This is a genomic window from Nesterenkonia populi, from assembly GCF_007994735.1.
GTDB classification, from domain to species: Bacteria; Actinomycetota; Actinomycetes; order Actinomycetales; family Micrococcaceae; genus Nesterenkonia; species Nesterenkonia populi.
The window spans coordinates 57,532-114,817 of record NZ_VOIL01000001.1 but is presented as its reverse complement, the minus strand read 5'-3'; the positions used below and the strand labels follow the sequence as shown (position 1 = coordinate 114,817).

The 57,286-nt window shown below is 66.5% G+C and carries 53 protein-coding genes and 1 riboswitch (1 of these 54 cut by a window edge); of the genes, 42 read left to right on the top strand and 11 right to left on the bottom strand.

The window, feature by feature from the left end; genetic code table 11:
- The first annotated feature begins 86 nt into the window (after positions 1–86).
- The 9 genes from FWJ47_RS00510 to FWJ47_RS00475 all read left to right on the top strand — a co-directional run bounded on the left by FWJ47_RS00510 (position 87) and on the right by FWJ47_RS00475 (position 8,356).
- On the top strand, positions 87–1,862 hold the full coding sequence (locus FWJ47_RS00510; RefSeq protein ID WP_170228418.1) for an FAD/NAD(P)-binding protein: 1,776 nt from the start codon (positions 87–89) through the stop codon (positions 1,860–1,862).
- A gap of 34 nt (positions 1,863–1,896) precedes the next feature.
- Positions 1,897–2,012: riboswitch (SAM riboswitch) on the top strand.
- Positions 2,013–2,085: 73 nt separating this feature from the next.
- On the top strand, positions 2,086–3,207 hold the full coding sequence (locus FWJ47_RS00505; RefSeq protein WP_147102860.1) for a PLP-dependent transferase: 1,122 nt from the start codon (positions 2,086–2,088) through the stop codon (positions 3,205–3,207).
- A 72-nt stretch (positions 3,208–3,279) separates the two neighbouring features.
- Positions 3,280–4,392: a homoserine O-acetyltransferase MetX gene (gene metX, locus FWJ47_RS00500; RefSeq protein ID WP_147108669.1), complete on the top strand. Its 1,113-nt coding sequence runs from the start codon at positions 3,280–3,282 to the stop codon at positions 4,390–4,392.
- Between the two features lie 61 nt (positions 4,393–4,453).
- A complete protein-coding gene (locus FWJ47_RS11970; RefSeq protein WP_170228417.1) occupies positions 4,454–4,600 on the top strand; it encodes a hypothetical protein in 147 nt (48 codons plus the stop codon).
- 91 nt (positions 4,601–4,691) lie between these two features.
- Entirely contained in the window at positions 4,692–5,186 is a 495-nt protein-coding gene (gene uraD, locus FWJ47_RS00495) for a 2-oxo-4-hydroxy-4-carboxy-5-ureidoimidazoline decarboxylase (RefSeq protein WP_147102858.1), read from the top strand.
- Positions 5,187–5,246: 60 nt separating this feature from the next.
- Positions 5,247–5,570, top strand: a complete 324-nt coding sequence (gene uraH, locus FWJ47_RS00490) for a hydroxyisourate hydrolase (RefSeq protein WP_147102856.1) — start codon at positions 5,247–5,249, stop codon at positions 5,568–5,570.
- A 43-nt stretch (positions 5,571–5,613) separates the two neighbouring features.
- Positions 5,614–6,537 carry a factor-independent urate hydroxylase gene (pucL, locus tag FWJ47_RS00485; protein WP_147102853.1) on the top strand — a complete coding sequence of 308 codons (924 nt, stop codon included), beginning with the start codon at positions 5,614–5,616 and terminating at the stop codon, positions 6,535–6,537.
- Between the two features lie 59 nt (positions 6,538–6,596).
- Positions 6,597–8,075 (top strand): allantoinase AllB, encoded by a 1,479-nt coding sequence (gene allB / locus FWJ47_RS00480; RefSeq protein ID WP_147102851.1) that lies wholly within the window; start codon positions 6,597–6,599, stop codon positions 8,073–8,075.
- The gene (locus tag FWJ47_RS00475; RefSeq protein ID WP_246126099.1) at positions 8,072–8,356 is read left to right on the top strand and encodes a helix-turn-helix domain-containing protein; all 285 of its coding nucleotides are present in this window, start codon (positions 8,072–8,074) and stop codon (positions 8,354–8,356) included. Before allB ends, FWJ47_RS00475 begins: the two co-directional genes overlap by 4 nt.
- A 6-nt stretch (positions 8,357–8,362) precedes the next feature.
- Here FWJ47_RS00475 and FWJ47_RS00470 read toward each other — a convergent pair whose 3' ends face one another.
- Complete coding sequence (locus FWJ47_RS00470) at positions 8,363–12,097, bottom strand: molybdopterin cofactor-binding domain-containing protein (protein ID WP_246126296.1); 3,735 nt, start codon at positions 12,095–12,097, stop codon at positions 8,363–8,365.
- A 185-nt stretch (positions 12,098–12,282) separates the two neighbouring features.
- Here FWJ47_RS00470 and FWJ47_RS00465 point away from each other — a divergent pair, with 185 nt between their 5' ends.
- The 6 genes from FWJ47_RS00465 (at position 12,283) to FWJ47_RS00440 (ending at position 18,445) form a co-directional block, all read left to right on the top strand.
- Complete coding sequence (locus FWJ47_RS00465; RefSeq protein WP_147102846.1) at positions 12,283–13,713, top strand: amidohydrolase family protein; 1,431 nt, start codon at positions 12,283–12,285, stop codon at positions 13,711–13,713.
- Positions 13,714–13,756: 43 nt separating this feature from the next.
- Complete coding sequence (locus FWJ47_RS00460; protein ID WP_170228416.1) at positions 13,757–14,824, top strand: ABC transporter substrate-binding protein; 1,068 nt, start codon at positions 13,757–13,759, stop codon at positions 14,822–14,824.
- Between the two features lie 75 nt (positions 14,825–14,899).
- The gene (locus FWJ47_RS00455) at positions 14,900–15,976 is read left to right on the top strand and encodes an ABC transporter substrate-binding protein (RefSeq protein ID WP_147102841.1); all 1,077 of its coding nucleotides are present in this window, start codon (positions 14,900–14,902) and stop codon (positions 15,974–15,976) included.
- A complete protein-coding gene (locus FWJ47_RS00450; RefSeq protein ID WP_147102837.1) occupies positions 15,973–16,785 on the top strand; it encodes an ABC transporter ATP-binding protein in 813 nt (270 codons plus the stop codon). The genes FWJ47_RS00455 and FWJ47_RS00450 overlap by 4 nt, the downstream gene beginning before the upstream one ends.
- Positions 16,786–16,794: 9 nt before the next feature.
- Positions 16,795–17,643, top strand: coding sequence for an ABC transporter permease (locus FWJ47_RS00445; RefSeq protein WP_147102835.1), 849 nt, complete (start codon positions 16,795–16,797; stop codon positions 17,641–17,643).
- Positions 17,644–17,647: 4 nt separating this feature from the next.
- A complete protein-coding gene (locus FWJ47_RS00440) occupies positions 17,648–18,445 on the top strand; it encodes an ABC transporter permease (protein WP_147102833.1) in 798 nt (265 codons plus the stop codon).
- Between the two features lie 70 nt (positions 18,446–18,515).
- Here FWJ47_RS00440 and FWJ47_RS00435 read toward each other — a convergent pair whose 3' ends face one another.
- On the bottom strand, positions 18,516–19,199 hold the full coding sequence (locus FWJ47_RS00435) for a GntR family transcriptional regulator (protein ID WP_170228415.1): 684 nt from the start codon (positions 19,197–19,199) through the stop codon (positions 18,516–18,518).
- Between the two features lie 235 nt (positions 19,200–19,434).
- On the opposite strand from FWJ47_RS00435, the gene FWJ47_RS00430 reads away from it, so the two are divergent.
- From FWJ47_RS00430 to FWJ47_RS00385, 10 genes are all read left to right on the top strand, one after another.
- A complete protein-coding gene (locus FWJ47_RS00430; RefSeq protein WP_147102829.1) occupies positions 19,435–20,790 on the top strand; it encodes an ABC transporter substrate-binding protein in 1,356 nt (451 codons plus the stop codon).
- Positions 20,791–20,792: 2 nt separating this feature from the next.
- On the top strand, positions 20,793–21,731 hold the full coding sequence (locus tag FWJ47_RS00425) for a carbohydrate ABC transporter permease (RefSeq protein WP_170228414.1): 939 nt from the start codon (positions 20,793–20,795) through the stop codon (positions 21,729–21,731).
- A complete protein-coding gene (locus tag FWJ47_RS00420) occupies positions 21,728–22,567 on the top strand; it encodes a carbohydrate ABC transporter permease (RefSeq protein WP_147102825.1) in 840 nt (279 codons plus the stop codon). Before FWJ47_RS00425 ends, FWJ47_RS00420 begins: the two co-directional genes overlap by 4 nt.
- A 4-nt stretch (positions 22,568–22,571) precedes the next feature.
- Positions 22,572–23,684, top strand: coding sequence for an ABC transporter ATP-binding protein (locus FWJ47_RS12320; protein ID WP_147102823.1), 1,113 nt, complete (start codon positions 22,572–22,574; stop codon positions 23,682–23,684).
- A 48-nt stretch (positions 23,685–23,732) separates the two neighbouring features.
- Positions 23,733–24,626 carry an ABC transporter substrate-binding protein gene (locus tag FWJ47_RS00410; protein WP_147102821.1) on the top strand — a complete coding sequence of 298 codons (894 nt, stop codon included), beginning with the start codon at positions 23,733–23,735 and terminating at the stop codon, positions 24,624–24,626.
- 4 nt (positions 24,627–24,630) lie between these two features.
- Positions 24,631–25,356, top strand: coding sequence for an aspartate/glutamate racemase family protein (locus FWJ47_RS00405; RefSeq protein ID WP_147102818.1), 726 nt, complete (start codon positions 24,631–24,633; stop codon positions 25,354–25,356).
- A gap of 263 nt (positions 25,357–25,619) precedes the next feature.
- A complete protein-coding gene (locus FWJ47_RS00400) occupies positions 25,620–26,942 on the top strand; it encodes a DUF6986 family protein (protein ID WP_246126098.1) in 1,323 nt (440 codons plus the stop codon).
- Entirely contained in the window at positions 26,939–27,760 is an 822-nt protein-coding gene (locus FWJ47_RS00395) for a bifunctional allantoicase/(S)-ureidoglycine aminohydrolase (protein ID WP_147102816.1), read from the top strand. The genes FWJ47_RS00400 and FWJ47_RS00395 overlap by 4 nt, the downstream gene beginning before the upstream one ends.
- A 36-nt stretch (positions 27,761–27,796) precedes the next feature.
- Positions 27,797–28,456, top strand: coding sequence for an alpha/beta hydrolase (locus FWJ47_RS00390; RefSeq protein ID WP_147102814.1), 660 nt, complete (start codon positions 27,797–27,799; stop codon positions 28,454–28,456).
- Between the two features lie 207 nt (positions 28,457–28,663).
- A complete protein-coding gene (locus FWJ47_RS00385) occupies positions 28,664–29,500 on the top strand; it encodes an SGNH/GDSL hydrolase family protein (RefSeq protein ID WP_147108660.1) in 837 nt (278 codons plus the stop codon).
- A 10-nt stretch (positions 29,501–29,510) separates the two neighbouring features.
- Here FWJ47_RS00385 and FWJ47_RS00380 read toward each other — a convergent pair whose 3' ends face one another.
- From FWJ47_RS00380 to FWJ47_RS00355, 6 genes are read right to left on the bottom strand one after another with little or no spacing between them, the layout of a single operon-like run.
- A complete protein-coding gene (locus tag FWJ47_RS00380; protein ID WP_147102812.1) occupies positions 29,511–30,089 on the bottom strand; it encodes a nucleoside 2-deoxyribosyltransferase in 579 nt (192 codons plus the stop codon).
- Between the two features lie 36 nt (positions 30,090–30,125).
- On the bottom strand, positions 30,126–31,088 hold the full coding sequence (locus FWJ47_RS00375) for a nucleoside hydrolase (protein WP_147102810.1): 963 nt from the start codon (positions 31,086–31,088) through the stop codon (positions 30,126–30,128).
- A gap of 45 nt (positions 31,089–31,133) precedes the next feature.
- Positions 31,134–32,531 (bottom strand): amidohydrolase family protein, encoded by a 1,398-nt coding sequence (locus FWJ47_RS00370; RefSeq protein ID WP_147102808.1) that lies wholly within the window; start codon positions 32,529–32,531, stop codon positions 31,134–31,136.
- Between the two features lie 28 nt (positions 32,532–32,559).
- Positions 32,560–34,119 (bottom strand): ABC transporter permease, encoded by a 1,560-nt coding sequence (locus FWJ47_RS00365; RefSeq protein WP_147102806.1) that lies wholly within the window; start codon positions 34,117–34,119, stop codon positions 32,560–32,562.
- Positions 34,116–34,907, bottom strand: coding sequence for an ABC transporter ATP-binding protein (locus tag FWJ47_RS00360; protein ID WP_246126097.1), 792 nt, complete (start codon positions 34,905–34,907; stop codon positions 34,116–34,118). The genes FWJ47_RS00365 and FWJ47_RS00360 overlap by 4 nt, the downstream gene beginning before the upstream one ends.
- On the bottom strand, positions 34,900–36,009 hold the full coding sequence (locus tag FWJ47_RS00355) for an ABC transporter substrate-binding protein (RefSeq protein WP_147102802.1): 1,110 nt from the start codon (positions 36,007–36,009) through the stop codon (positions 34,900–34,902). Before FWJ47_RS00355 ends, FWJ47_RS00360 begins: the two co-directional genes overlap by 8 nt.
- A 258-nt stretch (positions 36,010–36,267) precedes the next feature.
- Here FWJ47_RS00355 and FWJ47_RS00350 point away from each other — a divergent pair, with 258 nt between their 5' ends.
- Positions 36,268–37,305: a LacI family DNA-binding transcriptional regulator gene (locus FWJ47_RS00350; RefSeq protein ID WP_170228413.1), complete on the top strand. Its 1,038-nt coding sequence runs from the start codon at positions 36,268–36,270 to the stop codon at positions 37,303–37,305.
- On the top strand, positions 37,302–38,198 hold the full coding sequence (locus FWJ47_RS00345) for a ribokinase (protein ID WP_147102798.1): 897 nt from the start codon (positions 37,302–37,304) through the stop codon (positions 38,196–38,198). The genes FWJ47_RS00350 and FWJ47_RS00345 overlap by 4 nt, the downstream gene beginning before the upstream one ends.
- A gap of 62 nt (positions 38,199–38,260) precedes the next feature.
- Here the strand turns inward: FWJ47_RS00345 and FWJ47_RS00340 are convergent, their stop codons facing one another.
- Complete coding sequence (locus FWJ47_RS00340; protein ID WP_147102796.1) at positions 38,261–38,506, bottom strand: RNA-binding S4 domain-containing protein; 246 nt, start codon at positions 38,504–38,506, stop codon at positions 38,261–38,263.
- Positions 38,507–38,572: 66 nt separating this feature from the next.
- Here FWJ47_RS00340 and FWJ47_RS00335 point away from each other — a divergent pair, with 66 nt between their 5' ends.
- A complete protein-coding gene (locus FWJ47_RS00335) occupies positions 38,573–39,550 on the top strand; it encodes a DMT family transporter (protein ID WP_147102794.1) in 978 nt (325 codons plus the stop codon).
- A 36-nt stretch (positions 39,551–39,586) separates the two neighbouring features.
- Positions 39,587–40,453, top strand: a complete 867-nt coding sequence (locus FWJ47_RS00330; RefSeq protein ID WP_147102792.1) for a MurR/RpiR family transcriptional regulator — start codon at positions 39,587–39,589, stop codon at positions 40,451–40,453.
- Positions 40,454–40,488: 35 nt separating this feature from the next.
- Here FWJ47_RS00330 and FWJ47_RS00325 read toward each other — a convergent pair whose 3' ends face one another.
- A complete protein-coding gene (locus tag FWJ47_RS00325; protein ID WP_147102790.1) occupies positions 40,489–41,922 on the bottom strand; it encodes a YfcC family protein in 1,434 nt (477 codons plus the stop codon).
- A gap of 115 nt (positions 41,923–42,037) precedes the next feature.
- On the opposite strand from FWJ47_RS00325, the gene FWJ47_RS11965 reads away from it, so the two are divergent.
- The 12 genes from FWJ47_RS11965 (at position 42,038) to FWJ47_RS00275 (ending at position 55,115) form a co-directional block, all read left to right on the top strand.
- Positions 42,038–42,184: a hypothetical protein gene (locus FWJ47_RS11965; RefSeq protein ID WP_170228407.1), complete on the top strand. Its 147-nt coding sequence runs from the start codon at positions 42,038–42,040 to the stop codon at positions 42,182–42,184.
- Positions 42,145–42,261: a DMT family transporter gene (locus FWJ47_RS12390; protein WP_147102788.1), complete on the top strand. Its 117-nt coding sequence runs from the start codon at positions 42,145–42,147 to the stop codon at positions 42,259–42,261. Before FWJ47_RS11965 ends, FWJ47_RS12390 begins: the two co-directional genes overlap by 40 nt.
- A 101-nt stretch (positions 42,262–42,362) precedes the next feature.
- A complete protein-coding gene (locus tag FWJ47_RS11960; RefSeq protein WP_170228412.1) occupies positions 42,363–42,527 on the top strand; it encodes a hypothetical protein in 165 nt (54 codons plus the stop codon).
- Positions 42,528–42,692: 165 nt separating this feature from the next.
- Positions 42,693–43,445, top strand: a complete 753-nt coding sequence (locus FWJ47_RS00315) for a GntR family transcriptional regulator (RefSeq protein WP_246126096.1) — start codon at positions 42,693–42,695, stop codon at positions 43,443–43,445.
- Entirely contained in the window at positions 43,442–45,142 is a 1,701-nt protein-coding gene (gene atzF, locus FWJ47_RS00310; RefSeq protein ID WP_147102784.1) for an allophanate hydrolase, read from the top strand. The genes FWJ47_RS00315 and atzF overlap by 4 nt, the downstream gene beginning before the upstream one ends.
- Positions 45,139–46,638, top strand: a complete 1,500-nt coding sequence (locus FWJ47_RS00305; protein ID WP_147102782.1) for an ABC transporter ATP-binding protein — start codon at positions 45,139–45,141, stop codon at positions 46,636–46,638. The genes atzF and FWJ47_RS00305 overlap by 4 nt, the downstream gene beginning before the upstream one ends.
- Positions 46,639–46,718: 80 nt before the next feature.
- Positions 46,719–47,690, top strand: coding sequence for an ABC transporter permease (locus FWJ47_RS00300; protein ID WP_170228411.1), 972 nt, complete (start codon positions 46,719–46,721; stop codon positions 47,688–47,690).
- The gene (locus FWJ47_RS00295; protein ID WP_147102778.1) at positions 47,687–48,586 is read left to right on the top strand and encodes an ABC transporter permease; all 900 of its coding nucleotides are present in this window, start codon (positions 47,687–47,689) and stop codon (positions 48,584–48,586) included. Before FWJ47_RS00300 ends, FWJ47_RS00295 begins: the two co-directional genes overlap by 4 nt.
- Positions 48,587–48,656: 70 nt before the next feature.
- Positions 48,657–49,808 carry a BMP family ABC transporter substrate-binding protein gene (locus FWJ47_RS00290; RefSeq protein WP_147102776.1) on the top strand — a complete coding sequence of 384 codons (1,152 nt, stop codon included), beginning with the start codon at positions 48,657–48,659 and terminating at the stop codon, positions 49,806–49,808.
- 5 nt (positions 49,809–49,813) lie between these two features.
- Positions 49,814–50,398 carry an isochorismatase family protein gene (locus FWJ47_RS00285; protein ID WP_147102774.1) on the top strand — a complete coding sequence of 195 codons (585 nt, stop codon included), beginning with the start codon at positions 49,814–49,816 and terminating at the stop codon, positions 50,396–50,398.
- A gap of 19 nt (positions 50,399–50,417) precedes the next feature.
- A complete protein-coding gene (biuH, locus tag FWJ47_RS00280; RefSeq protein ID WP_147102772.1) occupies positions 50,418–51,131 on the top strand; it encodes a biuret amidohydrolase in 714 nt (237 codons plus the stop codon).
- An 81-nt stretch (positions 51,132–51,212) separates the two neighbouring features.
- Entirely contained in the window at positions 51,213–55,115 is a 3,903-nt protein-coding gene (locus tag FWJ47_RS00275) for a molybdopterin cofactor-binding domain-containing protein (RefSeq protein ID WP_147102770.1), read from the top strand.
- A 16-nt stretch (positions 55,116–55,131) separates the two neighbouring features.
- Here FWJ47_RS00275 and FWJ47_RS00270 read toward each other — a convergent pair whose 3' ends face one another.
- Complete coding sequence (locus tag FWJ47_RS00270; RefSeq protein WP_147102768.1) at positions 55,132–55,767, bottom strand: alpha/beta fold hydrolase; 636 nt, start codon at positions 55,765–55,767, stop codon at positions 55,132–55,134.
- Between the two features lie 235 nt (positions 55,768–56,002).
- Here FWJ47_RS00270 and FWJ47_RS00265 point away from each other — a divergent pair, with 235 nt between their 5' ends.
- Positions 56,003–57,286: the 5' portion of a glycine--tRNA ligase gene (locus FWJ47_RS00265; protein WP_147102767.1), read on the top strand. The gene runs 102 nt beyond the window's last position; only the first 1,284 of its 1,386 coding nucleotides appear in the window; its start codon is at positions 56,003–56,005; the stop codon falls past the right edge of the window.

The window sequence follows — 57,286 nt, the reverse complement described above, 5'->3', positions numbered from 1 at the left end:
GCCTATCCAGGGTAGCGGCCACCGCGCCGCTGAGCAAAGCACGCCCCGCCGCGGAGTCCTCGAGCGCAACAGTAGGCTTGTGGGCCGTGACTGAGTACGTGATCGCCGTCGTCGGCGCAGGCCCCCGCGGAATATCCTTCCTCGAGCGGCTGCTGGCCCGTGTCGAACGCGACGGGGTCCCGGCCCGCGGGCTGCGAGTGCTCATCGCGGACCCCGCCCCGCACGGGCCCGGGAAGGTCTGGGAGCCGAGCCAGTCGTCGCTCTATCTGATGAACACCCCGGCAGCGTTCCCCACCGCGTCGCCCGTCGGCGCCACCCAGGAGGAGCTCCCGGCGTCCTCCTGCTCCGCCAGCTTCCTCGACTGGTGGCGGGAGCATGGAGACCACGACGACGCCCGCGACCAAGAGGGCACATGGTTCCCCTCCCGCGCCGAGTACGGGCAGTACCTCACCCGGCTGCACCAGCGCGTGGCTGAGGCCCTCGACCAAGCCGGCGTCGTCGTCGAGCAGAGGCAGGACCCAGTCCTGAGCCTCAGCGGCCGCGACTCCTGCGGGCCCGGACTCGCCCTCGGACTCCCCGGGAAGGTCGAGCGGGCTGACGCCGCTGTGCTCAGCCTCGGCCACGTGGAGGCGGACCTCAGCACCGACCCCGCCCGTGCGGCGCTCGCTGAGCAGGCCGCCCAGCACGGTCTCCACTACCAGCCGCCGGCTGTCCCCACTGATGTGGACCTCGTCGCCCTGCCCGCCGGGGAGAACGTGCTGGTCCGAGGCATGGGACTGAACTTCTTCGACCTGATGATCGCCGTCACCGTGGGCCGCGGCGGGAGCTTCCAGGAGGTTCGCGGCGCCGCCCCGGGCCAGCGGCTGCGCTACGTCCCCTCCGGGCAGGAGCCTCGGCTGGTGGCCGGCGCCCGCCGCGGCACCCCTTACCGTGCCAAGACAGACGCCCCAGGCTTCGTGCCGCAGGGCGCGGAGCTCACCCGCTTCACCCCCGAGGCCGCGGAGAAGCTCGCTCAGCAGCACGGGCAGCTGGACTTCGAGCAGCAGCTCTGGCCCCTCATCCTCGCCGACGTGCAGGCCACCCATCGGTCATTCGGCGGTGACGGCAGCTTCGACCCCCGTTCCTACGCCGCGCCCTTCGCCGGCACAGGCTTCGGCAGCGCGCAGGAGCACCGGGCCGCCGTGCTCAGCTGGTTGGAGGAGGATGCCGCCTCCTCTGCGGCGGCCAGCGGCTCGCCGGAGAAGATGGCGGTCAAGACCCTCCATGCCGCCCGGTTCGTCCTCAAGGCCCTGCTGATGGAAGGGCGCATCAGCGCGACCAGCCGTGCTGCTCAGGTGGAAGCCTGGTTCGAGCCGCTGGTGGAGGGACTCGCCTCCGGCGCGCCGGTCCAGCGGACCGAGGAGCTGGCGGCGCTGGTGCGTGCCGGCGTCGTCGAGATCCTCGGGCCCAGCCCCGTCTACACCATCGACGCCGCACAGGACGTGTTCACGGCAGTCTCCCCGCAGGTGGCCGGCGCCCAGCACGCCGCACAGCACCTGGTGGAGGCGATGATGCCGCCCAACAGGGTCGGCCAGTCCGGCTCCCCGCTGATTCAGGGGCTGCTGCGCAGCGGGCTCGCCCGCCCGGCGAGCCTCGCCGGCGCCGAGCACAAGGGCTTCGACGTCACACCACGTCCGCACCGGCTGATCAGCCGCAGCGGCGAGGCGCAGCCCGTCCATGTGCTGGGCCTGCAGCTCTCCTCCGCCCAGTGGGGCACCGCCATCGCCGCGGAGGCCGGGGGAGGCCCGCGCACCACCGCCAGCACCCTGGCCGACGCTGACGCCGCGGCCTCCCACATCCTGGACGCCGCACGTCGCACTTGAATGTGAGCGCTGACTTCCGGCAGACTTGTCCCAAGGTCAAGAGTGCCAGTGCCAAACCCCGGTTTGCTGGCCGGCAACCCTCCAGTTCGCGGTGGGGTGCCCCGGGTGATGACCTGGCCGACTCCAGACCGGGGCCGGCAAGCGCGGACCTTCCCAGCGCAGCTCAGGCCCACCGGCCGAGCTGTTCGCAGGTGCGGGTCTTGAGAACATACGAGGAACCTGCATGACCGAGTTTGAGACCCGGCTGCTCCAGGCAGCCGACCACGCCGACACCCCCACCGCCGCTCTTGAGCAGGCGCTCGCCGCCCTGGAGTCCGGGCAGCAGGCACGCGCCGTCGCCGACGGCCCCGACGCCCTCGCCCTCGCGGTGCTGCACGTGGCAGAGCCGGGGGCGAGCATCGTCGTCACCCCATCCCTGTACGCCCGTCACCGTGCGGTGTTCGCCGAGGCCCTGCCCCAGTACGGGGTCCAGGCCGAGGTGGTCCAGGACCCCGACGACGCTGCCTCCTGGGCCGCGCACCTCGGCCCTGACACCGCCGCCCTGCTCGCCGAGACCATCGCAGACCCGCGCGGCGACGTGCTCGCCTTCAACGAGGTCGCCGAGCTCGCCCGGCAGGCCGACGCCGCACTGATCATCGACAACACCCTGGCCTCCCCCTACCTCGCCCGGCCGGTCGAGCAGGGCGCTGACCTGGTCGTCCACACCAGCCTCGACCTGCTCGCAGGCCGCGGCGGCCAGGCCGGAGGCGTCATCGTCGACGCCGGCACCGTGGAGCCCGCGCCCCGGGAGCAGCTCACCCGGGCACCCCACGGCTACCCGCAGCAGATCCGGCTGCCCGACGTCGTCGCCGCGGAGGTCACCCGAGGGCTGGAATCCCTGGCCGCCCGGATCCGCCAGCAGACCAGCACCGCGCAGCGGGTCGCGGAGCACCTGCAGGCCCACCCCGGCGTGCACCGGACCTATTATTCCGGACTGGAGGCCAGCCCCTGCGCCGAACGGGCCCGGGACTACCTGCCCGCCGGGGCCGGTGCGGTGGTGTCCTTCGAGGTCAGCGCCGGACGCCGCGTCGAGGAGCAGCTGGCCGCCGCGAACGGGCTGACGCGTGCGCTGCGGGTCTTCGCCCGGCGCAGCAGCACCGGCGGCATCCGGGCGCTCGCCGGCCGGCCCGCGGTCACCACGCATTCCCGGCTCAGCGAAGAGCAGCGGCAGGCCGCGGGCATCCGCCCGGGCATGGTGCGGCTGTTCATCGGCCTGGAGCACGCCGATGACCTGATTGCGGACCTCGACGCCGCCCTGGAGGCCCACGCAGGTCTTTCTGCGACGCCCGCCGGGGCCCTGGCTTAGGGTATAGCCGTGCTGACCCAGACCCCTGCCGCCGGCGCGCCCCACCAGGGCTCCGCCAGGCCCGCCGCCCCGCTGCCGAACGACTACGGCCACCGTCCCGGCGGGGCCCTGCGCACCGCCGAGCTGGGAGCCTTCGAGTTCGAGACCGGCGGACAGCTGCCGCAGGTGACGCTGGCCTACGAGACCTGGGGGCAGCTCAACGAGGCCGGGGACAACGCGATCCTCGTCGCCCACGCCCTCACCGGTGACACCCACGTGGCGTCCACCGGCGCGGACCCGGAGACCGGCTGGTGGGAGGGCCTGCTCGGGCCTGGCCGCCCCATCGACACCGGCAGGTGGTTCGTGATCGCCCCGGCGATGGCGGGCGGCTGCTATGGCTCCACCGGCCCCGGATCGCCTGACCGCGCCGGCGTTCCCTGGGGCTCACGGTTCCCGTTCGTCACCATCCGGGACTCGGTCCGCCTGGAGCGTCGGCTGCTCGAGCAGCTCGGGGTGCCCCGGCTGCACGCCGTAGTCGGCGGCTCCATGGGCGGTGCCCGGGCGCTGGAGTGGGCGGCGACCTTCCCTGAGCTGGTGGGCGGCGTCGGGGTGTTCGCCTGCGGAGCTGCGTCGACGGCTGAGCAGATCTCCTTCGGCCAGGCCCAGGTGCTGGCCATCCGCAACGACCCGAACTTCCGCGGCGGCGACTACTACGCCGGCCCCCGGCCCGAGGCCGGCCTGCGGCTGGCTCGCCGGATCGCCCACATCACCTACCGGACCGGCTCCGAGCTGCAGGAGCGCTTCGGCCGGGCCCGGCAGGGTGCCGAGGACCCCTTCGGCTCCGCCCGGAGCCTGGCCCGCACCGGCCGTTACCAGGTGGAGTCCTACATGGACCACCACGGGCAGAAGCTCGCGGCCCGGTTCGATCCCAATGCGTACCTGACCCTGGCTGAGGCGCTGATGAGCCACGACGTCGGCCGCGGCCGCGGGGGGCCGCAGAAGGCGCTGGCTGAGGTGCAGGCGCGGGCGTTCGTCGTCGCAGTGGACTCCGACCGCCTCTACTACCCGCATGAGTCCCACGAGCTCGCCGAGCTGCTCCCGGGCGCGGAGAAGGCGCATGTGATCTCCTCGCCGATCGGCCACGATGGGTTCCTCACCAGTGCTGATCAGCTGGGGGACGAGATGCGTGAGGCACTGGCCCTCTGAGTCATTTCGTCCTGCGGAAGCCGGGGTGTGACCCGCGCCGCAGTGGAGTAAAGTGTGTCGCATGACTGAGAAGAGCTCCAAGTCCAACGGCAGCACGGCCTCCGCCCCTGTTGCTATGGGCGGCATGGCCACCGGGGCAGTCCCGGTGGTTCCAAGGAAGAAGACCACCCCCGAGACCGCAGACTCCGCTGAGGACAAGCAGGGCTGAGCGCAGTCCTCTGCGGCAGCGGCGAAGGCCGCTGACGAAAGGTGGAGCCCGGGGCTGTCCCCCGGCGGGATTCGACAGAAAAGGGGGAGCAGTGAGACTCGGGGCATTCAATGATGAGCCGGTCGAGCAGGCCGGGGAGCTGCTGAGCACCTGCGCGCCCATCCCTTCCTGGCGGGCTGGAATCCTCGCCCGCCGCCCCTACGCCTCCGTCGCCGATCTGCGGGAAACCGCCGCCGAGCTCGCCGAGGGCTGGACCGACCAGGAGGTCGACGCCGCCCTGGCCCATCATCCCCGCATCGGCGAGAAGGTCTCCGGCGACGACGCTGAGGCCGCCGCCTCCCGCCGCGAGCAGGGCGGCCTCAGCGAGGATGAGGAGGCCAGGCTCGCCTGGATCGAGGCCAACCAGGAGTATGAGCAGCGTTTCGACAGAATCTTCCTCATCCGCGCCAAAGGGCGCACCCCTGAGGAGATGATGGACCAGCTGCGCGAGCGCCTGGCCAGCAGCCCCGAGGCAGAGAACCGCGTCCGCCGCGAGCAGCTGGCCGAGATCGCGCTGCTGCGCCTCGACGAGGCCATCACCGACTGACTCCGGCAGCATCGTCGACGACGTTGCATTGCTGAAACACACGTTTCATACAGTGGGGCCATGAGCCTCATCACTACTCACGTACTGGACAACTCCACGGGCCTGCCCGCTGCAGGGATCGCCGTCGTCCTTGCCGCTCCGAACGGGGACCAGATCGCCGTGGGCACCACCGATGAGGACGGGCGCATCGGAGAGCTCGGCCCGGAAGCGCTCGATCCCGGGGCCTACCAGCTGAGGTTCGCCACCGGGGAGCACTTCGCCGCCCGCGGGCAGCAGACCTTCTTCCCCGAGGTCGTCATCACCTTCGACGTCGGCGACGCCGCGCACTACCACGTGCCCCTTCTGCTGAGCCCCTTCGCCTACTCCACCTACCGCGGCAGCTGAGCCGCGCCCGCCTTTTCGCACCCGAGTCCCTCAAGGAGCCGCAATGTCCGACGTCGTCCGCAGCAGTGAGATCGTCCTGGGGCCCAACCAGTACGGCAAGGCCCAGGTGCGGGTGGTCCGGGTGAACCGGGACACCGAAGTGCACACCCTCCAGGATCTTAACGTCACCAGCTTCCTGCGCGGCGACTACCGAGACTGCTATGTCCACGGCGGCAACGCTGAGGTGATCGCCACCGATACCCAGAAGAACACCGTCTACGCCTTCGCGAAGAAGTACGGCATCACCACACCGGAGGAGTTCCTGCTCACCCTGGGGGAGCATTTCACCGAATACCCGCAGGTCGATGGCGGCCGCTGGCTGGCCGACTCCTACCCCTGGGAGCGGATCAGCGTGGACGGCAGCCCGCACGACCACAGCTTTGTGCGCTCCAAGCAGGAGGTCCGCACCGCTGCGGTCACCATAGAGGACGGCCAGAGCCACATCCTCGCGGGGTTCAAGGACCTCACCGTGCTGAAGTCGACGGGCAGTGAGTTCCACGGCTTCCCCCGCGATGAGTTCACCACCCTGCCGGAGGTCACCGATCGGATCATGGCCACCGACATCACCTCCCGGTGGCTCTACTCCGCCGATCTCGACGTGAAGAGCTGCGACTTCGACGCCGTCTACGCCGCAGTGAAGCAGCAGGTGCTGGAGCAGTTCGCCCAGGTGCACTCCCTCTCTCTGCAGCAGACCCTCTATGCCGCCGGGGAGGCCGTGCTGAAGGCGGTTCCCGAGATTGAGGACATCCGCTTCGAGATGCCGAACAACCACCACTACGTGGTGAACCTGGAGCCGTTCGGCCTGGAGAACCCCAACGAGGTGTTCGAGGCCGGGGTGCTTCCCTACGGGCTGATGAACGCCTCGGTCACCCGTGCCTCAGCACCAGCCCGGCCCGCCGCCTGGGAGTGGATCGGGGGGTTCTGCTGATACCGGACGTGAACACACAGTCAACATCGCCGAAACCTGCTCTCACTAGGGTCGAAGCCATGACAGTACGCCATCTGATCGCCGAGCAGGTCCTCCTCGACGGAGAGCTGGTGCCTGCCCATGTGGAGATCGGAGCCGATGGCACGATACGCCGCATCACCCGCCTGAAGGCCGGGGAGACCGCCAAGCGGGCAAAGGTGGTGCGCGCCTCGGACGTGTCCGCCGGCGAGGGCATGGTCACGCTGAAGCCTCGCGAGCAGGTGCTGCCCGGCAACGTGGACACCCATGTCCACATCAACGAGCCCGGCCGCACGGACTGGGAAGGGTTCGCCACCGGAACGATGGCCGCCGCCCTGGGCGGAGTCACCTCCTTGGTGGACATGCCGCTGAACGCGATCCCGCCCACCGTGGACGTGGAGTCGCTGCGGATCAAGCAGCAGGCTGCCGCTTCGCAGATCTATGTGGACACCGGGTTCTGGGGCGGGATCGTCCCCGGCAACACTGACCAGCTGAGGCCGCTGCACGATGCAGGGGTGTTCGGGTTCAAATGCTTTCTGCTGGACTCCGGGGTGGAGGAGTTCCCTCCGGTGTCTCCCTCCCAGCTGCGGGAGGCGATGGTGACGGTGAAGAGCTTCGACGGACTGGTCATCGTCCACGCAGAGGACGCCAAGACCATCGACACCGCCACCGAGGCCACCATTCGGCGTCGTCCTGCCCTGGCCCGCCGGATGACCAGCTACGCGGACTGGGCGGCCACCCGCCCCCAGGAGGCGGAGGCCACCGCGATCGAAGGGCTGATCGACGCCGTCCGGGAGACCGGCTGCCGCACCCACATCCTGCACCTGGCATCGGCGGCCGCCCTGGACCCGATCAAGGAGGCCCGGGACGAGGGGCTTCCGCTGACCGTGGAGACCTGCCCGCACTACCTGTGCTTCGAGGCCGAGCAGATTCCCGACGGCGCGGCCGAGTTCAAATGCTGCCCGCCGATCCGGGACGCCGGCAATAGGGATGCGCTCTGGCAGGGGCTGCAGGAGGGCCTGATCGACATGATCGTCTCCGACCACTCCCCGGCGACCCGGGAGGAGAAGTACCGGGGCGCTCCGGACCTGACCCATGCCTGGGGCGGGGTCTCCGGGCTGCAGGTCGGCTTCGCCGCCGTGGCGGATGAGGCTCGACGCCGGGGGATCGGCATCGAGCAGGTCAGCCGATGGATGGCCACGAACACCGCGGAGCTGGTGGGACTGGACCGCAAGGGCAGCATCAGTGTCGGCAGTGACGCGGACTTCCTGATCTACGACCCCGCCCAGGCTCACGTGGTGGTGGCCTCCGGGCTGGCGCACAAGAACCCGATCACCGCCTACGCGGGCCGGGAGCTGCGCGGCACCGTGGTGGGCACGATCCTGCGCGGCACGGAGATCTTCAGCCCCCAGGACACCTCCACCGCCCTGGCCCAGACCGGGCGGTTCCTGGCCAGCGGCACGGCGGGCGGCGGGCCCGTGCCCGGCGGGGCAGAGACGGCAGCGGTGGGGGTGCTGTGAGCGCTGAGCCTGCGCAGCCCCCATCGGGCAATGGGCGCAGATCCTCGGTGCAGTCAGTCGACCGTGCCCTGGAGATCCTCGAGGTGATCGCCGGCCATGGGGGCGCGGCGACCCTCTCCGAGCTGGCCGGGGAGACCGGTCTGCCCGCGGCGACCGCTCACCGTCTGCTGAAGACCATGACGGCGAAGGGGTTCGTCACCCAGCTGCAGAACCGCAGCTACGGGCTTGGGGAGAAGCTCGTTCCCCTCGGCGAGACGGCCGCTCAGCGACGCCGCCGCTGAGCGGCTTCAGCCTGCCAGGGCCTCCGCGATCCGGTCCTTGGAGAACGGGGTATGGGTCAGCCGAATGCCGACGGCGTCGCGAATCGCGTTGCACAGTGCCGGTGCCACCGGGTTGAACGGGGACTCCGACATTGATTTCGCTCCCATGGGCCCGACAGTGTCCTCCGTTCTCGCGAAGTGAACCTCTGTGGCGGGCAGGTCCGCCATCTGAGGGATGTGGTAATTCCGCAGAATATCGGTGCGCACTCGTCCGGCGTCGTCCACGCGGGTCTCCTCGAACAGGGCGGCACCGATCGCCTGGGCCGCACCGCCCTCCACCTGGCCCCGGGCCTGCGCCTCGTTGAGCACCACCCCGGCGTCGGCGGCCTGCACCGACTGCAGGATCACCAGAGTGCCGGTGCGCCGGTCCACGGCGATCCGGAACCCATGCACGTTGAACGCCGCGGTCCGCGGAGTTCCGCCCCACGAGCCGGTTCCCGCAGCGGCGGTCCTGTCCTCCCCGGCGGCGAGCTTCGTCCTGAGGTCCTGGGCGGCGGCATAGGCGGCCTTGACCCCTACGGTGATCCCGGTCGAGGCGAACGCCCCGGTGTCATGGCTGACCAGGTCCGTGTCCGACTGCCGCAGCCGCACCCGGTCCGCGGTGGTGCCCAGCGCTTCGGCCACCACCTGGCGGTGCACTGTGGAGGTGCCGTTGCCGAACTCGGCGGTCCCCACCAGCAGCTCGTAGCCGCCGTCGTCCAGCGCGCGGACCTGGGCGTGGGAGTGGTGGCCGTTGGGAGGGGCCGTGTCGATCATGGAGACGGCGGCGCCGGTCCCCAGAGCCCAGTCGCCCAGGGCAGTCTCCGCGGGAAGGCCGTGCCGCTCCTCAGCCAGCCGCCGCTCGCACTGGGCGAGCTCCTCAGGCGTCAGCTGCCCGGTGCGCAGCTCGGCGGACATGATCTCCAGGCACTGGTGAAGCCCCCGGGCGTCCACCTCCACGTCCTCCTCCAGCTCGCCCCCGCCGGAGCCGAAGAGCTGCTCGCCGTGGCGGATGATGTTCTTCGCCTTGAACTCCAGGGGGTCGAGGCCGGCCCGGCGGGCCAGCTCGTCCATGGTGCAGTCCACCGCGAAGAGGGTCTGGCTCAGCCCGTACCCGCGGAACGCCCCCGAGGGAGGGTTGTTCGTGTAGACGACCTGGGCGCTGACCTGCTTATGCGGTGCCGAATAGATCTGCATCGACTCATGCACCGAATGGAACATGACCCCGGGGCCGTGGTTGCCGTACGCGCCGGTGTCGGAGAGCACGCTGAGGGTTTGGGCGGTCAGCCGGCCTTCGCCGTCGGCCGCCGCCGCAGAGGTCATCCGGTAGGGGTGGCGGGTGGTGGTCGCGCTCAGCGCCTCGCTGCGGGTCAGCTCCAGGGAGACGGGCCGGCGAATGCCTCGTTCGGCGAGCTTCTGCAGCGCCAGCAGCACGATGTCCTCAGTGAGGACCTCCTGCTTGGAGCCGAAGCCGCCGCCCACCCGGGGCGCGAGCACCCGCAGCTGCTCGGGCTGAAGGCCGAAGACCCGGCAGAGGGTGCGTTTGGCCAGGAACGGCACCTGGGTGGAGGAGCGGAGGGCGAACCGGCCCTCCTTGTCGACCCATCCGAGCGTGCCGTGAGTCTCCAGGGCGACGTGGCTGGTCCGGTGGGTCTGGAACTCCAGGCTCACCGTGTGGGCGGATGAGGCGAACGCCCCCTCCGCGTTGCCCTCAGCGGCCATCACCTCGGCGACGAGGTTCCGCTCCGGATCGGTGATGGGGAAGTAGCGGCTGCCGACGGCGTCGGTTCGCTCGGTGCCCGGGTCCGCGTGGAGCGCGGGGGCCTCTTGGGTGAGCGCCTCGGCCGGGTCGAAGACCGCGGGCAGCAGCTCGTACTCCACCTCGACCAGGCGCGCGGCACGTTCGGCCTGACGGCGGGATTCGGCGACGACCACGGCGACACGCTGCCCGACATGCCGCACCGTGCTGTCCAGCAGCCGGGTGTCCGCCGGGTCGTCGGAGACGAGCTCGTGCTGGGCGGAGGAGTAGAGGGAGGCGGGGGCGTCCTCATGGGTGAGGACGGCGACGACGCCTGGCTGGGCCATCGCCTCCTCGGCGTCGATCCCGCAGATCCGGGCATGGGCGTGCGGGGACCGGACCAGCACTGCGTGCAGCGGCGCCTCCCCGGGGAAGCTCTCGCTCCCACCGGTGGGACGGTCGAACGCATAGTCTTGGGTGCCCGTGACCACCTGGGGCCCTGCCGGGGGCATGGGGCTCTTGCCGGGGCCCTGCTCGGAAGTGACCCGGGGGGCTCCCCGGAGCGCATCCCTGATGGAGCAGTAGCCGGTGCATCGGCAGAGGTTTCCCTTGAACCGGCGGCCCTGCTCCTCCTTGTCCTCGGAGCTGTACGGCCCGTCCCCGGCCGCGGCGGTCATGACGAACCCTGCGGTGCAGTACCCGCATTGGAACCCGTGCGATTCGAGGAAGCTCCGCTGGGTGGGGTGCAGCTTCTCCTGCAGCGCCGGGTACTCAGCTGTGCCGGGGTGCTCACCGGCGTGCTGGGCGGCCTCGGGGGAGAGCCCCCGCAAGGTGGTGACCTCCTGGTCAGCGGCGCGCTGGGCGGGGGTGATGCAGGAGTGCACGGCTTTGCCGCCCAGGTGGACGGTGCAGGCCCCGCAGTCCCCGGCGTCGCAGCCGCGCTTGACCGCATGCGCTCCGGTGTCCCGCAGCCAGGTGCGCAGGCACTGGCCCGGAGCAGCATCGAGGGGCAGCGAGGCGCCGTCCACCGTCACACTCGCCGCGCCGGCGTCTGCCGCGGGCTCGCCGGCCGAGGGCGCCGGCAGGTGCCGGCCATCCGGCGGGCTCTCGGGTGCGGGCCGGCCACGCATCTCCGAGACCAGCTCCGCGGCCAGGCGGCGGGTGGTCCGTCGTCGCCACCGGGGGTCGCCGTGCACGTCGTCGAGCCACATCTCCTCGGCGACGGCGGACTGGAGGAGCTCGCCGACATCGTCGTGCTCCTTGAGGTCCAGGACGGCCGGGCGGATCGTGGAGGCGGTCACCGCCAGGCGGACGCCCTGCGCCGTGCGGGAGGCGACCAGCAGGGCCGCTGAGCGGCCGTACCGGGTCAGCGACTCCCGTGCCATCGTGCTGGGCCGGGACAGGGCGGGCTCGTGGATGAAGAACGCCCGGATCAGCTCACCGTTGGCCAGGGCGGTCTGCCCGACGCCGGTCACCAGATCCGACACCGGCAGGCTCCGCTGCTCGCCGCCGGGGGAGAGGATCAGCGCGTCGGCGTCCATGCCCACCAGCCAGGAGGTCATCGGACCGGCCGGCAGAGCGGTCGCCACATTGCCGCCCACTGTGGAGAGGCTCCACACCTTCCAGGAGGCCACAAAGGCCTCCGCGGCTGGGCGCATCAGGTCCAGGCCGGGGAGTGAGGCGACGTCGGCCCCCTGGTCGGCGAGGGCCTGCCGGCCGGCGAAGAACTCGGCGACGGTGCAGGTCGCCCCGATCTCCAGCCCTCGGAACCCCCCGTCGGCGCTCTCATCGCCGTCATGCCATCGCAGGGCGGTCCATCCGGCGCCGTCGAGGTCCAGCAGCCGCCGGGGCCCGTGGACGTATTGGGGGCCGGTGCGGAAGTCGTGCCCGTAGGAGTAGAGGACGGTGCCGCCGGCGAGCCAGGCGTCCCCGGGAATGAAATCGTCCGGGTCCGCGGTGCGGAGGATCTCCTCCACGCTGGTCATGTCCACAGCGACGCCCTCCTGAAGCCCACATGGTGAAACGTTCGTATCGGTGAGGGTTCAGAATACGAGGCCGCCGTTACGGTTCGGTTACGCGCTCCGATGCTCGATCCGACATCCACAAGGGTTAACGCGGATGTAACAGGGAGGTGAGTGGGACGAAACAAGCGTTTCATAGACTGAGTCGCATGTCCGCCGTTGAGACGCTGATCACAAACGCCTACCTGGTGCTGGAAGCTTCCAGCGAACTCCCCGCCGATGCGGCTGAGCCTCAGGCCGGCGGCCCCACCCAGGTGGAGGCGGCTCAGGCAGCCGGCCGAGAGATCGACGGCGGCTGGATCGCGCTGGCCGGGGGCCGGGTGCACAGCGCGGGCACCGCCGCGGACCCGCAGCCGCAGGCGCAGCGCACTCTCGACGCCGGAGGTCGGCTGGTCACCCCGGGCCTGGTCAACAGCCACCACCACATGTACCAGAATCTCACCCGAGCCTACGCGCCCGCGGTCAACGGCAGCCTGTTCCAATGGCTGACCACCCTGTACCCCAAGTGGGCGGCCCTGGATGAGGAGTCCGTATACCTCTCCACCTATATCGCGGCCGCCGAGCTGATCCAGGGGGGCTGCACCACCAGCTCCGACCACATGTACGTCCACCCGAAGCCCCGCCTCATCGACGCCCAGATCCGCGCGGTGCGGGAGGTCGGCTTCCGGTTCATGGCCAACCGCGGCTCGATGACCCGCTCGGTGGAGGACGGCGGGCTGCCGCCGAAGTCGGTGGTCCAGGATGAGCAGGCCATCCTGGAGGACTCCGAGCGCCTCATCGGCAGCTATCACGATGCCGGCCCCGGGGCGATGACGCGGGTTGCCCTGGCTCCCTGCTCGATGTTCTCGGTGACCGAGGAGATCATGCGAGCAACAGCGCAGCTGGCGGAGAAGCACAGTGTCCGCCTGCACACCCACCTGGCGGAGGACAAGGATGAGGACACCTACGCCCTGGAGGTCTACGGCCGCCGCCCGGTCGAGTACCTGGAGGATGTCGGATGGGCCACTGACCGGACCTGGGTGGCCCACTACGTCTACGGCTCCGATGATGAGTCCCGCCGTCTGGCCGCCGCGGGCGTGAGCGCGACCCAGTGCCCGAGCTCGAACATGATCCTCTGCGGCGACGCGGCCGACGCCAAGACCCTGCGCGGCATGGGGATGAGCATCGGCGTCGGCTGCGACGGCTCCGCCTCCGCCGACTCAGCCGACCTGTGGCAGGAGACCCGCGGCGCCATGCTGCTCGGCAGGCTCAAGCACGGCCCCGCAGAATTCTCCGCCCGCGATGCGCTGAACATGGCCACCCGCGGCAGCGCCGCGAACCTCGGATGGGATGACGAGCTCGGCCGGATCCGCCCGGGCGACTGCGCCGACCTCGTCGTCTGGCAGTCCGCTCCGCTGACCCAGCTCGGATCCTTCACCGACCCGGTGGAGGGGTGGCTGCGCTCCGGTCCCGCCAAGGCTTGGCACACCTTCATCAACGGCCAGCAGGTCCTCGAGTCCGGACAGCTGCAGCTGCCCGCCCTGGAGGACACCATCAGCGGCCACACCAAGGCGGCCCGGGCCATGCAGGGCCTCGCCTGAGAAGACTTCCCCCACTCCCTTACCCGCACCCAAGGAGCACATGATGAGCACCATTGAATTTCCTCTGAAGGCAAAGCTGAGCGCGGCCGCGCTCGTCGGCATGCTGGCCCTCTCCGCCTGCGGCGACGGCGAAGGCGACGGCGGTGAGAACGGCGACGCCGCGGACCAGGACTTCGGCTCGGCGGACGTGCCGCTGTCCTGGATCATGACTGCTGAGTTCGCCGGCATGTACTTCGCCGTGGACGAGGGGTACTACGAGGAGGAGGGCTTCGACGAGGTCACCCTCGTCACAGGCGGCCCCTCCGCCACCCCCTCGGCCACCCAGATCGCCACCGGGACCGGCCTGGCCGGGCTGTCCAACCCGATCGACACCGGCAGCTTCATCGACCAGGAGGGCGAGGACGCGCCCCTGAAGATCATCGGCAGCGTCTTCCAGCAGAACGCCTTCGCGATCTTCAGCCTCGCCGATGAGAACCCTCTGGAGGACCCTGAGGACCTCACTGAGATGAGCGTCGGCGTCGCCCCCAACAATGAGGGCGTCTTCTACGCGTTCCTCGACGCCAACGACATCGATCACGACGACGTCGACGTCGTCTCCACCGGCGGCGACGCCCAGCCGCTCATCAACGGCGAGGTGGACGCCTACATCGGCTACGCCACCAACCAGGCCCTGTCGGTGGAGCTGGAGGACTATGAGGTGGACTACCTCTGGTTCCACGAGAACAACCTGCCCTTCGCCGCCGGCTCGATCATCGCCACCGAGGAGATGATCGAGGAGGAGCCCGAGGCGCTCAAGGCCCTGCTGGCCGGCACCATCCGCGGCTGGCAGGATGCGCTCGACGATGATGAGGCTGCCGCCGATACCACCGTGGATGAGTGGGGCGCAGATCAGGGCCTCGACCACGAGCACCAGCTGCTCACCGCGGAGCGGCAGGCTCCGCTGATCGCTGACGAGTGGACCGAGGAGAACGGCCTTCTCACCATGAGCGACGAGCTGATCGAGGACACCCACACCGCTATCGAGATGGTGGGCTATGAGGTTCCGGACGATCTCTTCGACCTCTCCCTGCTGGAGGAGGTCTACGAGGAGAACCCCGACCTGGGGGAGTGATCGTCGTCGTAGCATCCGCGTAACGCGTCCTGTGCGAGATTCTAAGTCACCCGCACCCCCTTGGAGGAGAATCCCATGAGCTTCATCACCCGCAAGACCCAGCCGGTCACCGCCCTGGCTGCCATCAGCCTGCTGGCCCTGTCCGCCTGCGGCAACGGTGACGACGAGGCCGCCGCGTCCGAGGACGAGGAGGTCACCCAGTCCGGCGACTTCGGCGAGCTGACCATCCCGCTGTCCTGGCTGCACACCGCCGAGTTCGCCGGACTCTACATGGCCGGCGACAACGGCTACTACGAGGACGCCGGCTTCGACTCGGTCAACCTGGTGCCCGGCGGCCCCACCGCCACCCCGTCCCCGGTGCAGGTGGCCACCGGCCAGGGCACTGTGGGCATGTCCAACCCGCTGGTGGTGGGCTCCACCATCGACGAGGAGGGCGACGACGCCCCGCTGAAGATCATCGGCAGCGTCTTCCAGGACGTTCCTTACACCATCATCAGCCATGGGGATGACCCGGTGGAGGAGCCTGAGGACCTCGTCGGCAAGAGCGTGGGCGTGGCCCCGGCCAACGAGCCGGTGTTCTACGCGATGCTCGAGGCCAACGGGATCGACGAGGACGATGTCGACGTCGTCTCCATCCAGGGTGACGCCCAGGACTTCCTCGCCGGGGAGTACGACGCCTACCACGGCTTCGCGACCAATGAGCTGATCAGCATGGAGCTCGACGGAGAGGACGTGGCCTCGATGATGTTCGTCGACGCTGGGCTGCCGTTCGCGGGCGGTTCGATCGTCGCCACCGAGGACGCCATCGAGAACGATCGCGAGGAGCTCAAGGCGTTCCTGGAGGCATCGATTCGGGGCTGGCATGACGCCTTGGCCGATCATGAGGCGGTCGCCGAGACCACGGTGGAGAATCACGCCGCCGATCAGAACCTGGACTTCGAGCACCAGCAGGTCACCTCCGAACGGCAGGCCGAGCTGATCGACGACGAGTGGACGGCCGAGAACGGCCTGTTCACGATGTCTGACGAGCTGATCGACGACACCCTCACCGCCATCGAGGCGGTGGGCTACGAGGTCCCGGACGACCTCTTCGACCTCTCCCTGCTGGAGGAGATCTATGAGGAGAACCCCGACCTGGTGGAGCACCCGTGACCGCAGCACCCACTGAGACCAGCCCGCACCTGACCGGGGACGGTGTCAGCCTCAAGGGGCTGAACAAGATCTTCGGCTCCGGAAAGAAGCAGGTCCAGGCCCTCAAGGACGTGGACCTCGCCACCGGGCGCGGCACGTTCCTCTCCCTGCTGGGTCCCTCCGGCTGCGGCAAGTCGACCATCCTGCGGATGCTCGCAGGCCTGGAGGAGCCCACCAGCGGGGAGCTGCTGGTGGACGGCCACACCCCTGAGGAGCTTCGGTCCTCCAACCACCTGGGGATCGCCTTCCAGGACTCAGCGCTGCTGCCCTGGCGGTCCGTGCACTCCAACATCCGGCTGCCTCTGGAGGTCGCCGGAATCAGGCCGGAGCCGGGGCTGATCGAGGACCTTATCGACCTGGTGGGGCTCAAAGGGTTTGAGAAGTCCCGGCCCGCGGAGCTCTCCGGCGGCATGCGCCAGCGCGTCTCGATCGCCCGGGCTCTGGTGGTCAAGCCTTCGGTGCTGCTGCTGGACGAGCCCTTCGGCGCCTTGGACGACATGACGCGTCAGCGCCTGAACCTGGAGCTGCTGCGCATCTGGACGGAGAAGCCGGCCACCACCCTGATGGTCACCCACGGGATCTCTGAGGCGATCTTCCTCTCGGACGTCGTCGCTGTCATGAGCGCCCGTCCGGGCGAGATCAAGGAGGTCTTCGAGGTGAACCTGCCGCGGCCCCGCACCCCGGAGATGCAGCGCACCCCGGAATTCCACGCACTGGTCGACCATGCCTCGGATCTGCTCTTCGGCGACTCCGCGGACAGCGAGCACTGAGGTCAGACGATGAGCACTCTGGTCTCCGCAGAAGAGAAGACGCCCGGCGGCGAGGCCCCGGTGCGACGCCGCTCCCTCTCCCTGCCGCGCTGGGCCCCCGGTCTGATGGGGCTCGGCGTGGTCCTGGTGGTGTGGTGGATCCTCGGCGCCAGCGGCCTCGTCGGCGCCGGCCGGGACCGCTCAGCGATCCCTACCCCGCCGGATGTGATCGGGCAGCTGGTTGAGGACGGGTTCGCCTTCTACTGGAGGAACGCCTCTGTGACCCTGACCGAGGCGGCGATCGGCTTCGGCATCGGGAACCTGCTGGCCGTGCTGACCGCGGCGCTGGTGCTGATCGCCCCCTGGATGGAGCGGATCGCCACCCAGCTGGCAGTGATCACGTACTGCTTGCCGCTGGTGGCGATCGGCCCGGTGGTCTTTGCGGTGGCGGGCCCGCCGTCGCCCGGAGATCCGTCGATGACGGCGAACGTGCTGGCCGGCCTTTCGGTCTATTTCGTGACGGTGGTGACCACCATCCAGGGACTGAAGGCCGCGGACAAGGCGGGCCTGGACGTGATCCGGGTGGCGGGCGGCAACCGGGTGCATCAGCTGCTGAAGGTGCAGCTGATCACTGCGATCCCGTACATCTTCACCGCCCTGAAGATCGCTGCGCCGGCGGCGGTTCTGGGCGCTATCCTCGGCGAGTATGTCGGCGGGGTCACCACCGGCCTCGGTCCTGCGATGGTTTCGGCTCAGGAGACGCTGAACGTGGAGCGGCTGTGGGCCCTTGCCCTGGTCGGTGTGCTGGTGGCGGGCGCCGCGTATGCGGTGATTGCGCTTGTTTCACGTTTCGCCGCCCCCTGGGCGAGGAAGGCTTGAGTCTATGAGCAGTGTGCTGCGCGCGGTGCTGCGCCCGATCGCGAACCTTGTTCTCTCCCTGACGGTGATCACCGTGGTGTGGGTGGCCCTGCTGGAGATCTTTGATGTCTCGGGGATCATCGGCAAGGGTCCCTTGGACGTCTACGAGTACCTGTTCACCCATGAGGATGCGGCCGCGCATCGGGATGTGGTGTTCGGGGACTTCTGGGTGACGATGGCGGACACCTTCATCGGCTTCACCGCCGGGCTGGTGGTGGCCGCGGCCACAGCGATGGCGTTCCAGCTGTTCAAGGGCTTCGAGGCGGCGGTGATGCCCCTGGCGATGATCTGCCGCTCGGTGCCGCTGGTGGCGATGGCTCCGATCATCGTGCTGATCTTCGGCCGCGACTGGGTATCGGTGGCGGCGATGGGCACGATTGTGGTGATCTTCCCGGCCCTGGTGACGATCGTGGAGGGCCTGCGCTCCTCCTCCGGAGCGATGACTGAGGTGGTGCAGGTCTACGGCGGCTCGAACGGGACGGTCCTGCGCAAGGTCGCTATCCCGGCCTCGCTGCCGAGCTTCTTCACCGCTACCCGTGTCTCCATCCCCGGCGCACTGACCGGCGCCCTGCTGGCTGAATGGCTGGCCACCGGCGACGGCGTCGGATACGGGGTGTTCCAGGCGATCGCAAACACCAACTACGACCGCCTCTGGGCCTCCGTGGTGGTGGTGACCCTGGCGAGTCTGCTGATCTACTCGCTGGTCGGCGTCGTCGAGCGCCTCGTGGCCCGACAGACAGGCATCGGCCTCAACGCCGCCTGAGCCACGCTGCCTGAAAGGGCGCTGCCTCAGACTTGCTGGGCCTTGGGCGCCCCCTCGGTGAAGGAGCCGCTCAGCCCGCGATGTCGATGAGGCTCTTCAGCACATCGAAGGACGGCGCCCTCCCAACCTCGATATGCGAATAGGCGAGCGTCTCAGCCAGCCTGGGGTTGCCGCTGAGCACCGCTTCCACGATGGAACGGTGTTCCTTGCACGCAACTTGGTGATCGCGCTGCGAGGTCAGATGGAAGAGCCAAACCATCCGGCCGGCGATGCTGCCCATCAGTCGGTCCATCATGGGATTGCCCGCAGCTCTGAGCAGCTCTTGGTGGAATCGCACGTTGGCCTCGGCGAAGGTCAGATCGTCTCCGGCGCGCATCTCCTGCTCGGAGCTGCTGAGCGCCTCCTTGAGTCCTGCGAGCTCAGCACCTGCCGCGGCGCGTTCCGCCGCCCGGGCCGCGGCAGGAGGCTCCAGAGCGAGCCGGCAGTCGAACAGGTGATGCACCTCTTCCGCGGTCCAAACCGCGACGAGCGCACCGCGGCGGGGGCGAAGCTCGATGAAGCCGTCGGCGGCCAGCCGGTTCAGCGCCTCTCGGAGCGGGATGCGTGAGGTGCTGAGCTCGTCCGCAAGCCGCTGCTCCGGCAGGCGGGCGCCCTGGGCGAGTTCGCCGAGCAGGATTCGATGACGGATCTGCTGGTAAAGGCGCTCCGCCGAGGAACTCGGCGTCTGAGCAGGCTTGGTCAATGCGATCGTCACCGGCAAACTCCTCCTCTTTGGTATACAACACTCTAACCGCAGTCCTCCTGTATACAGATACATTCAACTTTGGAGGCGCGTCCGATGGAAAGTCGGTGAAGCAATCAGGCGCATAGTGTGCAGAGGCCAGTATTGGCCTGCCTCCAAGGGATAGAACCTTTTACGCGACGTTTACGTAGTGCAACATAAACGAAACACTTAGAAGTCAAACTGTATACCGTTCGGACGTTCGGTGGTGAGCTCGGATCTGTTTCAGGACTCGCTGGCGGGCCTACGGCAACTTCGTATACCGACACTCGCGACGAAAGGCGAAACCATGGCAAGGAAGATTCCGAGCCGACTCCAGGCTGGCAGTGCTCTGCTGACGACAGGAGCTCTCGCGCTTCTGACTGCTTGCGGGGGCGATGACGGTGGAGCAGAAGGGGACGGTGCCACTGTCACCCTCGGCAACTCGCAATGGTTGGACGCTAACCGGGGTGAGGGGCTCTGGGAAGCAGTCGCCGGATATGAGGACGTCAGCGACAACCAGGTGGAGAGGGTTGAGTATCCCAGCGGCGAGATCGCAACCACCCTGACCACCGAGCTTGGCGCCGGCCAAGGCCCGGACGTCATGTTTGTTCAGGACAACGTGTTTGAGAGCTTCCTGGACGCAGATTTCCTGGAGCCTCTTGACGATGCTGTGGAGGACGCCGAGCTGAACGAGACCAATGAAGGCGCCATCAGGGACGGGACCCAGTACGGAGTGGCCTGGCAGCGGGCACCCTTTGGCCTGCTCTATAACGACGCACATTTCCAAGAGGCAGGGATTGAAGTCCCGACGGATGTGGATGAGCTCATCGAGAGCGCCGACCTTCTGAGTGAAGAGCTCGGAATTCAGGGATTCGGGGACCCGTCGCCCTTGGTTGATGACAGTCGATGGCTGCAGCACATCAATATCTGGACCTTCGGCTCTGGCGGATCTTGGGCTGAAGAGGACGGGACGATCACCGTTGATACTCCGGAGAACATCGAAGGGGTCGAGGTCGCCAAGGAACTGTTCGACGCCGGGATCTTTGCTGATGACGACTTCCACGCCAGCAGGGCTGCTTTTGCTCAGGGGCAAGTCGGCATGGCTTCTGAAATTGGCGGCGGGGCCCTGGTGGCGTCGCTTGAGGGAGGCATGGACCCGCAGGACATCTACGTTGCTGAACATCCGATGCCAGAACCTGCCTACCACCAGCAGCTCTATGTCGTCGTGAACGCAAATAGTCCCAATGTCGAAGAGGCAAAAGACTTCGTCAGCTGGTTGGTGTCCGAAGAGGGTCAGGAGAGGGTGCGCGAAGCGTCGGGCGCGGACCCACTGGCTACGGATGTTCCGGTGACTGAGGAGTTCGCCGCGGAGAACCCCTGGGCAGAGGACTTCCTGGAGATCGGATCACACACTCAGGGAACACTGATCCCAGGCCACGAACTTCAGACCAGCGAGATCATGACGATTGTGATGGACCATGTTCAGGAAGTTCTGGTGAACGACGTTCCCGCGGATGAAGCGATGGCCGCTGCGCAGGAGGACGTTGAAGCTCTGGTCGGGAGCGGCGACGACGAGTCATGAGTATGACAACGATGCCTGCGCGAGCTGGTGCCCGGGTGCCCTACCGACGCCGACTGGCGCGATCGGCTAGGAAAAGCGTCACCCCAGCTCTGCTCTTGGCCGGACCGTTCATCTTCCTCGGAGTGATGATTATCTGGCCTCTGTTTGAGCAGATCTGGATAAGCATGACTGATGCTCGGCTCACCAATCCTTCCGCGGGCGAATTTGTCGGACTGGACAATTACACGACGGCGCTTGCAGGTGACAATCTTCCGCGAGTTCTCGTGAACACCCTCGTGTACACACTTGGCACAACCTTGATTGCTCTGGTGCTCGGAGTTCTAGCAGCTGTGGTGGTGAACCAAAAGTTTGCAGGAAACACAGTGGTGAAGGGAATTCTTGCTACGCCGTGGGCAATTCCGAGCGTGGCAGCCGCCCTGATCTGGCTTTGGATGTTCAGCCAATCCCGAGGCATCATCAACAGAGGGTTGGAATCGCTCGGACAAGAAGGCATTGCTTGGCTGACCACTGAACCTTGGGCCATGGTCGCAGTTATTGCGGTGACAGCGTGGCAGGCAGTTCCGTTCGTCATGCTGGTCACCTTGGCGGCGCTGAAGTCCGTGCCTCAGGAGACCGCAGAAGCCTCCCGCATCGACGGTGCTTCGCGCCTTGGAACGTTCCAATGGGTGATCTGGCCACACATCCTCCCGACGGTGCGCCTGCTGGCCATTCTTCAGATCATCGAGGCGCTCCGGAAATGGGACATTATCGCGGTCCTCACAGAGGGAGGCCCTGTGAACTCCACAAGCACGCTGGTCATCGCCATTCAGCGCCAGGCCTTTGAGTATCAGCAACTAGGAATGGGTGCCGCGTACGCCATCATCGGGATCACCATCGCCATTCTGTTCACGCTGGTCTACCTACTACTTGAGCGTCGTGAAGAAAGAAGGAACACGCGATGAGCAGCACTGAACTGAAAAGGGGTCGTCCCCGAATCGTCCACCTGGCGGCAGCATTCCTCGTTCTGCTTCTCGGGTTCCCCATCTACTGGATGATCAACACTGCTCTCAGCAGCCGACAGCAGCTCTTCACCGAGCCGCAGAGCCTTCTTCCCCAGTTCACCAATTGGGCAGAACTGAGCAGTGACCTCGAAGGCGTACCCGTGGCATCGATGCTCACGAACTCCGCCTTCATCGCTATCGGCACAACACTGCTTACCATCCTGCTCAGTGTGCTGTGCGCCTACGCCCTCAGCAGGTATAAGTTTCACGGCCGGGGGGCCGCAGCATTTCTCCTCTTCAGCACGCAGATGGTGCCTCAGGGAGTCTTCCTGATTCCAATCTATACGCTGTTCCTCGGACTGGGCCTCGTGAACAACCTCTGGGGTCTGGTGCTGGTCAATGCAGCCTTCTCCCTGCCCATCTCGACGTTCATCATTAAGGCAGCGATTGACGGCATTCCCTACGAGCTGGAGGAGTCGGCGCGTGTGGACAACAGCCCGCCGCTGTCCACGCTGACTGTAGTCATCCTTCCTCTTATTCTGCCCAGCATCGCAGCCGCTGCTGTGCTGGCCTTCTTCGCAGGGTGGGGAGAGCTGATGTACGCCACAACATTCATCACCGACCAAAGTGAATGGCCGGCCTCAGTTGGGCTTTCCGTCCTAGTCTCTCAGCCTGGTGTATCCATGCCGGCGGTGATGGCTGTCTCCGTGATGTTCGCGATTCCGGCCGTTGCATTCTTCCTCTTTGTACAGCGCCACATAGTTTCCGGCCTCACAGCCGGAGCGGTGAAAGGATAGTCCTGTGTCTCGACTCACTTTTGAAGGTGTCTCCAAATCATTCGGTGGTACCCAGGTTCTGGAACCGTTCGATGCAGAGATCAGTGATGGTGAATTCCTTGTTCTTCTGGGTCCATCCGGGTGTGGAAAATCAACCCTGCTGCGCATGGTTGCAGGTTTGACAGACATCACCTCCGGTTCTCTTCTCTTTAACGATGTTCCTGTGAATGAAATGGACGTAAGGAAGCGTGACATTGCTTTCGTATTTCAGTCCTATGCGCTTTACCCACAGATGACGGTTCGGCAGAATATTGCTTTCCCTCTGCTGATGGATCGTATGAGCGGATGGCAGCATCTTCCGGTACTGAGCACATTGATCCGTTCCCGTCTCATGAAAGAGCCTCAAGTGCGCGATCAGGTTCAGGGGTTGGCGGAGCAGCTCGGCCTCACTGACTACTTGGACCGCCGCCCCGGGGCCCTTTCGGGCGGACAGCGCCAGCGCGTGGCTCTCGCCCGTTCACTGGTGCGCCAGCCCTCTCTCTACCTTTTGGATGAGCCGCTTTCCAACCTGGACGCGAAGCTGCGCACGCAGATGCGAACAGATATTGCCGCGCTGCACCGAAGCGTCGGCAAAACGTTTATCTACGTCACGCATGATCAGATCGAAGCCATGACGATGGCGACCCGAATCATTGTGCTGGATGGCGGCCGCATCCAGCAGATCGGGACGCCGGATGAGATCTACGACCGTCCGGCGAATATGACTGTCGCTAAGTTCGTGGGCTCACCTCCGATGAACCTCATTGCCTCCAGTGCAGCGGGAGGCCATTGGTGGGAGCGTGTCCGAACGCCTCACACCGGGGAGGTGGTTCTCGGCATTCGCCCGGAGAACCTGGACATCACAGCTTCGGACCGCGGGATCGTGCCTGCCACTGTCGAGACTGTTGAAAGGACCGGCCCTGAGTCGATCGTGGCGCTGAACATCGAAGGCAACTCCGAAGCTCGTACGTACGCGCGTGTATCGAACTCCGCCACACCGGCCCCGGGCTCATCCGTCGGGCTGAGCTTCGACGTTGCGGACTGCTCCTTCTTCGACCTGAGCACAGGTGAACGCGCTGCGACGCCTCTGCACGCCTAGGCCGCACGGCCTCATTGCGGTGCATCGAAACTTTTGAAAGGAATCTGAATGACCGACACCATCCGCGTGACGGCTACGGGCAGAGCGCCTGGCTATATGCCTGAATTCGTTGCTCGCGAGCTCGGGTTCTTCGCTGACGCTGATTTAGAAGTTGAAACGATCGTTCCCCATGACTGGGAAGAGGTGCTTCCTGACATCGAGAGCGGCGAATGTGACCTTGCCCTCGGCGGAATTTGGGTTCCTGCCATGTTTCGCGGCCGCGGGAAGGAATTCGTCGTTGCCGGACAGCTGTGCCACCGTGCCAGCTTCTCTGTGGTCGCACGTCAGCCGCTTGGTGAGGATTGGGCGCACAGCCTTGCCGACAGAAGTGTGCTCGTTCCTGGCAGGGGCGGCGCCAGTCTGAACATGTTCCTCGAGATGTATTTGAAGGAACAGGGAGCTGAGCTGGGGCAGTCCCGCGTTGCTCACGATCTGACCAGCGCCATGATGAACGAGCTGTATGCGGGGGGAGGGGGTGAGATCCTTATGGTCGAGGCTGTTCAGGCTCGGCGTCTGGAAGCGCTGGGAAACCATATAGTGGGTGACTTTCTGAATGACGGCGGCGATATTCCGTGGAGCGTCTACTACACGACTCCCGAGACGCTGCGTGCGAAAGAGTCCACGCTGAAAAGGTTCAATCAGGCGCTCGAGCGAGCAATGGGCTTTATGAACGGGCATCCGGCTGAGGAGTACGTTCCGCAGGTTGCTCGGTGGTACCCCGCCTTTTCGGAGCAGGAGCTCCTCCACCAGGCCGAAGCGATGCAGAAAGCTGGCATGTGGACATCGACGAGGTTTCAAGAATCCTCATATCAGAGGTGGCAGAGGGGCATCGTGCTGGGCGGACTGTTGGAAGAGCCGATGCCCAGCGGAGACCTCATCGCTGACTTTGCGCTAGAAGGCTGACGCGGTGCGCATAGCCGTCGTCAACTGCAACGTCAACGCTGCCATTACCACCAACCTGGAGAGCATAGCCGCCGCGGCTGTCTCCCCCGGTGTGGAGATCCTCGCGCTGACGCCGCCCTTCGGCCCGGAGTCGGCCGAGGGGTACTACGAGAGCTTCATATCCGCTGCGGGGATGCTCGCTGCACTGGAGCAGGCCCAGGAGGAGTTCGACGCCGTGGTGCTCGCTGGTTTCGGGGAGCATGGCCGGGAGGGTGCCCGCCAGCGCTGGGAGGTCCCTGTGGTGGACATTACCGAGGCCGGCCCGATCCTGGCCAAGCTCGTCTCGCACCGGTACGGAATCGTCACGACTTTGGACACCACCGTGCCCGCGATCTGGGAGAGTCTGCGCAACGCTGGTCTCGCCGAACACTGCGTCGGGGTGGCTGCGAGCGGAATCGAGGTCTCGGCCATTCACGACGATGCCGCGCAGGTTGCCTCCACTTTGGAGCGTGAGGCAAGGGGGCTGCAATCATCCGGGGCTGAAGCCATCGTGCTCGGCTGCGCCGGCTTCACCGGCCTGGATGATGCCTTGGAGGAGCGGCTGGGCATTCCGGTGATCGACGGTGTGGAGGCGGCCTGCCGGGTCGCTGAGCTGCTGGTGCGTTCAGGACTGCGCACCTCGGCCGCGGGAGCGTTCCGCCCGCCCCGCCTGGAGAAGCAGTGGGTCGGCTGGCAGATGGGTTCCCGATAGCCTGGGCTATGAGTGAGATCACGGCCCCCCTTCCAAAGGGTGTGAATCGAGGTGCGCACCGGCGGCGGTCGACTCCTATTCCGCTGCGAGGAGTCTGGAGACTGGCTCGTTGCGGGAATGGCGGCTTTCTGTCTTCAGAACGTTTCTCCGACGCAATCAGGACGTAACAATCGTTTCGTCTACTGGATGTATATGGAAACGTAAATTTCAGCCCCGGCAGGCCTGATCGTCTGGAACCACAAGCAGGATCTGAGAGGAGCCCTTTGGAGGAGCAGCATTTCGTACTGGGGGAGGAGGTCCTCGGCAAAGCTGACCGACGGCTGGGCCTCACCGATGCCCTGCTGGCTGGCAGCTACCCGGGCGAGACCGGGGAGCGCCAGCCGGTGCACACCGTCTACATCCCCGCTGATCGCTGGGCCCCCGGGCTCACAGCCCAGTGGGGGCGGCAGGCCGTGCGGGCCGCCGAGGAGCAGGGCGGCCTCCAAACCCTCCTGAAGGAGACCCTCCCCGGGCTCGAAGAGGACAGGTCCGACGTCGCCGCTCTCGCCTCATCCGTGCGAGACAAGCTCACGGGGGAGCCGGTGGAGGATCTCCGGATCGACTTCGAGGACGGCTTCGGCATACGCGATGACGCAGACGAGGACCACTGGGCCGTCTCAGCCGCCCAGGGCCTGAGCCAGGAGCTCGCCGACGGCACAGGCCCGCCCTTCGTCGGCATCCGCTTCAAAAGCATGGAAGCTCCTGTCCGCCGACGTGGGCTGCGCACCCTCGACCTCTTCCTCGCCGCCCTCCTCGACACGGCCGGCCAACTCCCCGAAGGACTCCGCCTCACCCTGCCCAAAGTCACCACCGTGGACCAGGTGAAGGTGATGGTCGACGTCCTCCGCTCCCTCGAGGAGGCCCACAGCCTCCCCGAAGGCCGTCTGCGCTTCGAAGTGCAGGTGGAGACCCCGCAGATCATCCTCGGCCCCGACGGCCGCAGCGCAGTCGCCGAAGCCATCCACGCCGCCGAAGGCCGGATGAGCGCACTTCACTACGGCACCTACGACTACTCCGCCTCCCTAGGAGTCGCCGCCGGCTTCCAATCCATGGACCACCCCGTCGCCGACTTCGCCAAAGCCCACATGCAGGCCGCCGCCGCCCAGACCGGCGTGCAGGTCTCCGAAGGCTCCACCAACATCCTCCCTCTCGGAAGCGCCCCTGAGATGCTCCAGGCCTGGCGGCTCCACGCCCGGCTCGTCACCCGTCACCTGGAAGGCGGCATCTACCAAGGCTGGGATCTCCACGCCCACCAGCTGCTCACCCGCTACGCCGCCACCTTCCACTTCTACCAGCGAGGCCTCAGCGCCTCCGCCGACCGCCTCCGCACCTACGCCCAAGGGGCGGAAGGAGCGGTCTTGGATGAGCCAGCCACAGCCAAGGCGCTCGCGGGCTACCTGCAGCGCGGCCTGACCTGCGGCGCGCTCACCCACCAAGATGTCACTGAGGCCACCGGGCTGAGCGCCGCAGCGCTCGCCGCCCTGGCCCGCACCGGGCTGCTTCAGGACGCCGCCGAGCAGCCCGCCGATGAGGAAGGAACCCGATGACCCGCACGCCCTCCACCTATTACGCTCCGCACGGCGGCCTGCCCGGCCAGGAGGAGCTGATGACCAGCCGTGCCGTAGTCACCGAGGCCTACACGGTGATCCCCAAGGGCGTGCTGCGGGACATCGTCACCACGCTGCTCCCCGAATGGGAAGGGACCCGCAGCTGGGTGCTCAGCCGTCCCGTCGCCGGGGGAGCAGTCACCTTCTCCCAGACCATCCTCGAAGTCTCATCCGGAGGAGGCTCCGACGCTCCCGAGCCGCAGCCCGAGGTGGAGGGGTTCCTCTTCCTCATGGAGGGCGAGGCCGCACTCACCATCGCCGGCGAGAGGCACCTGCTCACCCCCGGCGGCTACGCGTTCATCCCGCCCGGCACCAGCTGGTCGCTGCGGAACGAGGGCGTCGAGCCGGCCCGGCTCCACTGGTTCCGCAAGCGCTACCAGCCCGCGCCGGGACTGACGCCGCGCGTCGTCGTCGGCAATGAGCAGGACGTGGAGCCGAGCCCGATGCCCGCCACGGATGGCCGCTGGGCCACCAGCCGTCTCCTCGACCCGGCGGATATGGCCTTCGACATGCACGTCAACGTGGTGACCTTCCAGCCCGGGGCGTGCATCCCCTTCATGGAGACCCACGAGATGGAGCATGGTCTCTACGTTCTTCAGGGCAAGGGCGTGTACCGGCTCAACCAAGACTGGGTGGAGGTGGAGGCCGGGGACTACATGTCCCTGCGCGCCTTCTGCCCCCAGGCCTGCTACGCCGGCGGCGATGAGCCCTTCCGCTACCTCCTCTACAAGGACGTGAACCGCCAGGTGATGCTCTGACCCGCTGAGCGCCCGGCTCGTCTTAGGGTAGTGAGCATGCAGAACTACGAGGTCATCTGGTCCCGGGACGAGTCCGCGCGAGAAGGCACCCCGCTGGTGGTGCTGCTGCACGGGTACGGTGCCAACGGGCAGGACCTCGCAGGCCTCATCCCGCACCTGCCGCAGGAGTTCACCTACGCCGCCGTGCAGGCGCCTGTGCACATGGGCGGCGGCGCCTACACCTGGTTCGACCTGGACGTTCAGCGCCTCGCCTACTCGTCCATGGCCGCCCACGACGCCGTCGAGGACCTCTGGCAGTGGGTCGACGCCGTGAAGGGGCAGCACTCCTCGGTGACCCTGCTCGGATTCTCCATGGGGATGGCGATGGCGACGTCGCTGCTGCGCACCCGCCCGGAGGAGTTCGCCGCCGTCGTCGGACTCTCAGGGTTCGCTGTGGACCCGGAGCGCGGCGAGGGGCTGCCCGAGGGGTACTTCAAGGATGAGGAGCTCAAGGCGAAGGAGGTCCCGTTCTTCTGGGGCCGGGACCAGGAGGACCCCATCATCCACTCCGACCACATCGACTACACCCACCGGTGGGCCACCAGTACTGTGAAGCTCACCAAGGTCCTCTACGCGGGCGCCGGCCACGGCATCGTGCCTCAGGAGATCGGGCACGTGGGCGAGTTCCTCACCCACACGGTGCTGGAAGCCCGCTGAGCTCTCGGCCCCCTGCCCCTTGGCAGCGAAAACTCAGCCCATGGGCGTATAGACGTTACTGAGCAGTCGGGATAGAAAAGAAGAGTGAGCGCATCAGAAGCAGACCGGAAAGGCCAGAACGAGAGCATCACCGAAGCCAACCCCGCCCCGGCGGACCAGCAGGGACGCTCCGAGCCGCCGCAGAGCCAGGCGGCGGTGGGCGCTGAGCTGCTGGTCTCGGAGGACGGTCCCTCAGGCGAGCACGCCAAGCACCCGTGGCAGCGCTTCGTCGCGCTGGGGGACTCCTTCACCGAGGGGATCGGGGACCCGGACGAGTCCCGACCCGGCTACCACCGCGGCTGGGCCGACCGGGTGGCAGAGGAGCTCGCCCACGGCACCCGGCACTTCTCCTACGCGAACCTGGCGGTGCGCGGAAAGCTCATCGAGCAGATCCGCGACGAACAGATCGCCCCTGCCCTGGAGCTCAAGCCCGACTTCATCACACTGTGCGCCGGCGGCAACGACGTCATCCGTCCCGGATCCGACCCGGACGAGACCGCGCGGATCCTCGACACGATGGTCCAGATCCTCGCGACCACCGGTGCGACCATGGTCCTCTTCACCGGCCCGGACGTCCGTGAGACCCCTGTGGTCGGCTCCATCCGGGGCAGGGTTGCGATCTACAACGAGAACATCCGCACTGTGGCGGCTCGGCATAATGCCGTCGTCGCCGATATGTGGAGCCTGCGGGAGCTGACCGCCAAGGAGATGTGGGATGAGGACCGGCTGCACTTCTCAGCGCTGGGGCATCACATCATCGCCCGAATGGTCCTGAACACGCTCAGCGTCCCGCATGACCTCAGTCCGGTGGAGGCCCGCCCGGTGGTGGAGCGCACATGGCGGGAGGCAAGGGTCGACGACGCCGTGTGGGCGCGCCAGCACCTGTTCCCGTGGGTGGTCCGCCGGCTGCGCGGCCAGTCCTCCGGTGACAACATCACCGCCAAGCGCCCCAACATTGAGCCGCTGTTCGGCGGGTCCATGCCCCCGGGCTCCGGTGCCGCGTAGGGCAGGGTTCCTAGATCACCAGCTGGTCTGCCAGCTGTCGTACCGCGCGGACATAAGTCTCCAGGTCGCGTGCAGGATCATTGGGCTGCATCTCGGCGATCATCATGACTCCGCTGCGCAGTGCGACTCCGCCCTCGAGCATGAGGTTGTCGCTCATTCCATGGTCTTCCACCATCACACCGTCTGACCCCCAGAGTTTTCCCTCCCGGAATGACAGATCCTCCTGATCCGGAAGTTGGTCAGCTACGCGGGCGCGATATTCCCTGGGGTCGTTGCTATAGGCAGCCACGTGCTTGTTCAGCCCAGCGGCATACCCGAGTTCATAGACCGTGCCCGCATCGGCACTGGCACCGCGGAACGGCGTCAGATTTGCCAAGCAGATGTCTGCGGCCGCAACGAGCTCCTCGTTGCGCCGGCTGATCTCCATCCCGCGAGATCTGGGCGAACCCTCCAGCAGCGGGTCCAGATCAGCAGGCGGAGATACCGGGGCCAAGCCGTGGTCGCGCAGGACCTGTCGCTTGGCCTCGAGTACGAAGGCGCCGTCGGGAAGGAACACTTCGGGTCCTGCTAAGTACACGCTGAGAGTCATGAGGTCACCACCAGAGAATCAGGGGCGGGCATGGGGTCAGGGAAGGCATGTGAGGGCCTCCACGAGGCGCCGGCTGAAGCCTGCCTCGGTCTCCAGCACTACGGAGGTGGTATGCCCCTCGCGGTGGACGGGCCCCTTGTAGAGCCCCCGGAGGTCGGCCACGGTCTGCCCGCGCGCCGGTCCCGGAGCCAGCTGCACTTCGATGCTGGTCGTCACCTCGCTGGTCACCAATGCCGAATCCAGGGCGAGCGCAGCCACCAGTGGGTCGTGCAGGGCGCACTGGCGGCCAGGGAACACATTCGTGTAGAAGTCCAGGTAGTGCTCTGAGGCCTGTGCCACAGCCTGCGCGAACCGGCTGCTCGATCCGGCCAGTTCAGTCTGCTCATCTCCGGTCATCCGCTGCTGCATGGTGGCGTCCATGGGCACCAATCGCACGCGGGCCCCGGACCGCAGCACCCGATCGGCGGCCTCTGGGTCGTGCCAGACATTCGCCTCAGCTGCAGGGGTGGCGTTTCCGGGGTGGCGTACGGCGCCTCCCATGATGACGATCTCAGCCACCAGTTCGGCGATCCCCGGGTCCATGCTCAGCGCGATGGCAAGGTTTGTCAGGGGGCCCACCGCGATGATGACGACTCTGCCGGGGTTCTCCCGGACCGTGCGCACCAGGTACGACGGCGCCGGCTCACCGTCTCCCGCGGTGCCTGTGGGGTTGGGCAGCTGCACTCCGCCGACCCCGTTCTCGCCGTGGACCCTGTGGCCCGATCCCCAGAAGGCGCCGTCGAGGGAGGATGCCGCACCCAGGTGGACGGGAATGTCAGCACGGCCGGCCAGCTCGAGGAGACTCCGGGTGTTCAGGGCGGCCCGCCGGACGTCGACGTTGCCGAAGACGGCAGTCGCACCGACGAAGGTCTGAGGCGCTTCGGCGAGCAGGAGGCCGATGGCCATGGCGTCGTCGACGCCTGTGTCGCAGTCGAGGATGTGGAGCCGATCGTCGCTCATGGAAATCTCCTTCAGGGGGTTTGGTGCCTGAGCAGTCTTTGCTGCTCAGGCAATGGCGGCGACAAGTTCCCGCTGCCGCACCGCCGCCTCGGCACGGATCGCTTCGGTGTCCACGGTGGTGACCTCACCGTCGTCGACGACGATCTGCCCGTCGACCAGAACTGTCTTCACGTCACGGCCGGAGGCGCATTCGAAGAGGAATGCTTCAGGAGAGGAGTAGCCGGCGGCGTCCGGGCCGTCGGTGCCGATCAGGACGATGTCAGCACGTTTTCCCGTCTCCAGCGCGCCGGTGTATCCGTCGGTCGCCATAGCCCTGGCTCCACCGGTCACCGCCATCTGAAGAGGCTCCTCCAGCCCCACGATGTTGCGGTTATGCACGGGCGTTCCCTCAATGTACTGCTGGCCCACACGGGTGAGCATCGCGATGCGGAACATGTCGAGGGTCCCGGCATTGGCCACGCCATCAGTTCCCAGACCGATGGCGACCCCCTTGCGCCACATCTTCAAGGCAGGGGCTGCGCCGATGGCGTAGTTGCCCTTGGAGCAGTGTGCTGCGGAGACTCCATGGGCGGCGTAGTGCTCCACGTCCTCGATGCTGGCCAGAACTGAGTGAGCTCCGTGGAGGGTGTGGTCAAAGACCCCGAGATCCAGCAGGTACTCCACGGGACGTTGTCCGAAGTTCTCCAACGCGTAGTCGATCTCGTAGGTGCCCTCCACCAGGTGGGTGTGGACTTTGACCCCCCGCTCCTGGGCGGCCTGGTGGATGCCGGTGACCAGGTCGGGGGTGCAGGTGATGATCTGCCGCAGAGACATGCAGGCGCTGACGCGATTCTCCCCGGCAGGGTCGTGAGGCCAGGCGTCGACCAGATCGATGTTGCGCTGGAGGGCCTCCTCGGTGCTCATCCGCATGGACGCGGGGATGCGGGATCCGCCGTCCATGGTGCTGAGGGAGACGGCACCACGGATGCCGGTCTCCGTTGCGGCTCTGGCCATGGACTCGGGGTGGGGTCCGCCGGCTTCGAAGAACGAGGTGGTGCCGGTGGCGAGCATGGAGCTGTAGGCCAACTGTCCGGAGAGCTCGATGTCCTCCGGGGTCAGGGAGGCTTCGAAGGGCACCAAGTACTCGCGCCAGGTCGGCACCCGCAGGGCCTTGGCGCGACCAAGGGTGGACAGCAGCCCGCGCATGAGGGTCTGTGCGGTGTGGATATGTGCGTCGGTCAGGCCGGGGAGTGCAATCTGCCCGGCGGCGAAGATGCGACGGGCAGGGGCGTAGGACATCGTCAGCTCGCTGCTGGGCCCCACCTCGAGGATGCGGCCCTGGTGGATGGCGATGGCGCCGTCAGCGACGATGCTTGCCTGGTCGTCCAAGGTCACCACATGGGCGTTCTGGATGAGGGTGTCGATGCTGCGCGGGGTCTTGCTCCCCGGTGCTTCAGCGGTCATTGGGGGTGATCTCTCCTTGGAGGTCGTATTAGGCGGAGGCGCCCAGGCGGCGGGTGATCGCGCGATCGGTGATGCTCAGCAGTCCATGGACCATGAGCGCGAAGACAGCGAGCAGCACTCCGCCGGTCCAGAGCAGGTAGTAGTCGGCCTGGGTCGAGGCCAGGGTGAGCATGTAGCCGAGACCCTGGCCGGTGGCCAGCCATTCGGCCAGGGTAGCGCCGGCGATGGCGCCCGGAATCGCCACGCGGGCGGCGGCCAGCATGGAGGGCACTGCATACATCAGCCGCACGTAGCGGACGGATTGTCCCATGGTGCCGCCCGAGGCGCGGACTACGTCGGTGGCGCCTTCCGGCGTGGACCGCAGCCCCTGCATGACGGTGACCAGCGTCGGGAAGAATGTCACCAGGGTCACCACAATAGTGACTCCGAGCATGCCTCGCCCGAAGAGCAGCACGATCAGAGGGGTCAGCGCGGCCAGCGGCACGGAACGCAGCACCACGGCCATAGGCATCAGCACGCGGGCCAGCGTGGGGAACGCGTCGAGAAGGACCGCGGAGGCCACGGCGACCACGGACCCGACGACGAAGCCGACGCCGGCGTCGAGCGCGGTCTGCCCCAGAGCCTCGCCGAAGTCTTCCCAGAACGCTCCAGCACTGGTTCCTTGGATGGGGTGCCCCAGGGTGATGTAGGTGAAGACGTCCACCGGCCCCTTGGTGAAGAACGGGTCAAAGTTGAACACGGTGCGCAGCGACTGCCAGCCTCCGAGAAGGAGGCCGATTGTCACCGCTGAGGCCGTGGCGGAGGACAGTCTGGACTGCTTCTTGGCATCTGCGCCTGCCACAGAGACGCCCACGGAGGCTTCGCTGGCGGCCCAAGGGACCAGCAGCTTCGCCCCGACTGACACCAGGCCGTAGCCCGCAGCGGCAATGAGCCCGACGACCAGGGCGATCGCCCAGGTACGGTCGATGAGCAGGCTCTGCTGGGCGTTGACGAGGAGTGAGCCGAGGCCTTCATGGGCACCGAAGAACTCTGAGATGAGGGCACCGAGGATCGCCGCGGGCACAGCGATCTGCAGGGCGGAGACGAAGCTGGGCACAGCGGCGGCGAATCGCGCGTAGCGCAGGGTGGCCCAGCTGCCTCCGCCGGAGGCTCTGATGAGGTCCAACGCCCGATCATCGGCCTGACGCAGGCCGAAGAGAATGCCGACCAGAGCCGGGAAGTAGACCTGCAGAGCGGTGATCACAATGCGTCCGGTCTCGTTGTCCAGCGCCACCACCAGGATGGGGGCGATGGCGACTGTAGGCACCACGTTGACGAAGACTCCGATGCGCAGGACCACGGCTTCGGCCGGTCGGACCAGCAGGCCCAGTGCCGCCAAGGGGATGACCACGCCGACGCCCACAATGAGTCCCCACAGCGCGGTCGTCAGCGTCGGCACGGAGTGCCGCCAGAGGAGCTGAGCGTCGCTGATGATCTGCTCAGCCAGCTGCCAGGGGTACGGGACCAGTCCGGTGTGCTGCAGCGCTGCGGCCGCGATGAGCCAGGCGATGATCACGCTGATTGTCGCCGCTGTCCACGGTGCTCTCATGGATTCGTGCTCGCTTTCCTGCTCGCGAAGAGTTCCCGGGACAGTTCCGTCTGGTGTCGGTGGAACTCTTCGCTGTGCTGGATCTCGGGCTCGCGAGGACGCTCCAGCTCCACAGTGATCTCCCGGGTGATCCGTCCGGGGCGAGCAGCCATGACGATGACCTGATCGCTGAGGAAGACGGCCTCCTCCAAGTTGTGGGTGACCAGCAGCGTGGTGGTGGGGCGCTCGGTCCAGATTCGCTGCAGCTCGATGTTCATGTGCTGGCGGGTCATATCGTCCAAGGCTCCGAAGGGCTCATCCAGGAGCAGCACATCGGGTTCCAGCACCAGGGATCGGGCGATGGCGACTCGCTGGCGCATGCCGCCCGAGAGTTGGGAGGGCCGCGCCTTCTCGAAGCCTGTGAGCCCGGTCAGCGCGATCAGCTCGTTGATCGCCTTCTTATCGATCTTCTGTCCGGCAACCTGCAGCGGCAGGGCGATGTTGGTCTCCACCGTACGCCAGGGCAGCAGTGCCGCGTCCTGGAACGCGACGCCGATCTGGTGGTTCTGCTGGACCCGGTGAGGATCCTGTCCGAGCACGGAGATTCGGCCGGAGGTGGGGTCGTCGAGCCCTGCGAACATCCGCAGCAGAGTCGACTTCCCGCACCCCGAGGGTCCGATCAGCGCAGTGAAGGATCCGGGATCCGCCGCAAAGCTGACGTTCTCCAACGCCTGCACGGAGCCGCCCCGCGATTCGAAGGTCCGCTCCACGTTCTCTGCCGTGAGACCGGTGGTGGCTGAATCAGTCACCGAAGGCCTCCTGGCTGGCTTCAAGATCGAAGATCGCGCTGGCGTCGACGTTCACGTCGGTGTTGTCGAAGAAGTCCTGCTGGGACTGCACGCCGTCCTCGTCGATGAGCAGAAGTCCACCGTCCCGTTCCTCCGCGGTAGTCAGGCTGGCCCATGCCTCGGCGCCTTCCAGCTGGGTCTCCTCTTCGAGACCGAGGTCTGAGGCGTAGGCCTCAAAGACGATCTCCCCGGCTGCCTGCGGGTCCTCGACTGCGGTCTCCAGTCCGCGTTCAACAGCGCGGGCCATGCCCATGATCGTTTCGCGGCGCTCGGGGTCTTCCAGCGAGTCCTCACGAACTACCAACCCGCCCGACCACCGGTTGTAGTCGTAATCGGCCAGGGAGATTTCGTCCACGTCGTGCCCCTGATTGCGGAGCACGACGGGCTGGTTGGCGCTGACAGCGCTCATGGCGTCGACTTCGCCGGAGACCAGGGCGGCCGGGTCAGCACCGATATCCACCCTGTCGATGGCGTCCCAGTCGACTCCGACGGAGGCGAAGAAGGGCTCGTAGACGCGCATATCAAGCTGGGAGACGCCGAAGGTCAGTCCCTCCAGATCGGAAGGCTCTTCGATGCCCGCTTCGGCCAGTGAGACGATGACAGAGGGCGAATTCTGGTAAGTCATGCCGATACCCACGAGCGGGGCCTCGTTGATGACGGCGTTGGCCAGGGCCTCGGAGGAGAGGATGCCCATATCCGCGTTGCCGGAGACGATCTGGGCATCGGCGGTGACTTCCGGGCCGCCCGGAAGAATCTCCACGCTGAGGCACTCATCCTCGAAGTAGCCGTTCTGCTCGGCGACGATCGTGGCCATGTTCTCAACATTGGGGTGCCAGCCGAACTGCACGGCTACGTCAGTCAGCTCGTCACAGCCCTCGTCCGCGCCTGAGGCCTCCCCGCCTGCTGCCGAGTCCCCGCTGCCGCAGGCGGCGAGGAGCGCAAGAGAAGCGACGGAGACGGCGCCGGCGACTGTGCGACGCAGGGCCTGACCGGCGGCAGGCGTCAAAAGGGCTGTCTGCACAGCGGCCTTCTGTGCTCGGTGGGGGGCGGAGGTGGTGTTCATGGTGCTCCTTCAAGGGTGAGCGACGTCTTCTTCACGGTGGAGGACAGCGAGTGATTAATCGATTTTTCATTTCCTGCACCTCAAGATCGCGCAGGATTGTGCATGATGGATTGGTAAATCGATTGCTCACTTGCGCTTCGCCTAAGGTATGGAACAGATGTTTCATCGCCGCCACCCCGGTGTTACATCAGCGTAAAGCCGGCGGCGAGGATTACCGTAGCCATGTTCGTGCGCACCGAAGAGAGGGGACCGGGGACCGTGTCAGCCACACGAAAGCGGGCCACCATCGCTGATGTCGCTGCGGCCGCCGGGGTCTCTCGCGGCACCGTCTCTCTTGCCCTCAACGGCAAAGGCCGTATGGCCAGTGCCACCCGGGAGAAGATTCAGCACGTTGCCGCCGAGCTGAAGTACCGGCCGAGTCTGCGCGGTCGGCGTCTGCGGGGAGGAGCCTCCGAGTCGGTGGCGCTGATGACTGCCCTGCCGGACGCGGTGGTGGGGCGGGAGTCCCATCTGAACTTTCTGCTGGCGATCGCGCTTCCGCTCTCGAAGGTGCTGCTCGAGCGCGGGTACTCCACGCTGCTGCTGCCGCCGGTGACAGACCCCTCGGAGGATCTGGCGAACCTCGACGTCGATGGGGCGATCGTCATCGATCCCATGAACGACGATCAGCTCTGCCGAGAATTGGAGGACCACGGGGCCCAGCTGGTCACCATTGGTCGCGCGGACGGAGTCGCGGCCCATGGAGTGGTGGACCGTGGCTATGGCGGCGCAGACCTCTCCCTGAGACATCTTCTGGAGCAGGGGGCGCGCCGCATCCTCATTCTGCAGACCGCGGAGCGCTATAGCGTGGCGCGTGCCACGGAGCGCTTCCTCCAGGAGCAGCTGCAGGCGGAGAACATCGGCGGGCAGGTCGTGCATATCCCCGTGGCAGAAGGGGCCTCTGGAGGATACGCGGCCACGTACCAGGCGCTCCGGTCGGATTCGCCGCCGGATGCGGTCTACGCCCCCATCGATGCTTTTGCGATGGGAGCCGCGCAAGCCGTGCGAGAGGCGGGTCTCCGCATTCCCCTGGACGTCATGGTCTGCACCAACTTCGACGGCCCGCGTGCGGTGACGTCCCAGCCGCCCTTGACTGCTCTCGATCTGCAGCTTCCTCAGCTGGCTGAGATTGCCGGGGAGCTTCTGCTGGGGTGCCTCGACAGCCCTGGAGGGCCGCCGCGAGTGGTGCAGGCGCCCACGGCCGCCCTGCGCCGCCGTGAATCCACTGCTCGTCACACCGGAGAGGCATCCCCATGACTTTCACCCGCTCTGCACTGGCCGTCGTCGGATCGATCAATCAGGACGTGGTCCTCTCCGTCGCCGATTTCCCGCTTCCCGGCCAGACGCTGTTGGCGGGCGGGGCCGTTCGGGCCACCGGCGGCAAGGGCGCTAACCAGGCGCTCGCCGCGTCCATGGCCGGAGCGCGGGTGGGGATGTTCGGCTGTGTCGGCGAGGATTCCGGCGGTGAGGACGCGCTGGCTCTTCTGACCTCCTATGGGGTGAACGCCGAGGGGATTGTTCGTACCCCGCAGGCGTCCACCGGGTCGGCCTATGTCTGCGTGCGAGGTGACGGGGAGAACTTCATCGTCGTGGAGGCCGGCGCCAATGCGCTGATCAGACCTGATCGCTTCTCCGCTGAGGACTTCGCGCCCTATGGCTGGGTGCTGATGAACCTGGAGATCCCGCTTGAGACAGTCGGCCGAGTCGCCGAGCTGGCGCAGCAGGCCGGGTGCCGGGTCGCGCTGAACGCCTCGCCGCTCGGCGGGGCGGTGCCGCCGCTCGAGCATGTGGATCTAATCCTCGCCAACGAGGGCGAGGCCGCGCAGCTGGCGAGATCTGAGTGGGGCGAGGACGCTGGCCTCGCCGAGACCTTGGGAGTGCCGACCGCGGTGATCACCCGTGGTGCCCGTGGGGCCACGCTGGACGCCGCAGGGACACCTCAGCTTCACGCCTCCGCTGAAGCAGTCGCGGTGCGCGACACCACCGGCTGCGGCGACGCCTTCGCCGGCGTCCTGCTAAGCAGGCTGTGCGCGGGGCACTCTGCTCAGCAGAGCGTGCAGGAAGCCGCTCGCTGGGCAGCCTATGTCGCCGAGCACGAGGGTGCGGCGGCCAGCTACCCTCTGGCTTTTCAGCTGGCCCGTAAGGCGTAGCCCTCCTCAGGCTTCATGCCGCACCGATCCCTGTGCTCGTGGATGATCAGTCGGCCGCACGGCTATCCTTCCCGGACAGGGGTGAGGGTCGCGGTCGGCAGGCCGAACTCCTCACCCTCGAAGCGCACTTTCTGGCCCAGGCTGATCTGGGCGCCCCGCCGATTCTCCGGCTCGCCGTCCACGGTGACCGCGCCTTCGGCGATGATCTCCCGGGCGATCACGCCGTTCTCCACGACCCCCGCCAGCTTCAGCAGCTGCCCCAGCCGGATCGACTCGTCACGGATCGGAATCTCTTCGACGTCGCTCATGCCTACAAGTATGTCAGCGAGCCTGGGCTGTGACGCATCTCTCGGACCGGTGGTTAGAGTGTGTGCATGAGTGAGCAGCCCCCAGGAGATCGGCCGGTGATCAAATGGCTGTGGCTCCTGGTGGTGATGCTCATCGCTGGGGCTGCCATCCCTGCCCAGGGGCGCGTCAACGCGGAGCTGGCCGCCGCAGCGGACGACCCCCTGATCTCCACCCTCTTCACCTACTTGGTGGGCATGGTCATCATCGCGCCCGTGGTGTTCCTCACCCGGCGCGGTCGGCGTGGGCTCGCCAACGTCCGCCCCGCGATTCGGGAGGGGAGCGTCTCCTGGTGGCACCTGTTCGCGGGCTGCTTGGGCACCTATTTCATCTTCACACAGGGTGTCGCGATGGCCGCCGTCGGCGTCGCGGTGTTCTCTGTGGCTGTGGTGACCGGCCAGACCGTCGGCGGTCTGCTGTGGGACAAGATCGGGTTGGGCTCGGGCGGTCCCAAGCACCTCAACGGATTCCGGCTGCTGGGGGCGGGCCTGACCATCCTGTCGGTGCTGTGGGCGGTCTCCCCGCAGCTGAGCGCCAACGGCAGTCTGGCCTGGGCGCTGATGGTGGTGCTGCCGTTCACCGGCGGATTCGTGCAGTCGGCCCAGCAGGCCATCAACGGTCGTCAGACTGCTGCCTACGGCACTCTGCTGCCTGCCACGCTGTTCAACTTTGTGACCGGGGCGGTGCTGATGGCGCTGATCTACGGCGGCAAGGTGCTGATCGCCGGCACGGGGGATGCTCTGCCCGCTGTGTGGTGGAACTATTTGGGCGGAGCCCTCGGACTGGTGTTCGTGGGCCTGGGCGCCTACCTGATCACCCAGGTGGGGGTTCTGGTCACCGCCATGGGGATGATCGCGGGGCAGCTGGTGGGGTCCCTGGTGCTGGACATCGTCTTCCCTGCCCCGGGCTCGGTGATCGCCTTCGCGACTGTCTCCGGCACCTTCCTGACCCTGGTTGCCGTCATCGTCGCCTCCCTGCCGGACATCCGCCGCTCCCGTCCCAGCTGATCAGCTGAAACACGGGTCTGGGTATGCTCTGTGTCCATGGAGGCCAGCTTTCCCGTCAGCAGGCGGATCGACGCGCGCATCGATGCGGTCTATGGGGAGCTGCCTCCCCAGGAGCGCCGGGTTGCGGACTTCCTGCTGGAGCATCTGGGGGACCTGGCGATCTTCTCCGCGGCGGACATCAGCCGTGAGACCGGGGTGTCCAAAGCGACAGTGTCCCGCATCTTCCGGAAGCTGGGGTTCGGGTCCTTCGGCGAAGTCCGTGAGCACGTCCGTGAGCTCAGGCACCGAGGGATTCCGACCGTGGCCCCGGTCAGCTCCGGTGATAACGCGGGTGCCACCGCGCTGCAGCGGCACGAGGCGCAGGAGCGGGAGAACCTCAGCAAAATGGTCCAGGCTCTGGAGGGCGGTCGCCTGCAGCAGGCGGTGCAGCTGATCTCCTCGGCCAACCGGGTCACCATCGTGGGGCTGCGGAACGGGTTTCCGCTGGCGCTGCACCTGCGCCAGCAGCTCACCCAGATCCGGGGCGATGTCGGCCTGGTCCCTTTCCCCGGGCAGTCGATGGGCGAGGAGCTCGCTGGCCTGCAGAAAGGGGACCTGGTGATCGCTTTGGGCTTCCGGCGGCGTCCGGCCCTGTTCGGCAAGGTGGTCGAGAGGACCGCGGCGATCGATGCCGGACTGCTGCTCATCGGCGACTCCACCGCCCGGCACTATGCGGGCAAGGCGGACGCCTGGATCGAGTGTCCCCAGGAGGCCGACGGCGCCTTCGACTCCTACGCGGCGGCGATGTCGCTGATCAGCATCCTCGCCAACGGGGTGCTCAACGTGCGGCACACCAAAGGGCACCGCCGGATCTCCCGGATCTCCGCCGCCTACGAGGAGATGGGCGAGCTCGAGGAGCTCTGACCGGCTGCCGGTTCGGAGGAGCGTGGGCGTCTTGCTCAGGACCAGCCGGTGACCTGAGCGAAGACCAGGAAGCCCACGGCGAAGGCTGTCCAGATGCCGAAGAGGGGAAGGTAGAACTTCACCCACTTCTCCCACCGGACGCCGCCGATGGCGAGCGCCGCCATGAAGTATCCGGAAGTGGGGTAGATGATGTTGGTCAGACCGTCGCCCAGCTGAAAGGCGAGCACTGCGGTCTGACGGGAGACCTCGAGGAGGTCCGCCAGCGGCGCCATAATGGGCATGGTGACCACTGCCTGGCCCGAGCCGGAGGGCACCACAAAGTTGAAGCCGGTCTGGGCCAGGAACATGCCGACGGCGGACAGCTCGGCGGGCATGCCTCCCACGGCCTGTCCCAGGGAGTAGACGATGGTGTCGAGGATCTGGCCATCCTCCATCACCACAGCCACTGCGCGGGCCACGCCGACGATGATGGCGGCTTCGAGGACACTGCGGAGCCCTTCGGAGAAGGACGAGGAGATAGTGGAGGGGCCGAGTCCGCTGATCAGCCCAATGATGAGCATCAGCAGCATAAACATGCCGGCCATCTCGATCATGAACCATCCTTGGGTGGAGACGCCCCAGATCGTCACCGCGAGGACCGGCACGGCCAGCAGCAGGGAGATCCGCTGCCGCCCCGTCATTCGCTTGGGCTCGCCCTCGGCGCCGGCGCTGTAGAGGCGCTGCTTCTCCAGCTCTTCCTCCTCGCCGTAGACCAGCGACTTGGCGGGGTCTTTGTCGATTCTGCGGGCGTAGCGGATGATCCAGTAGGAGCCGGCGGCGACCATCAGCACCAGCAGCACACTCCGCAGCCCGGCCCCGGAGAAGGTCTCGATGCCTGCGATCTGCTGCGCCAATCCTGTATTGATCGGGTTCAGGACGCCGGCGGTGAAGCCCGCCGTGGTGCCGATCAATGCGATCGCCACCGCCGTGATGGAGTCATAGCCCAGGGCGATGACCACGGGGATGAGGACGGGGATGTAGACGAGTGCGAGCTCCTGGGTGCCGATCAGGGAGGCCAGGGCGGCGAAGATGGTGATGAGCACGGGGATCAGCAGCAGGCGGCGGTGGGCGAAGACCCGCAGGAGTCGGTCCAGTGCGTTCTCGATGATGCCGGTGCGTCGGATCACCATGAAGACGCCGCCGATGATGAAGGTGAAGAAGACCACCTCGCCGGCGTCGACCAGCCCGCGGGGGACCGCCGTGATGAACTCCATGAACGAGGTTGGTGAGGCATCCACGGGCGCGTAGCTGTCCGGGTCAATGACCTCCCGGCCGTCGGGTCCCTCCACGCGGTCGAACTGATGTGCCGGCACCAGGTAGGTGGCCGCCGCCGCGATCGCCGAGAGCGCGAAGAGAATGACGTAGATGTGCGGAAGCTGAAAGGTTCGGCGCTGCTTGGGCTCGGTGCTCTGGTCGGTGGCCTCACTCATACCAGCACGCTAATGAAACGCTGTTACGCAGATGTCACAGCAATAAGAAACAAGTGTTTCATTATGGGTTGCTCTCTTCAGCTCCAGAAAGTCTGCCTCGTGGTAGGAATCAGGGGTGGCGGATGATCTGGAAGGGGCAGCTTCACAGGCGGAAGAGCGTGTGAAGAAGCCGATCTTTGCGCTGCTGGCGTTTGTCTCGGGTGCTGTGCTGCCGCTTCAGGGGTGGATCAACTCGGCGTTGCCGTCTTCACCGTGGTTGTAGTCAGCGGCCAACTGCTCGGCAACATTTTGCTCGACTCAGCCGGCATGAGCCCCGCGTGCCGCAAGCCGCTCACTTAAGTGCCGCCCTGACGAACGCCTGCCAGCTCGTGGTACTACCTGTGCGGCCCGCTCGGATGCATCTTCATCGGAGTACGGGCCTGCATATCAGCAGTACCGACGTGCTCGTGGCCGGCATCGGCATCACCACGGGCAACCTCCTGGGCTCACTGGTCCTCGAGGTCGTCGGCCCGACGGCCGGGGTTCAGGTGACCGTGTGGACTGGGGTGGTCTTCTGCTGGCACTTTCGCCGGAGGGGTGGTGCCTCCTTCGGGCGGCTTGCGTGAGTCGGCCTGAACTTACCTTCGCCAGCCGCCGACGCTCGTGATCCTCACTTAAGAAAGTGTGAGATAAGCGAAACATTCCAGATTCTTGGGCGTAACAGATTAGAAACACCTCAAAAATTCGCCTGAAATCCAGTCTCTCTAATGTTGTGGACTATGGATTCACTATTGGATACAGAGCAGGACTCATCGGGGGATCCCCCAGGCGGGGGTGTGGGCCTTCGACGGAAGAAGCAGTCCGCCCGCGAGCGGGTCTACGAGATTCTGCGGGACGAACTGATGGGCACCTCCTTCTCCCCCTACAAGCGCCTTACCGAGGAGAGCGTCGCCGCCCGCTTTGGAGTCTCCCGCACCCCGGTCCGCGACGCGTTGGCGCGGCTGCAGACCGACGGGTTGCTGATCAAGCGCGACGGCGCGCTCTTCCGCTACATCCCGACTCTTCCCGAGTTCACCGAGCTCTATGAGCTCCGGCTGGCTCTGGAGCGCCGCGGTATCGAACGGGCCATCGAAGACCCGACTATCACCCACAACCGTGCTGCCCTCGAACAGGAGCTGGCCATCTGGCACGCACGCCGGGACGCCGGAGTCGAGCCCAGCGCCGGGTTCGTCACCGCGGATGAGCAGTTCCACGTCGCTCTCCTGGGCTCGGCCGGCAACAGGGAGATCACCAAGACCCTGCTGACAGTGAACCAGCGGATCCGTCCTGTGCGCATGCATGACTACCTCACCGAGGATCGTGTGGCCGCCACTATTAGCGAGCACATCGAAATTGCCGAGCTCGTGCTCCGGAACAAGCTCATCGAGGCTCGCGACAGTCTGCGCTTCCACGTCGGAGAGTCCCAGGCCGTGGTCGAGGCGCGTGCGTTGCGCGCCATGCATATGACCCAGATCGCACACGAAGCAGAGGACGGGACTGGATGAAAGACCCAGCATCCGCAGTGCGGTACGCGCTGGCACGCCTGGACGAGGTCCAGCGACCTGACGTTTGGATCACTTTGCGACGCTCCGAGGACCTCATCGCCGAGGCTGAGGAAGTGACTCGTCGTGCAGAGGCCGGCGAGGACCTCCCCCTGGCCGGATTGACCTTCGCGGTTAAGGACAACATCGACGTCGCAGACCTCCCCACCACCGCCGGCCACCCGGAGTTCTCCCGTACCCCGGAGCGGCACGCACCAGTGGTGGAGCGTCTCCTCGGCGCCGGGGCTGTACTACTCGGTAAGACGAACTTGGACCAATTCGCCACCGGACTGGTCGGCACCCGGAGCCCATACGGAGAGGTCGCCAGCGCAGTGGACAGCACCCGCGTGGGCGGTGGCTCCAGTTCCGGTTCTGCCCTGGCGGTCGCTCTGGGCATCGTGGACTTCAGCCTCGGCACGGACACCGCCGGCTCCGGTCGGGTCCCGGCTGCCTTCAACGGCATCGTGGGGTTGAAGCCGACCCTGGGGGCGCTGCCGCTGACAGGCGTCGTTCCGGCGTGCCCCTCCTATGACACGGTTTCGATCTTCGCTCCTGATGTCGCGCTGGCTGCTTCGGTGATGAACATCGTCGCAGTCCGTTGCCCGGAGGATGCTCATGGCCGGGACTGGCCCGAGACGGTGCCGCTTTCGGCTCCTGCGGCACCCGTCATTGGCGTACCTCGCGACGAGGATTTGCGTGCGCTCTCTGAGGGCGCCCGGGAGGTCTTCGCGCAGACTGCGGACCGGGTGAGGAAGCTCGGTATGGGAACGCGAGAGGTTGATCTGAGGCCCGCCCTGGAGGCCGCTCAGCTGCTCTATCACGGGGGACTGGTGGCTGAACGGGCCTATGCCTTCGGCGACTTCATCGCCGCTCATCCCGAGCAAGCGGACCCCTCGGTGCGCAGCATCGTCGAACAGGCCGCCCAGGTCTCAGGGCCCCAGGTGATCCGCGATCAGCAGCGGCTGCTGGAACTCAAGCGGGAGCTCCGGGAGAGCTTCCAGGAGGTGGACGCACTGATCATGCCTACGGCGCCGAACCATCCCACCCTGGAGGCCGTTCGACAGGACCCCCTGACCACCAATTCGTTCCTGGGAATCTATACCAATTTCGTCAATCTCTTCGATCTCTCCGCATTGGCCGTCCCGGTCGGTGAGGTACCCGGAGAGGGCCTCTTCGGAGTCAGCTTCCTCGGCCAGGCCTTCCACGATCAGGTGCTCCTAGACCTCTCGGCCCGCTTCCTGGGTATGCCGCAGCCTCCGCAGGCCGTGGAGGCAGGCATCGATCTGGCAGTCTTCGGAGCCCATATGCGAGACGAACCGCTGAACTCGCAGTTGCTCGGGTTCGGGGCCCGCTATGTACGCGACATCGAGACCACGCCGCGCTACCGCATGCACCTCATCGAAGGGGCGACGCCGCGGCCCGGAGTGGTCCAGGGGGACGGCGGCGTGGCAATGCCGGGAGAGCTCTGGCGCATTCCCGCTACCGGGCTCACCTCTCTGCTGACCGCCCTTCCCGCTCCTATGGCGCTGGGCCCGGTCGAACTCTCCGGCGGGAAGACCGTCACCGGTTTCACTGCAGGCCTCTCCGGGGAGGAGCCCGATATCACCGGAAGCTGCGGATGGCGCGGCTATCTCCGAGAGACGGCAGCAGGTTCGCGATGACGAACCTGCTGCGCGTCGAAGACATCAGCAAGTCCTTCGGGCCGGTTCAGGCCAACGCCGAGGTCTCTTTCACCGTCGCTGCGGGGGAGGTCCACGCCCTGTTGGGGGAGAACGGCGCCGGAAAATCGACCCTGGTGAAGTCCCTGTATGGGGTCCATCAGCCGGACACCGGCCGGGTCCTGCTCCGGGAGGAGGAGATTACCATCGATTCACCCTCTCGCGCCCGGCAGATCGGCATCGGGTTGGTCTTCCAGGACATGCGTCTTATCCCGGCACTGACCGTCTGGGAGAACATCGCGTTGTACCTGGACGAGGCGGATCTGGTCCTCAAGACGGCCGAGATTATGCGCCGGATCTCCGACGCCAGCGACCGCTGGGGCCTCAGTGTGGACCCCAAGGCCAAGATTTCTGAGCTCTCGATCGGCGAGTGGCAGCGCGTTGAGTTGCTGAAGGTGCTGATGGGCGGTGCCAAGCTGCTCATCCTGGATGAGCCTACCTCCGTGTTGACTCCCACTGAGGTCAATGCCCTCTTCGGGGTGGTCGACCATCTGAAGAGCACCGGCGTTGGAGTCATCATCATCACCCACAAACTGCGCGAAGTGCGCCAGATTGCCGATCGTGTGACTGTGCTCCGCGGCGGCCGGGCCGTTCTCTCTGACATCCCGGCTCAAGAACTCGACGACGACGCGCTCGTCACCGCGATGGTCGGGCGCACCGTGGACCCGCTGATGGATGAGCGGCCCCCCGTCGCTGAGGCTGTCCCCGCAATCACTCTGGACGGGGCCGAGGTCCGCCGCAAAGACGGCACCACCGCCTTGGACCGCGTGGACCTCAACGTCCTCCCCGGGGAGATCCTGGGAGTGGCCGGCGTCGCCGGCAACGGGCAGGACGAGCTCGTGGATGTGTTGGCCGGAGCGCGGACGCTGGATGCCGGGCGGTTACAGATCGTCGGCGGCACTCAGGCCTCCGGGCGGCCGGGACAGTTCCGGGGCCGCGGAGTGGTCGCCGTGGTGCCCAATCCGGTCCATCAATTTGTGGTGCCGGGTCTGAGCATCGCCGAGCACAACGCGCTCTGGGAGCAGGCCGCTGGCGAACCCGGCTCCCTTTCGAAGGCCGCGGGCCGGTTCAAAGAACGGGCCGGCCGGGTCGGTCTGCCGGTCGCCGAGCCGCACAGGACGTTGGCCGACCTGTCCGGCGGCAATATCCAACGGGTGCTGCTCACTCTGGCCTTCTCCAGCGACCCCGTCGTGCTCATTCTCGCCTACCCCACCCGCGGGCTGGATGTCGCCACGGCCCAGCAGACTCGCGAGGCCATTCTGGAGGCCCGCCGCGCCGGAGCCGCCGTTGTGGTGGTCTCCGAAGATCTCGACGAACTTACCGCGCTCTCCGACCGAGTCGTGGTCCTGTCCGAAGGTCGCGTTTCCGGTGAGCTTAGCCGCGGGGAGATCGACCGCTCCGCCATCGGAGCATTTATGACCAGTACGGAGGTCCGATGACAACCACAACGACCACCGGCAGCGACCTTGCCGCTCCGCCGGGTGCTAGCCGTGGGATCCGGCGCCCAGCACTCTTCGCCGTGCCTGCCGCGCTCGCCGCCTTCATCCTCTTCGCCTGGACTCAGGAGGCCACGCCTTTGGACCTCTGGGACGCTCTGAACCAGGGGGTGCTCCAGAATGCGACGTTCATTCAGCAGACACTGGTGCGGGCCGTGCCGCTGGTGCTCGCCGCGCTTGCCGTGGTGATCCCGGCCCGCGCCGGTCTGGTGAATGTCGGCGGTGAGGGTCAGCTGATCCTGGGCGCCGTCGCGGCCACCGGCCTTGGCGTCGCCGTGGGGTCCTCCCTCCCCGGTCCCTTCTCATGGCTCCTCTGCATCCTCATCGGAGCAATGGCCGGAGGATTGTGGGGAGGCCTCTGCGGCGCGCTGAAGGTCTGGTTCCGCGCGCCGGAGCCAGTCACCACGGTGCTGGCGAACTTTATCGCCATCTCCATCATGCTCTATCTGCTTTACCAGCCTTGGCGGGACCCGGAAGGCACGGGCCAGCCCCAGAGCCGCCCTCTCGACACGGCGGCCATGCTCCCGATGATCCCCGGCAGCCGGGTGAGCATTGCCATCCTGGTGGTGGTCGGTTTCGCCGTCCTGGTCTGGTGGTTGCTGGCCCGGACAAACTGGGGTTTCCGCATCCGGGTCACAGGTGGCAACCCTGAGGCTGCCCGCCGTTCCGGCCTGCCTACCGCCCGGCTATCCATCGCCTCGATCGGTTTAGGCGGGGCGATGGCTGGGATCGGTGGCGCGCTCAACCTGATCGGCTTGGAAGGGCAGCTGCGCCCTGACATCACGATCGGGTTCGGCTTTGTGGCCTTCCTTGCGGCCTTCCTGGCCAGGGGAAGCGTTGTCAAGGCCGCTCTCCTGGCCTTGCTGTTCTCGGCCATCGTGGTGGCCAGCAACCCGCTCCAGCTGCGCGCCGGACTCGACGGCAGCGCCGTGTATGTACTTCTGGGCTGTCTTTGCCTCGGCATGGCGGCGCTCTCCCGCAGGAGGACCGTATGATCGAGATCATCTTCGCCAGCGGAATCGCTGTCGGCACCGCTTTGCTTTTCCCCTCCCTCGGGGAGCTCATCAACCAGCGAGCCGGGGTGACCAACCTCGGCACTGAGGGTGGCATGCTCGGCGGTGCGCTCGCCGGAGTCATCGCGGGCCTAGCCACCGGTTCCGCTTGGTGGGGGCTGGCCGCAGGGGCACTGGCAGGCGTAGCTGTGGCAGCGATCTTCGCCTGGGCCGTGGTGTTGCGCGGCGGTAACCAGCTGGCCTCCGGCCTCATCGTCTGGTTCCTAATGCTCGGTCTCACCTCCGTGATCGGCCGCGACTACGTCGGCCAGGGCGTGACCTCACTGTCCACCATGCCGATCCCGGTCCTCGCCGAGATCCCCTTCCTGGGCCGGGTGCTGTTCACCCACGACCCGCTGGTCTACGGCGGCTTCCTCGCCATCCCGTTGCTCTGGTGGTTCCTCACCCGCACCCGGGCGGGGCTGAAGGTCCGGGCCACCGGGGAGCGCCCGCTGGTGGTCGACGCCGCCGGGCACTCGGCCGTCCGAACCCAGTTCACTGCGCTATTAGCGGGTGGAGCCCTCACGGGACTCGGCGGGGCGTATCTCTCCGTCGGGCAGGTCGGCAACTGGAGTACGGACATGACCAACGGGTACGGATTCGTGGCGGTCGCTGTCGTCATCTTCTCTGCTTGGCGGGTGGGCTGGACGGCCGGAGGCGCTTATCTTTTCGGCGCCATGATCGCGACCGCCTCGGTCCTGCAGGCTCGGGGGTTCGCGGTGAATCAGCATCTCCTCGATGCCCTGCCCTACCTCGTCACGCTGGTCGTGCTGGTGATCATCTCCGCCCGGCGCGTCCAACAGCCCGAGGCGCTCTCGGCGGCCCTCTCCACCCGATAGCTGGCCATAGGCGCTCAATCAGACCACCGACCGCATCTCGCACCCACAACACAAAGGATGGATAGTAAACATGATTCCCAACCCTCAGAGGAAGACCACCGCGGCAGTCGGCGCTGCCCTGACGGCGATGTTCGTGCTCAGCGCCTGCGGCGGGGACGACGGCGATGGCGGAGATCTTGACGCCGATATCGAGAACCCCCTGAGCGTCGGCCTAGTCATGGTCGGTTCCGAGCAGGACGCCGGCTATAACCAGGCCGTGGCCGACGCCGCTGCGGAACTCGATGAGATCGAAGGCGTCGACGTGGTAACCGCTGACCAGATTCCTGAGAATAACTCGGTCACCGACACCATGCAGTCCATGGCAGACCAGGGGGTCGAGGTCATCTTCGCGACCTCCTACGGCTACTTCGACTATGCCCTGGATTTCGCCGAAGAAAACCCCGAGGTGACTGTACTTCACCAGGGTGGATTCCATAGCGGAGACTTCCCGGAGAACTTCGGTACCTACTGGGGCGCGGCCTACGAGCCGGTCAGCCTCGGCGGGATGGCGGCCGGCGGCGTCACTGAGAGCGACCGCATCGGCTTCGTCTATGCCTTCCCCGTTGCGCAGTCGATCGCCAACATCAACGGCTTCCATCTGGGAGCCCAGCAGGTCAATCCTGATGTCTCCACCCACGTCATCAATACCTCCGACTGGTGCGACCCCGTCCGCCAGCAGGACGCCGTGCGATCCCTGCTGAACGAGGACGTGGACGTCTTCAGCCAGCACCAGGACTGCCAGTCCACCGTGATCCAAGCGGTGGAGGAGGCCGGCGAACACATCGTGGGCTACCACTACGATGCCGTGGATCTCGCTGGTGAGGCCTGGCTGACCGGCTCCACCTGGAACTGGGCCCCGCTGATGTCCGAGATCGTGGAGACGGTCAGCGTGGACGAGTTCACCGGCTCCGAGTTCAACGACAACTGGCTGGGCACCTTCGCCGAGGGAAACAACCCGCTGGAGTTAGGCACGTTCGGCGATGCCGTGGATGAGGACCTGCAGAACCAGATCCTCGAAGAGGAGGAGCGTCTCTCCCAGGAGGGCGAGAGCGTCTTCTCCGGTCCGATCCTCTGCCAGGACGGCAGCGAACTGGTTGCTGAGGGCGAGGTTGCGACCTACGAAGAGGTTAACGAGTTCGACTGCCTCATTGAAGGCGTCGTCGGAAACCTCGCTCAGGACTGAGCCGTATGGCCGACCGACGGATCGCCGCCTCCATCCCCTATGCATGGCCGTGGGACGGCGGACTCTCCCCGGGGCGTACCGCGCTGCTCGTACTGAGCGCCCCGGGGGGCCCAGTCCTGGAGGCTCTGCCCGGTGAGCTGGAGAGCTTCGCCCGAGAGCTGGAGCACGAGGGTGGCCTGGCCCTGCAGATCCTCACTCAGGATCCCCGTTACCGGCGCGCCCCGGATGTGCCTCTCCTGCCCGCTGACCGCCTCTTAGGGGACCGGGTGCTCACGGCTGCCGGACTGGACGGATTCTTCGGCAGCCCCCTAGACACGGTGTTGCGCAGACAAGGCCGGGACCAGCTGCTCCTGGCCGGGACCTGGTTGGAGACGAGTGTGCACTCCACGATGCGCACCGCCAATGATCGCGGCTACGAGTGCCTGCTGCTCACCGACCTGAGCCCGGCGCTCGAGACGGATCTGGCCACCGGAGCCGTGAGCTGCATCGAGATGTCCGGCGGAATCTTCGGCGCGGTCTCCACCGCAGCCGAGTACCTTCGTCAGCTCCGGAGACCGGCGGCGGACCCCACAGACGACGATTGCTCCTGATCACACGGAAGGAACCTCCATGACTGCTTCGCCTGAGACGGCCGCCCGCCCTGCGGTGGCGGCCCAGCCCTACGCCTGGCCCTATGACGGCAGGATTGAAATCAGCAGGACCGCTCTGGTCCTCATCGACTGGCAGGCCGACTTCTGCGGGCCCGGCGGATACGTTGACTCGATGGGCTATGACCTCTCGCTGACCCGGAACGGGCTGGAACCCACGTCCCGGGTCCTGGCTGCCGCCCGTGAGGCCGGAATAATGGTCATCCACACCCGGGAGGGACACCGCCCTGACCTCTCTGACTGCCCGCCCAACAAGCTGTGGCGCTCCGAGCAGATCGGGGCCGGCATCGGCACCACCGGTCCCTGTGGTCGGATTCTGGTGCGCGGGGAGCCCGGATGGGAGATCGTGCCGGAGGTCGCCCCTGCAGACGGCGAGCTGGTCATCGACAAGCCGGGCAAGGGGGCCTTCTATGCGACTGACCTCGATCTTCTGCTGCGCTCGCGGGGTATTACACATCTGATCCTCACCGGCATCACCACCGACGTCTGCGTGCATACGACAATGCGCGAGGCCAATGACCGAGGGTATGAGTGCCTCATCCTCAGCGACTGCACCGGTGCCACTGATCCGGGAAACCACGAGGCGGCGTTGAAGATGGTGACCATGCAGGGCGGCGTTTTCGGAGCCGTCTCCGACTCGGAGGCGGTGCTGAGGAGTCTGAGTCCCTCCTTCTGAACAGCTGCGGCGTTTGCCAGCCCGAGTCTCCCGCTCCCCGGCGATTCGGAACCCAGCCTCCTAGCAGAAAGAAGCTCACCTATGGACATCCATAGCGTCAATGAAGTTGTCATGACCACGGACCCCGATGACTATGCCGAAGGAGATGCATGGCTCGCCGGTGGAACAGTCCTCCACTCCTACGGCAAGGACCTGGCCAGAGGACGGCCCAGGCGCCTGCTGGACCTGAGCCGTGCAGGATGGAAGAGCCTGCGCTGGCACCACGGGGAGGGCGGCTCCTGGGAGGGACTCGAGATCGCCGCGACGTGCACCATCGCAGAATTCCACGACGCCGCGGAGACTCTGCGTCTCGGAGGCCTGGAGACGGACCGTTATCCGGGGCTGGGGCTGATCATCCCGGCGGTGCGGGCATTCGTGGCCTCCTACAAGGTGTGGAACCGCTCCACGGTGGGTGGCAATGTCGCGACCGCCCTTCCAGCCGGACCCATGACCTCTTGGCTCTCCGGAATGGAGGCCACGGCGCTGGTCATCGGCCCGGGAGGAAGTCGCCGTGAAGTCCCTGTGGCCGAGCTCGTGGTGGGTCCCGCGCGGACCGCTCTGGATACGGGGGAGCTGATCAGGGCGTTCTATGTTTCTGCCGCACATCTGGCCCGGCCTTCGGTCATGTTCCGAGATTCCCTGACCCGTTATGGACGTTCGGCCGTGTTCCTCATCGGCTCGATGCTCAGGGGTGCTGAGCAGCCGAAGGTCCGTCTCACCATCACCGCCTCAACGCCTCGTCCGGTGGTGATCGACCTCCCCCTGCCGTCCCGCACCGCAGGCGGCGGTGCGGCGGAGGAGCTGCGCCGCACCGCCGCCGAAGCCATCGGGCGCCGCATCTCGCAGGATGAATGGTATGACGACGTCCATGGTGACCCCCAGTGGCGCGAGAGTCGAACGAAAAGTCTGGCGGGCGATGTGCTCGTGGGGCTGTGCATGCGCGCAGAGCAGCTCGGTGGAGAGTCCGCCGTTTGTGCATCCGCACGGGACGTCTCTGCCGGCTTGCCGGATCCCACCGCGGCGGAGAACCCGGACGGGGCGGAAGGCCTGACGGTGGACGTGGACGGAGAGGCCCTTGCCCTTGACCATGCTCCCGGCCAGTGCCTCCGCACCTGGCTGCGGGATCGTGGCGCACACGCGGTGAAGCGCGGCTGCGATGCCGGAGATTGCGGGGCATGCACGGTCCATCTCGACGGGAAGGCCATCCACAGCTGCATCCTTCCCGCTCAGCACGCTGAGGGCAGGAGGGTTACCACTCTGCGCGGCCTCTCGCCCCAGGCGACCGATTATGTGCGCACCGTACAGGCCGACGACGAAACCATAGACATCGAGAAACTCCGGACGGACCTGCACCCTGTGCAGAAGAACTTCCTCGACGCGCACGGTTTCCAGTGCGGCTACTGCACCCCCGGGTTCATCATGACTGCCGCTGATGGGGACGACAGTCGCGGTGGAGAGCGTGAGCGCAGGTTCAAAGGCAATATCTGCCGCTGCACTGGTTACTGCTCAATCCGTGATGCGCTAGATGGAAAGACCCGCATCACCGACAGCGGGGCTCCCGGCCAGAGCCCGGCCCCTCCGGGCGGTCCCGGTGTGGTCACGGGCACAGCTGACTTCACCTTCGACAGGACCGAGGGATATCGCGAGGGCGACTATCCGCCGAAGGAAGCGCTGCATATGGTTCTGGTTCGTTCTCCTCATGCGCATGCAATGATCCGCAGCATAGACGCGACTGAAGCTCTTGCTCAGTCGGGGGTTGTCACCGTGCTGACCCACGAGGACGCCCCTGATGTCCTCTATTCCTCCGGCGCACAGGAGGTTCCTGAGGTGCAGCCTGCTGATACCCGAGTTCTGGACAACGTGGTCCGCCATGCCGGTCAGCGGGTTGCGGCCGTCATAGCCGAGAGCCGCAGAGCGGCTGAGCGGGCGGCGCTGCTGGTTGATATCGATTATGAGGTACTGCCCGTGGTCCTGGGTCCAGAAGAGGCGCTAGAGGAAGGCGCTCCGGCAGTCCATGGGGACAAGGACCCTGAGCGGTCGCGGATCAAGGACCCTGCTCGCAATCTGATCGCTCAGGGTGACGTGGAGATCGGGGATTTCCAGGTGGCGTTCGAAAAGTCGGCCTACACCTACCGGGGACAGTTCCGCACCCAGCGGATATCCCACAGCTCCCTTGAGACCCACGGCACCATCGGATGGCTCGATGACGAGGGCCGGGCAGTGTTGCGAAGCTCCACCCAGGTGCCTTTCATCAACCGGAGGAACCTCTGTGAGATCTTCGGCATCGCCCCTGAGGAGCTGCGGGTGCTGGCTCCCCGCGTCGGCGGAGGGTTCGGCTCGAAGCAGGAGATGCTGACCGAGGACATCGTCCTGCTAGCCGTTCGAAAGGTGGGCCGCCCGGTGCAGCTGGAGTTCACCAGGACAGAAGCGTTGACCGCGAGCACGACCAGGCACCCGTATATCCTCGACGTAGAAGTCGGGGCCGACGATCGGGGCCGTCTCACCGCTCTTTCCATGAAAGCTCTCTCCGATACTGGTGCGTACGGCAACCACGGCCCCCCGGTGCTCTTCCAGAGCGTCCGAGAACCGATGCAGTTGTATTCCGTTCCCTCCAAGAAGCTGCAGGCCCAGGTCGCATACACTAACAACCCCCCTTCTGGTGCCTACCGCAGCTTCGGGATTAGTCAGACATTCTTCGCCCTTGAGTCTGCCCTGGATGAGCTGGCGCGTTCCATGGGACGGGATCCCTTGCAGTTCAAAGCCGATAATCTCCCAGGGATGGGAGAGGAGCTCTTCCAGCATGAGGAGGATCTGCATCATGACTTCGGTGGGATGCGCGAGGCAGTGAAGCTTGTGCAGAAGCACTTGCGGACAGGGCCTCTCACCGAGCGTGAACGGGCCGAATGCGAGCAGCTCCTGGCGGAGGAGCGGCACGGGGGCGATATCCTCAAGGACGAATTTTCTTGCGAGTCGGAGTGGCAGGTCGGGACCGGGACTGCCCTGGGCCTTCTTGCCACGGCTCCGAGCATCGGCCACCATTCCCATGCGAAAGCCGCGCTTAGACCCGACGGTTGCTACGAGCTCCACGTCGGGACCGCCGAATTCGGAAACGGCACGTCCACTGCCCACCGGCAGCTGGCTGCCGCCGCTCTGGGCACCAGCACCGAGCGCGTGCATCTGGCTCAGTCTGATACGGATCTGGTCCGCTACGACACGGGAGCCTTCGGGTCCACTGGTGTCAGCGTGGCGGGCAAGGCTTCCTATGCGGCTGCCGAAGATCTTTGCAAGAACCTTCGAAAGTTGGCGGCAGACTTCTTCTCTGAACAGGCCGGGGCTTCTATCGGGGCCGGTGAAGTGAAGCTGACTGACCAGTCCGTCCATTGTGGAGGGACGGGGATATCGCTGCGGCGCCTGCACTCCTGGGCTGAACAGCAGAACCGCGGGGAGGAATGCCGCGGGGAAGGTGTGTGGGCGGGAACGCCGCGCTCGTTGGCCTTCAATGTGCAGGGGTTCCGCATTGCCGTAGAACGGTCAACTGGTGTGATGCGTATCCTCCAGTCAGTGCATGCCGCGGATGCGGGGACTGTGCTGAATGAAGCGCAGTGTCGCGGACAAGTTGAAGGGGGCATAGGCCAAGCCATCGGCGGGCATCTCTTCGAGGAGCTACGTCTCGACGAGGAAGGAAGGATGGTCACTGACATCCTCCGGCAGTACCACTTGCCAAAGATGGCGGACCTTCCTCTCACCGAGGTGCACTTCGTCGAAGCGACTGATCCGATCGGCCCGCTTGGCGCCAAGTCCATGTCCGAGTCCCCCTGCATCCCTGTTCCGGCGGCGTTGGCGAACGCGGTGAGGGACGCGACCGGTATGCGGGTCAGCCATGCCCCGCTGCGCCGGGACCGTCTTGCGCAGGCTCTGGAAGAGACTATGGCCGAAAGGGTGTGAGCGCGCCCTGAAATACCTACAGGGCCTCGGTGACCTCGGCGATCAGTTCCGAGAAGGTTCCGGGACTCTGCAGATGCGCGGCATGGCCTGTCTGCGGCAGCACGGCTGTGGGCAGGCCGAACCGCTGCTCAAACGCCTCGGCTGCCTCATGGCGCACCGGCGGGGACTCGCCGCCAACTGTGAGCCGCACCGGGCCGGCCTCCGGGTGCGACGGACGTGGTTCGAAGCGGGCGAACATCGCCACATCCCGCGGCACTGTGGAGGCATCGCTCATCTCATTCTCGTTCCAAGATGAGCCGTAGAGCGCCCGGGCGAAGGAGGAGGGGCCTCCCTCCTCGAGCGCCTGTAGCGGGCCCGCCAGGAGACCGGGATGGAGACTCCCGGCGGCCGGTTCATGCAGTACAGCGGCGGCGGGGGAGGGGGTCCGTGAGATCAGCTCCCAGCCTAGGGTGGCCCCACCGCTGACGCCGACCAGAACGGCCCCATGCGCCAACGGCTCCAAGAAGTCGATCTCTTCATCCATATCTCCGCTGCAGGGCCGATCGGGTGCCCGTACGGGGAGACCTCGAGCTTCCAGGAGCGGAATCAGCCGGCGCCAAACACGGCTTGAGGTCGCTGCACCATGGATCAACAAGATTGGTGGCGGAGTCATGCTCCCACCTTCTCACTTACTCGACCGGGGTTGACGAGAATGATGTCACCGCACCCCTGACCGCCCACGAACAGGCCCTTCGCATACCTCGTCTTTACCAAAGGGACGGTGCGTACGGGCCAACGCTTGTGCCAGCAGTCGATGTTTCGTTGCGGAGGCTTGACCGTTGCGGGCGGTAGGCTGGCCTGCGACCTACGGGACCCCGCACCTAGCCTTTCAGGAGAGTTCACGCCTCATGGCCACCGAAACCACGCTGGACAAAGTCATCAACCTGGCCAAGCGCCGCGGCTTCGTCTACCAGGCCGGTGAGATCTACGGCGGGTCCCGCTCGGCCTGGGACTACGGGCCGCTGGGCACTGAGCTCAAGGAGAACATCAAAGCCGAGTGGTGGCAGACCTTCGTCCGCGGCCGCGGCGACATGGTCGGCCTGGACTCCAGCATCATCCTGCCCTCCGCGGTCTGGAAAGCGTCCGGGCACGTGGACACCTTCACCGACCCGCTGGTCGAGTGCCTGCAGTGCCACAAGCGGCATCGTGAGGACCAGCTCATCGAGGCCTTCCAGGAGAAGAAGGGCCGCGACCCGCGGGACGGCCTGTCCGAGATCGCCTGCCCCGACTGCGGCACCAAGGGGAAGTTCACCGAGCCGCGCGCCTTCTCCGGGCTGGTGAAGTCCTACCTCGGCGTCGTCGACGACGAATCCGGTCTCCACTACCTGCGCCCCGAGACGGCTCAGGGCATCTTCGTGAACTTCGCCAATGTGGTGACCACCGCCCGGAAGAAGCCGCCCTTCGGCATCGGCCAGATCGGCAAGGCTTTCCGCAACGAGATCACCCCCGGCAACTTCATCTTCCGCACCCGCGAGTTCGAGCAGATGGAGATCGAGTACTTCATCCACCCGGAGCAGGCCTCATCCTCCTTCGACCGGTGGGTGGAGGACTGCGTGAACTGGTTCACCGGCCTGGGGCTGAACCCGGAGAACCTGCGGGAGTTCGACGTGCCTGACGGCGAGCGCGCCCACTACTCCGACCGCACCATCGACCTGGAGTACAAGTTCGGCTTCCCCGGCTCCGAATGGGGCGAGCTGATGGGCATCGCCAACCGGACCGACTATGACCTCTCCCAGCACATCGAGCACTCCGGCAAGGAGCTCTCCTACTACGACCAGGGCACCGAGGAGCGCTACGTGCCCTACGTCATCGAGCCCAGCTTCGGCCTGACCCGCTCGATGATGGCGTTCCTCGTGGACTCCTACGCGGAGGACGAGGCACCCAACACCAAGGGCGGGGTGGACGTGCGCACCGTGCTGAAGCTGCACCCCAAGCTCGCCCCCGTGAAGGCCGCGGTCCTGCCCCTGTCCAAGAAGCCCGAGCTCGCCGAGCCATCCTCCAAGCTGGCTGACCAGCTGCGCAGGCACTGGAACATCGACTACGACGACGCCGGCGCCATCGGCCGCCGCTACCGGCGTCAGGACGAGATCGGCACCCCCTTCTGCATCACCGTGGACTTCGACACCCTTGAG

Bases quoted from the DNA above. Each gene is read 5' to 3' on its own strand.
- FWJ47_RS00395 (WP_147102816.1), top strand. From the start codon at position 26,939: ATGACCCGCACGCCCTCCACCTATTACGCTCCGCACGGCGGCCTGCCC.
- FWJ47_RS00455 (WP_147102841.1), top strand. From the start codon at position 14,900: ATGAGCTTCATCACCCGCAAGACCCAGCCGGTCACCGCCCTGGCTGCC.
- FWJ47_RS00285 (WP_147102774.1), top strand. From the start codon at position 49,814: ATGGCCGACCGACGGATCGCCGCCTCCATCCCCTATGCATGGCCGTGG.
- FWJ47_RS00460 (WP_170228416.1), top strand. From the start codon at position 13,757: ATGAGCACCATTGAATTTCCTCTGAAGGCAAAGCTGAGCGCGGCCGCG.
- pucL (WP_147102853.1), top strand. From the start codon at position 5,614: ATGTCCGACGTCGTCCGCAGCAGTGAGATCGTCCTGGGGCCCAACCAG.
- FWJ47_RS00410 (WP_147102821.1), top strand. From the start codon at position 23,733: ATGACCGACACCATCCGCGTGACGGCTACGGGCAGAGCGCCTGGCTAT.
- FWJ47_RS00335 (WP_147102794.1), top strand. From the start codon at position 38,573: ATGAGTGAGCAGCCCCCAGGAGATCGGCCGGTGATCAAATGGCTGTGG.
- uraH (WP_147102856.1), top strand. From the start codon at position 5,247: ATGAGCCTCATCACTACTCACGTACTGGACAACTCCACGGGCCTGCCC.
- FWJ47_RS00375 (WP_147102810.1), bottom strand. From the start codon at position 31,088: ATGAGCGACGATCGGCTCCACATCCTCGACTGCGACACAGGCGTCGAC.
- FWJ47_RS00340 (WP_147102796.1), bottom strand. From the start codon at position 38,506: ATGAGCGACGTCGAAGAGATTCCGATCCGTGACGAGTCGATCCGGCTG.
- FWJ47_RS00465 (WP_147102846.1), top strand. From the start codon at position 12,283: ATGTCCGCCGTTGAGACGCTGATCACAAACGCCTACCTGGTGCTGGAA.
- FWJ47_RS00275 (WP_147102770.1), top strand. From the start codon at position 51,213: ATGGACATCCATAGCGTCAATGAAGTTGTCATGACCACGGACCCCGAT.
- FWJ47_RS00505 (WP_147102860.1), top strand. From the start codon at position 2,086: ATGACCGAGTTTGAGACCCGGCTGCTCCAGGCAGCCGACCACGCCGAC.
- FWJ47_RS00270 (WP_147102768.1), bottom strand. From the start codon at position 55,767: ATGACTCCGCCACCAATCTTGTTGATCCATGGTGCAGCGACCTCAAGC.
- biuH (WP_147102772.1), top strand. From the start codon at position 50,418: ATGACTGCTTCGCCTGAGACGGCCGCCCGCCCTGCGGTGGCGGCCCAG.
- FWJ47_RS00390 (WP_147102814.1), top strand. From the start codon at position 27,797: ATGCAGAACTACGAGGTCATCTGGTCCCGGGACGAGTCCGCGCGAGAA.
- FWJ47_RS00470 (WP_246126296.1), bottom strand. From the start codon at position 12,097: ATGACCAGCGTGGAGGAGATCCTCCGCACCGCGGACCCGGACGATTTC.
- FWJ47_RS00345 (WP_147102798.1), top strand. From the start codon at position 37,302: ATGACTTTCACCCGCTCTGCACTGGCCGTCGTCGGATCGATCAATCAG.
- FWJ47_RS00445 (WP_147102835.1), top strand. From the start codon at position 16,795: ATGAGCACTCTGGTCTCCGCAGAAGAGAAGACGCCCGGCGGCGAGGCC.
- FWJ47_RS00370 (WP_147102808.1), bottom strand. From the start codon at position 32,531: ATGACCGCTGAAGCACCGGGGAGCAAGACCCCGCGCAGCATCGACACC.
- FWJ47_RS00425 (WP_170228414.1), top strand. From the start codon at position 20,793: ATGACAACGATGCCTGCGCGAGCTGGTGCCCGGGTGCCCTACCGACGC.
- allB (WP_147102851.1), top strand. From the start codon at position 6,597: ATGACAGTACGCCATCTGATCGCCGAGCAGGTCCTCCTCGACGGAGAG.
- FWJ47_RS00305 (WP_147102782.1), top strand. From the start codon at position 45,139: ATGACGAACCTGCTGCGCGTCGAAGACATCAGCAAGTCCTTCGGGCCG.
- FWJ47_RS11970 (WP_170228417.1), top strand. From the start codon at position 4,454: ATGACTGAGAAGAGCTCCAAGTCCAACGGCAGCACGGCCTCCGCCCCT.
- FWJ47_RS00295 (WP_147102778.1), top strand. From the start codon at position 47,687: ATGATCGAGATCATCTTCGCCAGCGGAATCGCTGTCGGCACCGCTTTG.
- FWJ47_RS00365 (WP_147102806.1), bottom strand. From the start codon at position 34,119: ATGAGAGCACCGTGGACAGCGGCGACAATCAGCGTGATCATCGCCTGG.
- FWJ47_RS00420 (WP_147102825.1), top strand. From the start codon at position 21,728: ATGAGCAGCACTGAACTGAAAAGGGGTCGTCCCCGAATCGTCCACCTG.
- FWJ47_RS00380 (WP_147102812.1), bottom strand. From the start codon at position 30,089: ATGACTCTCAGCGTGTACTTAGCAGGACCCGAAGTGTTCCTTCCCGAC.
- FWJ47_RS00290 (WP_147102776.1), top strand. From the start codon at position 48,657: ATGATTCCCAACCCTCAGAGGAAGACCACCGCGGCAGTCGGCGCTGCC.
- FWJ47_RS00355 (WP_147102802.1), bottom strand. From the start codon at position 36,009: ATGAACACCACCTCCGCCCCCCACCGAGCACAGAAGGCCGCTGTGCAG.
- FWJ47_RS00440 (WP_147102833.1), top strand. From the start codon at position 17,648: ATGAGCAGTGTGCTGCGCGCGGTGCTGCGCCCGATCGCGAACCTTGTT.
- atzF (WP_147102784.1), top strand. From the start codon at position 43,442: ATGAAAGACCCAGCATCCGCAGTGCGGTACGCGCTGGCACGCCTGGAC.
- FWJ47_RS00330 (WP_147102792.1), top strand. From the start codon at position 39,587: ATGGAGGCCAGCTTTCCCGTCAGCAGGCGGATCGACGCGCGCATCGAT.
- FWJ47_RS00325 (WP_147102790.1), bottom strand. From the start codon at position 41,922: ATGAGTGAGGCCACCGACCAGAGCACCGAGCCCAAGCAGCGCCGAACC.